Raw genomic sequence first — 57,671 nt, 5'->3', positions numbered from 1 at the left:
TGAAGTAGGCGACGAGGCCTCCTTCAGGTCCTTGGACGACCTGCACGAGCTCCCAGCCCTGCTTTCCCCAGTTGTTGAGGATCGCGGCGGTGTTGTGGATCAGCAGCGGGGTGGTGAGGTACTCCCACGTGGTCATGGCACTCCTGCGGTCAGAGACGGTCGACACGTCGAGCGTCAAAGGCGGTATTCAGGGAACTCCCCTACGATCTAGCGTATGCCTCAGAAGAATCGCACGGCGAAAGGCGTGCTCGGCGGCCTTCTCGGTCTGATCGGGCTCAGCGCTGTCGCCGGGATCCTGGTGACCGCGACGGTCACGCCCGCGCTCGCCGTCGCCGGAGCCGCCGGATCCCAAGCCCTCGATCTGTTCGAGAACCTGCCGTCGTACCTGAAACCGGACGCACCGATGGAACCGAGCAAGTTCTACGCGATCGGCTATGACGGCCAGCCTGTGCAGATGGCGACGTTCTTCGATCAGAACCGCACGCAGGTGGAGTTCGACCAGATCTCCCCGATCATGTACGCCGCCATCCTCTCCAGTGAGGACAAGGGCTACTACGAGCACGGCGGCGTGAACCTCGGGGCGACGGCGAAGGCCCTGATCGACAACGTGCGCGGCACGTCGTCACGCGGCGCATCCACGATCAGCCAGCAATACGTGAAGAACGTGCTCGTGCAGCAGTGCGAGCAGAAGGTGCTGCCCGGCGACAAGAACTACGCGGACAAGACCGCCCAGTGCTGGCTGGACGCGACCAACGCCCGTGGAACCGACGGCATCGAACGCAAGCTGCAGGAGATGCGCTACGCCATCCAGATCGAGAAGGACTACTCGAAGAACGAGATCCTGCTCGGCTACCTCAACATCGCCAGCTTCGGCGGCACTGTCTACGGCATCGAGGCAGCCGCGAACTACTACTTCAGCGCCAGCGCATCGAATCTGACGATCGCGCAGGCGGCAACGCTCGCCGGCATCGTGCAGAATCCGAACCGGTACCGCATCGACAAGACGGGCGGCTCCGCCACCGATGACGCCGGCAACGCTGTGAACAGCGAGGCGGATGGCTACGCGCTGACGAAGGTCCGCCGCGACTACGTCATCAATCGCATGTACGCAGACGGCAAGATCACCGAAGCGCAGCATGCCGCGGCGCTCGAGGAGCCGATCGTCCCGGCACTGAATGCGCCGGCGCAGGGGTGCGCAGCCGCCCAGAACAACGCCTATTTCTGCAAGTACGTCGAGAGCGTGGTTCGCAACGACCCGGCTTTCGGGGAGAGTGCTGAAGAGCGCGTGAAGGCGCTTCAGCGCGACGGCCTGGATATCTACACCTCGCTGGATCTGCGCATTCAGGACCCTGCCGTGGCAGCCCTCAAGGACCGGGTGCCGGCGAACTACGACAACCAGTACTTCGGCGGTGCCGGTGTCACGATCGAACCCGCCACAGGGCGAATCCTCGCGATCACGCAGAACACGACCTTCAAGGAGACTCCGACCGACGATCAGGCGTTCTCGAGTCTTGTGTACGCCGCGGACTACGCCCACGGCGGATCCGCAGGGTTCCCGGTCGGATCGACGTACAAGCTGTTCACGCTGATCGACTGGCTCGAGACCGGGCGCTCCGTCAACGAATCGATCAACGGCCGCCACCAGACGTTGAAGATGAACGTATGCGATGGGCAGACGCAACCCGTCGACACCAGCAAGGTCAACAACTTCAACAACAATCCCGGCTACTACGGCACCCCGATGCGCTTCACGAAGGACTCGCTCAACTCGGGTTACTTCGCCATGGCATCCAAGCTGGAGATCTGCGACATCAACGCCGTCGCCGATCGCATGGGCGTCACGACCTGGGACCCCGATAACCAGAAGGTCGCGAAGACGACGGACACCAACCTGCCTTACAACGTCCTCGGGGACAAGTACATCGCACCGCTCGATATGGCCGGCGCGTATGCCACGGTCGCCAACAAGGGCGTCTACTGCGAGCCGAAGGCGATCGACCGGGTGGTCAACCAGAAGGGCGAGGAGCAGCCCATCCCCGAGACGTCATGCTCGCAGGTCATCTCTCCTGAGGTCGCGGCCACTGCTGCATATGCGCTTCAGGGAGTCATGGACTCCGGTGGTACCGGTCAGAACGCCAACCCGTTCGACGGCACGCCCCTCATCGGAAAGACCGGCTCGCACCAGACATACGCGACGATGATGATCGAGGCCAGCACCAAAGCAGCATCTGCCGTGTACATCGGCCGCACCGAGGGCGACGCGAACATCTGGAACGAGTGGTACAACGACAACCAGCTGCAGAACATCCGCTACGCCGTCGCCCGCGACATGCAGGCCGCAGCGAACGCCGTACTCGGCGGCGGCGACGAGTTCCCCCCGCCGGACAACAACCTCACCCGCCGGGTGCTGGTCGATCTGCCCAGCGTCGTCGGCCAGAGCGTGGCGGACGCGACTGCGACGCTCGAGGGCGCGGGCTTCTCGGTGAACGTCGGTGCCCCCGTCGACAGTGATGCTGCCGCGGGCATCGTCGCCGCGCAGGATCCTGGTGCAGGTCAGACATCCAGCGGCGCCACTGTCACGATCTCGCCGAGCAACGGACAGGGTGCGACGGTTCCCGACGTCGCCGGACAGGGGCTCGCTGATGCCGTCGAAGCGCTCAAGGCCGCCGGTTTCACCTCAGTGACCCCGCATGCGTCATGCTCCGCCGGCGACGACGACGACAAGAAGACGGTGACGAGCACCACCCCTGCAGCCGGAACCGCCACGAAGAAGTCGACTGCAGTGACAGTCAAGTGCTCGTAGCGGGTCAGCGCACCGCCCACCCGGCCCTCATCGCGCTCGGCGCGGTGGGGGCCGTCGGCGCCGCCTGCGCGGTATGGGGCATCGGCATCGAGCGCTACCTGTTCACCGTCAGGGAGGCCTCAGTCAAGGCTCTGCCCCCGGGGTCGCCGTCGATCCGGATCCTGCACGTCTCCGATGCCCATATGGCACCGTGGCAGCACCGCAAGCAGGACTGGCTCTCGTCGCTCGCCGAACTGGAGCCCGACCTCATCGTCAACACCGGCGACAATCTCGGTCACCGCGACGGCCTGCAGGGCATCCGTCGCTCTTTCGACGCGTTCGCGGGCATCCCGGGCGTGTTCGTGCACGGCTCGAACGATGTCTACGGGCCCTCGCCGCGCAATCCGCTGCGTTACTTCGCCGGGCCTTCGAAACGCCACCAGGAGCCTGAGCACCTCGACACGGATGCGCTCGACGCGTACTTCATCGATGAGCTCGGCTGGACCGATCTCAACAACACGGCCGCGCGGCTGAAGGTCGCCGGCACCGACGTCGACCTGTTCGGCGTCGACGACGCGCACCGCGACTGGGACGAGCTCGAGGCCGTGCCGGCTGCCATCGAGTCACTCGGTGCTCGTGATGAGAACGCTCCCCTGCTGGGTGTCACGCATGCGCCGTACCAGCGCGTGCTCAACACGTTCACCGACCTCGGCGCGCAGGCGATCTTCGGCGGGCACACGCACGGCGGCCAGGTCTGCCTGCCCGGTTTCGGCACGCTGGTCGCGAACTGCGACATCCCGCTGAAGCAGGCCAAGGGCCTCAGCACCTGGACGCACGACGGACGCAGCATCCCGCTGAACGTCAGCGCCGGCTGCGGCCACTCGATCTACGCTCCGGTACGCTTCGCCTGCCGTCCGGAGACGACTCTCCTGACGCTCACGGCGCGGGACACGCCCGCGTGAGATGAGAGAGCGTCGATTCGGCGCAGCGCCCGTTTCCCTGTAGACTCAAACGGTTGCAACGGGGTGTGGCGCAGCTTGGTAGCGCGCTTCGTTCGGGACGAAGAGGCCGCAGGTTCAAATCCTGTCACCCCGACCACTGTTGCAAGAAGGCCGTCCCACCGGGGCGGCCTTCTTCACTTCGTGGCCGGAACGAATGCCTCGCCTCGCTCGCCTACGCTGGAGACATCATGACCACTCCCCGCCTCGTCGCATTCGACCTCGATGACACCCTCGCTCCGTCCAAGAGCGCCATCGATCCTCGGATCGCCACTCAGTTGCTCGAGCTCCTGCGCCGCGTGGACGTCGCGATCATCTCCGGCGGTAACGAACAGCAGTTCCGCACTCAGGTGATCTCTCAGCTCGGCGATGCCGATGCGACGGATCTCGGCCGCCTGCATCTGCTGCCGACGTGCGGCACACGGTACCTCCGCCACGACGGCGTCGGGTTCGACACCGTGTACGCGCACGACCTCTCGGACGAGCAGAAGTCCGCCGCACTGAAGGCGCTTCGTGAAGAGGCGGAACGCCTCGGACTGTGGGAGCAGAACCCCTGGGGCGAGATCCTCGAGGACCGCGGCTCGCAGATCACCTTCTCGGCGCTCGGGCAGAAGGCCCCGCACGAGGCGAAGCAGGCATGGGATCCGACCGGCGCCAAGCGCGGGCTGCTGCGTGCTGCGGTGGCGGCTCGTCTTCCTGAACTCGAGGTGCGCTCTGGCGGTTCGACCTCGATCGACATCACCCTCGCGGGCATCGACAAGGCGCACGGTATGAAGGCTCTCGCCGAGCACACCGGCATCCCGCTGAGTGACATGCTGTTCTACGGCGATCGCCTCGACGAGGGCGGCAACGACTATCCGGTCAAGGCGCTCGGCGTCCGTTCGATCGCCGTCACCGGGTGGGAGCACACGACGACCGAACTGGACGCGCTGATCCCCACGCTGTAGCGCGCGTCGACGAAGCTCAACCCGACACCGGCACGAGTCGCGTGAGCTGCGTCACATGCCCGGGCTCGAGCTCGGCGAGGGACGCGACGCCGAGCAGACGCATGGTGCGCTCGATCTCGGTGCGCAGGATGGCGATCGTGCGATCCACGCCCTGGCGTCCGCCCGCCATCAGCCCGTACAGGTACGCGCGCCCGATGAGGGTGAAGTCTGCACCGAGAGCGACGGATGCCACGATGTCGGCGCCGTTCATGATGCCGGTGTCGACCATGACGGTGAAATCGTCGCCGACCTCCTTGCGGACGTTCGGCAGCAGATGGAAGGGGATGGGCGCCCGGTCGAGCTGACGACCGCCGTGATTCGACAGCACGATGCCGTCGACGCCGGCATCGCGCAGTCGCACCGAGTCCTCGACGTTCTGCACGCCCTTGATGACGATCTTGCCCGGCCACAGGTCGCGGATGACGGCCAGGTCGTCGTAGCTGATCGTCGGGTCCATCGCAGCATCCAGCAGTTCACCGACCGTGCCACCCGTGGTGCTGAGGGAGGCGAACTCGAGCTTCGGCGTGGTGAGGAAGTCCCACCACCACCAGGGGCGGGGAATCGCATTGACGATCGTACCGAGCGTGAGCTGCGGCGGGATCGAGAATCCGTTGCGCTTGTCGCGCAGACGCGCGCCGGCGACCGGGGTGTCGACCGTGAACTGCAGAGTGTCGAATCCCGCGCCAGCAGCGCGACGGGTGAGCTCGTAGGAGATCTCGCGGTCGCGCATGACGTACAACTGGAACCAGTTGCGTCCGGGGATCGGTCCCTGCCGCTCTCGAAGGGTCGCCGCTTTCACGCCCTCGATCGACGTGGTGCCGAGCGTGGAGAGCGTGAACGGGATGCCGGCGGCCGCTGCTGCGCCCGCGCCGGCTTCTTCGCCCTCGGTCTGCATGAGACGGGTGAAGCCGGTCGGAGCGATGCCGAAGGGCAAGGCGCTCGGCCCGCCGAGGATGTCGACCGAAGTGTCGACGTCGGGCGCCGGCTTGAAGATGCCAGGGTGGAACTCCACGTCCTGGAACGCCTGTCGCGCGCGCGTCAGCGACAGCTCGCCCTCCGCGGCGCCGTCGGTGTAGTCGAACGCAGCCTTGGGTGTGCGGCGCTTCGCAATCGTGCGCAGGTCGCCGATCGTGAGGGCCGCGTCGAGGCGGCGCTTGCGTCCGTCCAGCTCCGGCTTCTTGAACTTCATGAGCTCGAGGAGCTCCGAGGGCTTGGGTACCTGGCGGGTGACCATGGGCCTCTTCCTTTCAGTGGGTGGGACGATCGGCGGTGAGACCGGCCGCGGTGTAGTAGCCGGTGATGTGGTCATGGACGAGGGTGCGCGCTGACTCCGCGTCTCCCCCGTCGATCGCAGCGATCAGTGCACGGTGCTCGTGCCGCAGCCGGATCGCCATCGCATCCCAGTCGTCGATGGATGCGGAGCCGGTGAGCACGTACGACTCGATGGATGTGCGCAGTCCCGCCATCATCGCGGCGATCACGGTGTTGCCGCTGGACTCGGCCAGCGCAAGATGCATCTGTGCGTCGAGCGCGAGGAACTCGCCGGTCGTGAGTCCCTCGGCATCCATCGCGTCGAGCATCCGGTGCGCGGCGCCGGTGTCGCGCGCGGGGTTCGATGCGAGGTCGGACACGACGGCGTCCTCGAGCACGAGACGGGTGCGCACGACGTCTGCCAGAGCGAAGCCCTGTGCGGCCACCTGAAGACGCAGCAACGCTGACATGCCACCGGAGGGCGTCGCGATCACGATCGCGCCTGCCTGCGGCCCTGAACCGGTCGCCGTGCGGATCAGGCCCATGACCTCGAGCACGCGCAGCGCCTCGCGGACGCTGGAGCGGCCGACGCCGAGGTCGGCGGAGAGATCCCGCTCTGATCGAAGCCGGTCACCTGGACCGATTCGACCGTCGAGCAGGTCGTGCTCGATACGCTCGAGCACCGTCTCCCATGCCCGTTCCGTCACGACACCTCCTGTGGTCTGACCACAGCGTACATCGCGTGGCCTGACCACACAAACGCGATGCGGCTCAGCCCAGGCGCCCGCCGGATTCCTGCAGGTAGCAGTCGCCGCACAGTGACTCATAGGTGACGACATCGGCCGGCGCACCGGCAGCCGCGCCCTCGTCGATCGCGACCTGATCGCCGTCGAACACGAAGCGGCCGTTGATCACCCGCCCGTTGAAGACGGCCTTGCGGCCGCAGCGGCAGATCGTCTTGAGCTCCTCGAGCGAGTGCGCGATGGCGAGCAGCCGCGCAGACCCGGGAAAGGCATGCGTCAGGAAGTCGTTGCGGATTCCGTAGGCCATCACCGGGATGCCGTCGACCACCGCGATCCGGAACAGATCATCGATCTGCGCAGGTGTGAGGAACTGCGCCTCATCGACGAGCAGGCACGCCACATCGATGGGCTCGCCGGGGATCAACCCCTCGTCGTTGCGCTGCCGCATCCGCTCGCGTTCACGCTGGAACAGCGCGCGGGCGTCACCGTCGGGCGGGATCAGGAAATCGACCTCGCGGGTCATGCCGAGTCGGCTCTCCACCTGGCTCGCGCCCTTGGTGTCGATCGCCGGCTTCGCGAGAAGCACGTGTTGTCCGCGCTCCTCGTAGTTGTACGCGGCCTGCAGCAGTGCTGTCGACTTACCGGAGTTCATCGCCCCGTAGCGGAAGTACAGCTTCGCCACGGTGCGCTGCTACCTCGAGATGCCGAGCGCGGCCGCCGTCGCTGTCATCGACTCGTCCGCCGCGGCCTCGTTCTCGTTCAGCTTCTGCCCGTACGTCGGGATCAGCTCGCGCAGCGCGGGCTCCCATCCGGCGTACTGCTCGGGGAAGCAGGTCTTCAACAGGCTGAGCATGATCGGGACCGCGGTCGACGCTCCGGGCGATGCGCCGAGCAGCCCTGCGATCGAACCGTCGGCAGCAGAGACGACCTCGGTGCCGAACTGCAGCACCCCGCCCTTCTCGGCATCCTTCTTCATGACCTGCGCCCGCTGGCCGGCATCGATGAGCGACCAGTCCTCGTCCTTGGCCGTGGGCATGAAGACGCGGAGGCCGTCGACCTTCTTGCGGTGGTTCTTCAGCAGCTCGCCGACCAGGTACGTGATCAGGTCGGGGTTGGCGAAGGCCACCCGCAGCATCGGCCAGAGGTTGTGGGTGCGCACCTGGCTGACGATGTCGAACATCGAGCCGTTCTTGAGGAACTTCGGGCTGAACGTCGCGAACGGGCCGAAAAGCAGAGATGCCTCGCCGTCGACGACACGCGTGTCCAGGTGCGGCACTGACATCGGCGGAGCGCCGACGGATGCCTGGGAGTAGACCTTCGCCTTGTGCTGCGCGACGATGGCGGGGTTGGTGGTCTTGAGGAACTGCCCGCCGATCGGGAAGACGCCGTAGCCCTTGATCTCGGGGATGCCGGAACGCTGCAGCATCTTCAATGCCCAGCCGCCCGCGCCGACGAACACGAACTTCGCGTTGAGCTCGCCTGGCGTGCGTCCCAGCGCCCGCTGATACGAGACCTTCCAGCTGCCGTCCGTCTGCTTCTTGAGCTTTCGCACCTCTTGGTTCGTGCGCAACTCCACGCCGCTGGCCGCGAGATGATCGAAGAGCTGGTGTGTCAGCGCGCCGAAGTCGACATCGGTGCCTGCCGGAACCCTGGTCGCCGCGAACGGCTCGCCCTTGCGTCGCTTCTGCATCAGCAGGGGCGCCCACTGGTTGATGACGCGGGAGTCCTCGCTGTACTCGATGCCCTCGAACAGCGGCTGCTTCTTGAGCACCTCGTAGCGCGCCTTGAGGTAGGCGACATCCTTCTCGCCGCGCACGAATGTCATGTGCGGGGTGGCGTTGATGAACGTCGAGGGCTCATCGAGCACGCCCTTTTCCACCAGCGACGACCAGAACTGGCGGCTCTGCTGGAACTGCTCGTTGATCGAGACGGCCTTGGCCGGATCCAAGGGCCCGCCGTCGTTCTTCGGCATGTAGTTCAGTTCGCAGAGCGCGGCATGGCCGGTGCCTGCGTTGTTCCAGGGGTTGGAACTCTCCTGGGCGACATCAGAGAGTCGCTCGAAGGCGACGATCTTCCAGTCTGGCTGGAGTTCGTGCAGCAGAGTGCCCAGTGTGGCGCTCATGATGCCACCACCGATGAGGACGACGTCGACGGATTCAGTCACCGGACCAGTCTAGTTCGCACGCCGCGCACCGCGAACCACGCCGGGCTCCCTGAGCGGCTACGCCGCGACGGTGAGACGAGCGCCGACGATCTCGGCGATCTGGACCGCGTTGAGCGCCGCCCCCTTGCGGAGGTTGTCGTTGCTGATGAACAGCACGAGCCCCTTGTTCTCGGGCGCGGACTGATCGGCGCGGATGCGACCGACATAGCTCGGATCGCTGCCTGCGGCCTTCAGCGGCGTCGGGACCTCGTCCAGCTCGACGCCGGGAGCCGCTGCGAGCACCTCGGCCGCGCGCTGCGGCGTGATGTCGCGCGAGAACTCTGCGTGGATGGACAGCGAGTGCCCGGTGAAGACCGGAACGCGTACACAGGTTCCGGCCACACGGAGATCGGGCAGCTCGAGGATCTTGCGGCTCTCGTTGCGGAGTTTCTTCTCCTCGTCGGTCTCGTTGAAGCCGTCGTCGACGATGGAGCCCGCAAGCGGGATGACGTCGAACGCGATGGGTGCGACGTACTTCTCCGGCGCGGGGAACTCGATCGCCGAGCCGTCGTGCACGAGCTGCAGGACGTCGCCCTGCGCGAGCGCCGCCTCGACCTGACCGAGCAGTTCCTGCGCACCGGCGAGGCCGGAACCGGAGACCGCCTGGTAGGTGCTGACGATGAGTCGCTCGAGACCTGCTTCGAGCGCCAGCGGCTTGAGAACGGGCATCACTGCCATGGTCGTGCAGTTCGGGTTGGCGATGATGCCCTTGGGCCGCTCATCGATCGCATGCGGGTTCACCTCGCTGACCACGAGCGGGACCTCTGGATCGTTCCGCCAGGCGCTGGAGTTGTCGATCACGACGGCACCGGCGGCGGCGAAGCGCTCCGCATACGCACGGCTCGCCGTGGCACCAGCCGAGAAGAGCGCGATCTCGATGCCCGTGGCATCGGCCGTCTCGACGTCCTCGACGACGACGTCCACGCCGGCGAACTCGATGGTCTTGCCGGCGGAACGAGCGGACGAGAACAGCCGCAGCTCGCGGATCGGGAATGACCGCTCCGCGAGGATCTCTCGCATCACGGTGCCCACCTGGCCGGTGGCGCCGACGATGGCGACGGAATGTCCTGAATCGGAGATACGGGTCATGAAAGGCTCTTCCTACGGGGTTTGGGCGAGTCTATCGCGGGTCTCAGCGGCCGGTGCCGGCATGGACGACGGCGTCGTCCTCACCGTCGAGACCGTACGCGGTGTGCACGATGCGGGCCGCGTCGGCGAGGTCAGAGCCGCGCAGCACCACCGAGATGCGGATCTCGGAGGTCGAGATCATCTCGATGTTGATGCCCGCGGTCGACAGTGCCTCGAACAGCGTCGCGGAGACGCCGGAGTGCACCCGCATGCCGGCACCGACGACCGAGAGCTTGCCGATCTGGTCGTCGTGGATGAGGCTGTCGAAACCGACGTCCGACTGCTCGGCCGCGAGAGCCTTGAGCGCCGTGGCGGCATCGCCCTTCGGCAGCGTGAACGAGATGTCGGCACGACCGGTCGCAGCCACCGAGACGTTCTGCACGATCATGTCGACGTTCGCACCGGATTTGGCGACGATCTTGAAGATCTCGGCCGCTTTCCCCGGAACGTCCGGCACGCCGACGACGGTGATCTTGGCCTGCCCCAGTTCGGTGGCGACACCGGCGACGATCGGCTCTTCCATGACTTCTCCCTCGGCTTCGCGAGGGTTCTTCATGCCCTCGCCCAGAACGTATGTGCCTTCGCTCGATGAGAACGTCGAGCGTGCGTGGATGAGCACGCCGTGACGGCGTGCGAACTCGACGGCGCGGATGTAGAGCACCTTCGCTCCGTTCGCAGCGAGCTCGAGCATCTCCTCGCTGGAGACGTGATCGAGCTTCTGCGCACGCGGGATGACGCGCGGGTCAGCTGTGTAGATGCCGTCGACGTCGCTGTAGATCTCGCAGACGTCGGCGTCGAGAGCTGCGGCGAGCGCGACAGCGGTGGTGTCAGAGCCGCCGCGTCCGAGAGTGGTGATGTCGCGGGTGTCGCGGTTGAACCCCTGGAAGCCGGCGACGATCACGATCGCGCCCTCGTCCAGAGCCTCGCGCAGGCGGATCGGGGTGACATCGACGATGCGCGCCGACCCGTGGTGGTCATCGGTGATCATGCCGGCCTGGCTGCCGGTGAACGAGCGCGCATCGAACCCCATGGAGTGGATCGCCATCGCCAGCAGAGCCATCGAGATGCGCTCCCCGCTGCTCAGCAGCATGTCCATCTCGCGGGGCGCGGGAATCGGGGCGACTTCGTTCGCGAGTTCGAGCAGCTCGTCTGTGGTGTCGCCCATCGCACTCACGGCGACGACGACATCGTTGCCGGCGCGACGCGCGTCGACGATGCGCTTGGCGACGCGTTTGATGCTCTCGGCGTCGGCGACGGATGAGCCGCCGTACTTCTGCACAATGAGGGCCAACGTACACTCCCAGGGATCTCGGGCAGATCCGCCCACGGCCATTGTACTTTCGACGCGTATTCCACTCAGCGCATGTGACGCTCTCGCAGTCTTCAGAGCAGGCCGAGCCGGCGTGCCTCACTCGCCGCGGCCGTGCGGCTGGCGACCCCCAGCTTCTCGAGCAGGTGCACGATGTGGGTCTTGACCGTGGACTCGGAGATGAACAGCCGTGCGGCGATCTCCTTGTTCGCGGCTCCCTCGTCCACCTGCATCAGCACATCGCGTTCGCGTTCGGTGAGTGTCACGCGCGGGGCACGCAGCGCGGCGATCAGGCGTTCGTCACCTCCGGGGGTGAGCACCATGGCACCGGATGCCGCGTCGATGATCGCGCGCGCGATCGTGTCGTTGTCGACGTCCTTGAGCAGATAGCCCGCGGCCCCGGCTTCGAGCGCACGGATGATCTGCGCGTCATGGTCGAAGGTCGTGAGGATCAGCACGGCGGGGGCATCCGGCATCCGCCGCAGTGCCGCCGTGGTCTCGACACCGTCGATGCCCGCTCCCAGCCGTAGATCGCACAGCACGACATCGGGTCGCAGATCGGATGTCACTGCGAGTGCTTCCTCGCCGGTGGAGGCCTCCCCGACGACGGTGAAACCACGCGACTCGACGATGGAGCGCAGGCCGGCCCGCACGACCGGGTGATCGTCGATCAGCAGCACGCGGATGCTCATGCCTGCGCCTCCCCGGGGACGGAGGAGACCGGAACAGCGGAGACCGGAACCGAAGCGATGAGGACCGTCCCCTCCCCTGTCGCAGAGCGCACCTGGAGTTCGCCGGCGAACTCGTGCAACCGTGAGCGCATCGCGGAGAGACCGTACGACGATCCGCCCGGCGCGGCCGCGGGCTCTGAGAATCCCACGCCGTCATCCGCCACGGTCAGCCGCGCAGATCCTTCGGCCATCGCGAGTCCGACCCGCACGGCGTTGGCGTCGGAATGCTGGCGCACGTTCGCGAGCGCGGATTGTGCGACGCGCAGGAACACCACCTCGACCGGCGTGGGCAGTGCGGACAGGGCAGGGTCGATCTCGAGCGAGACGTCGATACCCGTGTCGGAGCGCAGGGCGTCCAGCATCCGCTCGATCGCCGCCGCGAGCGCCGATCCTTCCAGTTCCGCCGGCGCGAGGGCTGCGACGATGCGGCGCAGGTCGGTCAACGAGTGCTGAGCGAGGGATTCGATCTGCGGCATCCGCTCGACATCCTCGCTGCGCGCCAGTATCGCCATCGAGCTGAGCTCCTGGGCGATCGTGTCGTGCAGGTCGCGGGCGAGCCGGGTGCGCTCGTGCGTCGCGCCGGCCTCTCGCTGAGTCTGCGCGAGTTCCTCCTGCAAGGCGGCCATCTCGTCTCGGGCACGCACCAGCGACGCGATGAGCCGGTCGCGCTCGACCGCATCGCGCAGCAACGCGTCGTAGCCGAGCGAGATCGCGAGCGCGAACCCGCCGCCGAGCAGAGGACCGGCGATGTGCGCGAACGTGATCGATGACTGATGCAGGATCGGCGCGAGGATCGCCGCGGCCAGCACCGGCACGGCGAACGCGATCGACGCCCATGCGCGCAGCAGATGCCCGGCGAGCAGCAGCAGCGGGAACGACAACCACACGAACTCGGCGGAGACTGCGAGCATGACGAACCAAATGGCGCCGAGACCGAACAGCCACCAGCGGGCGAAGCGCCCGCTGGCGAACGCCGCCCCTGCGCCGTACCAGCCGAGGAAGATTCCCGGCAGCATCAGAGCGGGCAGCAGCGGCACGCCCACCGCCGCGGCGCGGAATGCCGTCACGACAGCCAGCAGCACCGTGATCAGGTGCAACGCGAAGCGCGCGGACCGCAGCATCCGACCCCTCAGGGGATCTGCGACGGTCAGCTCGGACATGATCCGATTCTCCCTCTATCTCGCGCGGGATGTCGGACGGCAAGATCGATCATTCGATGGATCCCGTTCCTGGAAGCGGCGATCGGGCTGAAGACGTGACTTCTGACGCTGTTTCCCGCACCGCTTCCCGCGCTGCTCAGCCTGCGGAAGGCGATCCGTCGGGCATGACCGGAGGGCCGGCGCGAAGGCGCCCGCCCGTCGCGGCGAACCAGCATCCGGCGAGGATCACGGGGAAGCCGATGAGCAGCCCAGGGGTCACCGGCTCGGAGAGGACGATCGCTCCGAGCACGATCGCGACGACGGGGTTGATGTAGGTGAACAGGGGCGCTCGCACCGGTCCGACTTCGCGGATCAGCGCGAAGAAGGCGATGAACGCGACCGCCGTGCAGATGACACCGAGCAGCACCAGCGACACCGTCGAACGGATCGTCGGCACCTCGTGCTGCGTGAGAAGCGCGGCAGGCAGGTAGCCGAGGCCGATCGCGAACAGTGCGAGCGTGATGGTGCCGATCGAGGGGACGTCTGCGAGCTTGTGGACGATGATGAACGGCGCGATGGCGTACAGCAGCGCAGTGAGCAGGATCTCGCCGATCGCGAAGACGCTGGCCTGACCGTGCGGGAACAGCCCGGGTCCGGCCACGACGATTGCGACACCGATGAAGCCGAGCAGAAGTCCGCCCAGGCGCACTGGCGCGAGCACGGTCCGGTCGCCCCGCAGCAGCGCGATGATGACCGCGAACAGCGGCACGGTCGCGACGAGCAGCCCGGTGACCCCTGAGGGCAGCTGCGTCTCGGCGTGGCTGAGCAGCAGGAACGGACCCGCCATCTCGACCAGTCCGAATGCGAGTACCCACGGCCAGTGCCGCCAGGCCGCCTTCAGCGCCCCGCTGCGGATCGCGAAGGGCAGCAGGATGAGTCCGCCCAGCAGCGTGCGTCCGGCGACGACGGCCGGCGGGGTGAACGACTGCACCGCCTCCTTGATGAAGAGGTAGGTGATGCCCCACACGAAGGCCATGATCGCGAAGAGGATCCAGCCTCTTCGCGTGAAGCCTCCGCCGGGGTTCATCCGGCCGCTGCCGCGGCGATGACGACAGCCGCGAGGACGCTCACAACGTCCGTCGACCTTCGAAGGCGCGGCCGAGCGTGACCTCGTCGGCGTATTCGAGGTCGCCGCCCACCGGGAGACCGGATGCGAGGCGCGACACCGTGATCTGCATCGTGGTCAGCAGACGGCTGAGGTAGCTGGCGGTCGCCTCGCCCTCGAGGTTGGGGTTCGTAGCGAGGATGACCTCCTGCACGGTGCCGTCGGCGAGACGCGACATCAACTGCGTGATGCGCAGGTCGTCGGGCCCGACGCCGGCGATCGGGCTGATGGCCCCGCCGAGCACGTGATAGAGGCCGCGGAACTCGCGGGTGCGCTCGATCGCGGAGACGTCCTTGGCGTCTTCGACGACGCAGATCAGCGCGGGGTTGCGACGAGGATCGCGGCAGATCGTGCAGCGATCCTGCTCGGAGACATTGCCGCAGATCTCGCAGAAGCGCACGCGCTCTCGGACGTCGGTGAGCAGCTCGGCGAGCCGGGCGACGTCGAACGTCGGTGTCTGCAGGATATGGAAGGTGATGCGCTGCGCCGACTTCGGGCCGATGCCGGGCAGCCGGCCGAATTCGTCGATGAGTTCCTGAACGATGCCGTCGTACATCAGGCGAACCTCGTCGGCGGCTCATACGGCTCTTCGCGCACGAACGTCGCGCCGAGCACCTGACGGATCACGGCCTCGCCGTAGCGCTGCACGCCGCCCGCGGCACGCTCGGTGCTGACAGGAGCGGAACGCTGCGGCGCCACGGCAGCCGGCGGGGCCGGCTGCGCGGCCGAGGCCTGGGCCGGTGGCGTGGGCTGCGAAGGCGCCGACGCTGAGGGGAATCGCGCCGGCGGTTCGTACGGCGGTTCCTCATCAGGGGCGTCGGCGTCGTCCGGCGCATCCGCATCGTCGGGCAACGGCGGAATGTCCTGGTCGATCGCGCCGTCCTGCGGCGGCAGTGGCGCGGATGCCGCGGACTCGACGTCCGCCGGCTCCTCGTCGACCGGGAGCGGGCGTGCGATCGACTGCGGCTCTGCGCTGGGGATCGACGCGACCGCCCATTCGGTCACCGGCGTCGATGCGGCAGGGGCAGGAGCCGGCGCGGCTGGAGCGGGGCGCTCGGGTTCTGGGGCGGCTGATTCGGACGACGCCACCGGCGGCAGCGGCTTCGGGAGGTACTTCACCCGCACGCCGAGTTCCTGCTCGATCGCCGTGCGCAGGTGGTCTGACGGACCGGGACCGGGCGTGGATCCCTTGAACGCCTTGACATCCTGCGGACTCGCGAAGCCGAGCGTCAGCACTTCGGACTCTGTGGCGTAATCGAGCGGCTGCACGGTCGTGACCGTCAGCCATGCGGTGCGGCTGACGCCTTCGAGTCGCTTGAGGATGGCGGGCCATGACGAGCGGATGCGGTCGAAGTCGACCGGGCCGGATGCGGCGGGGGTCGGCTCGGCAGGTGCTGCGGGCCCGGCGACGGATGACGTTTCGACTCGCTCTGCTCGCTCAACGCGTTTCGTCTCGCCTTCGGCTCGCTCAACGACCCGCGAAGGGGCCCCGGCAGCAGGAGCGGACGTGGAAGGAGCGGACGTGGCGGGGGCGGGCGCGGCAGGAGCGGGCGCGGCGGGGGCGGGCGCGGCAGGAGCAGCCGCAGGAGCAGCCGTGGGAGCGCTCGGCGGGTCGTTGAGCGCAGGCGCCGAAGGCGCCGGAGACGAAACGGGCTGAGCGAGCCCTGGCGAGTCGAAGCCGCCACCGCCCGCAGCGCCACCGCCCGCGGCGTTCAGAACTCGCGCGATCATGAGTTCCAGGTGCAGCCGTGGTGAGGTCGCCCCGGTCATGTCGTCGAGAGCTGCGCTCACGACATCGGCGGTGCGTGAGAGGCGTGCGGTACCGAAAGCCGTGGCCTGGGTGCGCATGCGTGCGAGCTCGTCTTCAGCGAGGCCGCGCAGCACCGCGCCGGCACCTGCGCCGACCGCGGCGATCACGATGAGGTCGCGCAGCCGTTCGAGCAGATCGTCGACGAAGCGCCGCGGATCCTGCCCGGTCTGCACCACTCGATCGATCGCAGGGAAGGCGGCAGCGGCATCGCCCGCGGCGAGCGCGTCGACGATCTCATCGAGCAGGGCGCCGTGCGTGTAGCCGAGAAGCGACACCGCGCGCTCGTACGCGACCGAGTCGCCGTCCGAGCCGGCGATGAGCTGGTCGAGCAACGACAGCGTGTCACGAGGAGATCCGCCACCGGCGCGCACGACCAGCGGCAGCACGCCCTTGTCGACCTTCACGCCCTCTTCGGCGGAGAGCTTCTCGACGTACTCGAGCATCGCCGCTGGCGGCACGAGCCGGAACGGATAGTGGTGCGTGCGAGAGCGGATGGTGCCGAGCACCTTGTCGGGCTCGGTGGTCGCGAAGATGAACTTGACGTGCGCAGGCGGCTCTTCGACGAGCTTCAGCAGGGCGTTGAAGCCCTGCGGGGTCACCATGTGCGCCTCGTCGAGGATGAAGATCTTGAAGCGGTCGCGACTGGGGGCGAAAGTCGCCCTCTCACGCAGGTCGCGCGCATCGTCGACGCCGTTGTGACTGGCCGCGTCGATCTCGACGACGTCGAGCGATCCGCCGCCGGCGCGCGAGAGCTCCACGCAGCTGGGGCACGTGCCACACGGGGTGTCCGTCGGACCCTCGGCGCAGTTCAGGCAGCGGGCGAGGATGCGCGCGGAGGTCGTCTTTCCGCAGCCGCGAGGACCGGAGAACAGATACGCGTGACCGACGCGGTCGCTGCGCAGAGCCGTCATGAGCGGATCGGTCACCTGCGACTGCCCGATCATCTCGCCGAAGTTCTCGGGCCGGTAGCGGCGGTACAGGGCTGTGGTCACTGCTCCAGCCTACGGCGTACCGCAGACACCGGACCTCCGGCTCAGTCCTCGTACACGCTGATCACCGGGATCGTCGTCGTCACCACCGGCACGGAAGCGGAGATCAGCGTGCCGTCATCGCGACGCGCGTCCACGAACTGCCCGAGCGCCGGACGCCCCGACAGCACCGGCCCCTGATCGGCGAGTGCCACGATGACCTCGTCGTCCGTGCTCACCGTGTGCTCACCACCGCGAACGGTGAACGTCACCGGCTCTCCCGATCGCGCGACCACACGAAGCTGATCGCGGGTCACGGTCACCTGCAGCGCGGTGCCCTGCCACTGCAGCGGATACGACAGCGAGGGCCAGTCAGCAGGCAGCCGCGGGTCGAAGCTGAGCTCGCCGGCATGATCGCGCATCCCGCCGAATCCGCAGACCAGCGCGGTCCACACGCCGCCGGCCGACGCCACGTGCACGCCGTCGGACGCATTGTGGTGCAGATCACCGAGGTCGACGAACAGCGAATGCTCGAAGTACTCCCGCGCGAGGTCCTGATATCCGACCTCGGCCGCGAGGATCGACTGCACGACGGCCGACAGCGTCGAATCGCCAGTGGTCAGCGGATCGTAGTACTGGAAGTCGGCGAGCTTCTCCTCCGGCGTGAAGTGGTTGCCCTGCAGGAACAGCGCGAGCACGACATCGGCCTGCTTGAGGACCTGGAACCGGTAGATCACGAGCGGGTGGTAGTGCAGCAGCAACGGCCGCTGGTCGTCCGGGGTGTGCTCGAGATCCCACACCTCGCGCTCCAGGAACATCGCGTCCTGCGGATGGATGCCGAGACTCTCGCTGAACGGGATGAACATCGCCTCCGCGGCGCGATCCCAGGCGTCCGGTTCACCGGCATCCAGTCCGACGCGCTCCACGAGTGCGTCGTACGCACGCGGATTCGCGGCGGCGATCTCGCGCACCACCCGGGCGGCATAGCGCAGGTTGTACCGCGCCATGACGTTCGTGAAGAGATTGTCGTTCACGACCGTCGTGTACTCGTCGGGTCCGGTGACGCCGTGGATGTGGAACGTGGCGTCGCCATTCGTGCCGCGCCAGAAGCCGAGGGTCGCCCAGAGCCTCGCCGTCTCCACGGCGATGTCGACGCCCTCCCGGCGGAGGAATTCCACATCCCCCGTGGCGCGCACGTACTTGCCGAGCGCGAAGCTGATGTCGGCGTTGATGTGGTACTGCGCCGTCCCCGCCGCGTAATAGGCCGATGCCTCTTCGCCGTTGATCGTGCGCCAGGGGAACAGCGCCCCGGCCTCGTTCAGCTGTGCGGCCCTGCGCCGTGCAGCCGGCAGCATGAGCGCCCGCGCGCGCAGCGCGTTGCGCGCCCACTGCGGGCTCGTGTACGTCAGGAACGGAAGCACGTAGATCTCGGTGTCCCAGAAGTAGTGCCCGCTGTAGCCCGACCCCGAAAGGCCTTTCGCCGGCACGCCCGAACCGTCGGCACGCGCCGACGCCTGCGCGAGCTGGAACAGGCACCAGCGGCTGGCCTGCTGCAGATCGTCGTGCCCCTCGATCACGACGTCGGACCGCTCCCAGAACGCGTCGAGCCATTCCCGCTGACGATGGAACTGCGCCTCTACGCCCTCGACGCGCGCCCGGTCGAGCGAGCGGCGGCAGCGATCGACGAGTTCCCTCGCCGGCACGCCGCGTGAGGTGTGGTAGCTGACGAGTTTGGTGATGCGGATCGGCACTCCGGCCTTCGCCTGCACCCGGAAGACGTTCTTCGCGACGTCCTGCTCGACGAGCCTGCGCGCGCTGTACTCGTTCTCGGTCTCGATCACGTGGTCGGCGACGACCGCCACGGTCATCCCCGATTCCGTGGTCTCGTAGGACAGCGCCGATCGCAGTCCGTCCTGCCAGAACTCGACCGGCTGCAGCACCCGCTCGGTGATCTTCTCGGTCTTGCGGGGGTCGAATCCCGCCTTCTTGGCTGCCCTCGGCGTACCGCCGTACACGCTGCCACCGTCCTGCCTGTTCAGCAGCTGGCAGCTGATGGTGACTGGCGCATCCGAGTTCTCGACCGTCACCTCGAGGCTCAGGATCGCGAGATGACGCTCCTCGAAGCTGACCAGTCGCTCGTCACGCATGCGGATGCGCTTTCCCGACGGCGTCTCCCAGATGAAGCTCCGCTCGAGCACACCGGTGCGCATGTCGAGCGAACGCGAATAGTCCCTGACGTCCGACTCGTCGAACGAGATCGGCTCGTCGTCGACGTACACACGCATGATCTTCGCGTCGGGAGCGTTGACGATCGTCTGCCCGACCTCGGCGAAGCCGAACGCCTGCTCGGCGTGACGGATGCGCCACGTCTCGTGCAGGCCGTTCAGGAATGTGCCGTGCTCGTGCGCGCCGCGACCCTCGATGTGGTTGCCGCGCAGGCCGAGATAGCCGTTTCCTACGGCGAAGAGCGTCTCGGAGAGACCGTCCTCGTCGTAGCGGGTCTCGGTGAGACGCCAGGGTTCGACAGGGAAGCGTTCGCGATCGATCACTTCGACTCCCTCCGGTCGCTCAGTACATCGCATGCGGTCTCCGGGTTGTCGTTCGAGTTCAGAAGCAGACGGGCAAGATCATCGACGATACATGTTGCGCCGGCTGCGCGCAGGGCCTCGGCGCCGGCTCCGCGATCGACTCCGACGACGGTGGCGAAACCGGCGGCTGCGGCGGACGCGGCGCCGGAGACGGCATCCTCCACGGCGATGCTGCGGGCGGGATCCACTCCCAGTGCGGCGGCACCGGCGAGGAACATGTCGGGGGCGGGCTTCGAGGCCAGCCCGTCGCGCTCGGCGACCGTTCCGTCGACCACCACGGTGAAGAATTCACGGATCCCTGCCGTCGCCAGCACCTCTTCGGCATTCTTCGAACTCGACACGACACCCTGGCGGATGCCGGCATCCCGCAGCTGCTCGATCAACGCGAGCGATCCGGGGTAGGCAGAGATGCCTTCGCGGCGCAGCGACACCGAGAACGCGGCGTTCTTGCGGTTGCCGATGCCGCAGATCGTCTCAGCATCCGGTGGATCATCGACCTGTCCCCAGGCGATCTCGACGTTGCGGCTGCGCAGCAGACTCGCGACGCCGTCGTAGCGCTTCTTGCCGTCGACGTACGCGAAGTAGTCGTCGTCGGTGTACGCCGGTTCGATCCCCCAATTGGCGAACACGTCGTCGAACACCGCCTGCCACGCGCGCATGTGCACTTCGGCGGTCGGCGTCAGCACACCGTCCAGATCGAACAGGACTCCTTCGGTGAGGCCGAGGTCTGGCAGAGATTCGGGCATGCGGGCCTCCAGGGTTTCGCGCGAAGGGACCGGCACCTCACTGTGCCACCCAGCCAGCGTAATGGCGCAGGGTTCGCGAGCATAACCCCTTGAAGCGCGTTCCGACGCTCAGACCTGACTCAGGGTCTGCCGCGCGATCTCGAGCTCTTCGTCCGTCGGCACCACGAGCACCGAGGCCGATGATGAGTCGGTCGAGATGCGCCGGATGCTGTGGCTGCGCGCCTCGTTGCGGGCCCGGTCGATCTCGATCCCGAGGAAACCGAGTGTCGAGAGCGCCTCGGCTCGCACACGGGCCGCGTTCTCGCCCACGCCCGCGGTGAACGAGATGACATCGACTCCGCCGAGCTGCGCGATGTACGCGCCCGCGTAGGCGCGCAGGCGATGGATGTAGACGTCGAATGCCAGCGTGGCCGCCTCCTCACCCGCATCCACACCGGCGAGGATGTCGCGCATGTCACTGTGCCCGGCCAGACCCTTCAACCCGCTGCGCGTGTTGAGCAGCGTGTCGATCTCGTCGATCGAGTAGTCGGCCACACGGGCGATGTGCACCAGAACCGCGGGGTCGAGGTCGCCGGAGCGCGTGCCCATCACCAGCCCCTCGAGCGGGGTGAACCCCATCGAGGTCTCCACCGAGCGGCCTCCGCCGATCGCCGTGACAGAAGCGCCGTTGCCCAGGTGGAAGACGAGCTGGCGCAGCGAGGCGAGATCGCGTCCGAGGAAGTCCGCGGCCTGCTCGCTGACGTACTTGTGGCTCGTGCCGTGGAATCCGTAGCGGCGGATGCGGTGCTTCTCGGCGAACGCCGCATCGATCGCGTAGGTGTACGCCGAGGGTTTCAGCGTCTGGTGGAACGCGGTGTCGAACACCGCGACATGAGGCACGTCCTGGAACACCGCGCGTGCGGCGCGGATGCCGGCGAGGTTGGCCGGGTTGTGCAATGGCGCGAGCACTTCCAGTTCGCCTATCGACTGCTCCACGGCATCCGTCACGAGCGTCGGCGAGAAGAACCGCGCGCCGCCGTGCACGACGCGATGCCCGACGGCGACCGGCGCGTGCTCGTCCAGTGCGGGGCCGTGCGCCTCGAACTGCTCGAGCATGACGGCGAACGCCTCATCATGAGCGGCGATCGTCCGTTCACTCTTCTCGGTGACGTCGAGCACCGTCGGTGCGGCTTCACCGTCGCTGCGGCGCCGGACGGTGTGCGAGATCGCGCTGACGTCCTGACCGATGCGCTCGATGAGCCCCTCGCCGAGCGGCGACTCGCGGTCCATGTCGATCAGGCTGTATTTCAGCGACGAGGAGCCGCTGTTGATGATCAGGACGACGCTCACGCTTTCACTCAACCACACGAGCCACCCCCATCACGCGCTTTGTCGATACGTCGCCCGGAAGACCGCGTCTTCGAACCACCGTTTGAAGTCGCTGTTGTCCGAGTACTCCTTGAACAATTGGGTCTCGTCTTGCACGAGGCTCAGCATCACCTTGCCCAGCGCGTCGACCATAGCGACCTTGGCATTGGCCTGGTCGTTGTTGGCCATCGCCGTCTGATAGACCGGGTCTTCGGCGACCAAGGCCGGTACCTCCTCGGTGACGCGCTGGCGGATGCGCTCTTCGTCCTGCCATGAGATGTTGCCGAACAGCGCATTGAACGATGCCAAGATCTCGCTCAGCCGCTCCATCTCGGGGTCGGGGCGACCGCCCGCGCCTGCGCCTGGCACCGGGTCGATCTCGACTTCGCCGTCGGCGAGCGCGATTGTGAGAGCCGTGCGCTTCTCGACACGGAACGAGTCGAGGTCGATGCTCTCCAGCACACCCGCCGAGAGGTCTTGTCCCGCGGGAGTGGGGAGCTTGGGCACCAGGAACCCGAGAAAGATCGACAGTTTCTCCCACCAGACGTTCGAGTAGGGGAGGATCGCGGAGAGGAATCCGTAGGTGCGCACGAACGCCTTCGCCGCACCTTTGAACTCGACCTGCTGATCTTCGTCCATGGTTTCGCGGTACTCGTCTACCGAGGCATCCAGCAGCGCGTGCAGTTCGTCGATCGGAGCTTCGGCGAGGTAGCGCTCGACGAAGTGGTCGATGCCCTCCTGCGTGAACACGGCCTCGCGTACGAGTTCTGCCGCCAGGTCGTTGAGCTTGTTCGGGTCGGTCTCATCTGCCAGGACGGTGGTCTGGTAGTAGTCCTGGAAGGAGGCCTGGATGACGTCGGTCTCGTTGGCGAAGTCGAGCACCGAGCAGTCGTGCTTCTGTGGATGCGCGCGGTTCAGGCGTGACAGCGTCTGCACCGCCTTGACTCCGGAGAGGGTCTTGTCGACGTACATCGTGTGCAGCAGCGGTTCGTCGTATCCCGTCTGGAACTTGTCGGCGACGATGAGGATGCGGTACGGGTCCTGCTGGATACGCGCAGGTATCTCGGCGCTGGGGAATCCGTTGTACTGGGACTCTGTGACCTTGTTGCCCTCTTCGTCCTTGAATTCGGAGAAGGCCACGATCGCTTCGTATGGCCGCTTGGTCTCGGCCAGATACGCGCTGGCTGCTTCGTAATAGTCGATGGCGCGGGCAATCGAGGTGGTGACGATCATGGCGCGTGCCTGGCCGCCGATCTTGCGCGGCTGCATCACCTGGGCGTGGAAGTGATCCATCATGATCTCGGCTTTCTGCCGGATCGCGTGCTTCTGCCCTTCGACGTAGGTGCGCAGCTTCTTCGATGCCCGTTTCGCGTCGAATTCCGGGTCGTCTTCCACGGTCTTGATGAGCTTGTAGTAGGTGTCGACGGGGATGTAATTGGCGAGCACGTCGAGAATGAACTTCTCTTCGATCGCCTGCCGCATCGTGTAGGTGTGGAAGGGGCGATGCTTGATCACTCCGTCCACCGGGTGCGGATGCCCGAAGGTCTCGAGCGTCTTGTTCTTTGGCGTGGCGGTGAAGGCGAAATACGATGCGTTGGGCAGCATCTTCTTCGACTCCATGAGCCGGTTGAGTGCGTCTTCCACGTCTTCGACGTCGGTGTCCAGACCGTCTTTGGACAGGGCTTTCGCGAGTGCCGCGGATACCTTGCCGCCTTGGCTGGAATGCGCCTCGTCGATGATGATCGCGAAACTCTTCTCGCGCTGCACGCCCTTCAAACCCTGCACGATGTAGGGGAACTTTTGCACGGTCGTGATGATGATCTTCTTGCCGGCTTCGATCGCCTCGCGCAGCCCTTTCGAGCTTTCGGCGTGCTGCACCGTGGATCCGACCTGTGTGAAGCCCTTGATCGTGTCGCGGATCTGGCTGTCGAGGATCACCCGGTCGGTGACGACGATGATCGAATCGAACGCGCGTGCACCGTCGTGTTCGACACCGATCAGCTGGTGGGCGAGCCAGGCGATGGAGTTCGATTTGCCGGAGCCGGCGGAGTGCTGGATGAGATAGCGGATGCCGCTGCCGTGTGTTTGCACGTCGGCGAGCAGCTTTCGCACCACGTCGAGCTGGTGGAAGCGCGGGAAGATCGCCGAGGAGGTTTTCTTGCCGGTCTTGGGATCCTTCGTGGTGACGACGGCGGCGAAGTTCTCGATGATGTTCGCCAGGCTGTGCGGTGCGAGCACGCGCTTCCAGAGGTAGTCGGTCATCACCCCATCGGGGTTCGGTGGGTTGCCCGCTCCTCCGTTGTGCCCCTGATCGAACGGCAGGAACCACGACGAGGTGCCGCTCAGCTTCGGGCTGAACCGCACGTGGCGATCGTCGACGGCGAAATGTGCCATGCAGCGGCCGAAGGCGAAGATCGGCTCGCGCGGATCACGGTCGGTCTTGTACTGCTTGACGGCGTCTTCGACGGTCTGGTTGGTGATGTTGTTCTTCAGTTCGAAGGTTGCGACGGGCAGGCCGTTGACGGATGCCACGAGGTCAAGCGACTTGCTGGCTTCGCGGATGCTGTAGTGCACCTGCCGGGTGATCGTAAGCCTGTTCTGCGCGAAGAGTTCGACAGCCTTCGCGTTGTGCGCCGAGGGTGTCGGATAGTACAGGTCGATGTGGTGCGGCCCGTGGGTGACGCCGTCACGCAGGGAGGCGACGATGCCGTTCTTGGTGATCTCGCCCTGCAGGCGGGCAAGGAACTTGTGCGTGGTCGGGGAGTCGCTGTCAAGGTGGAGCACGTCGATCAGCGCGGGTTGGGTGTCGCGGACGAACTCGCGGAACACGGCGAGGTCGAGGCAGTATGCGGCGTTGAAGTTCTTCGGATCGCCTTGCACCCAGCCAGGTGTGCCGTCGGTGGCGACCATCTGCGCCACGATGAGCTCTTCGAGGCTTGCTTCATTCAGATTTGTCGGCACCATCTGCATCTCCCCGATCACTCATGTTCGCCGCCTGCTCCAGTGCAGCCAACGATTGCGCATCTTCCCGGTCTGCGTCGAGTGCGTGTGTTCGGCTGCGCGACTCGTCGAACTCCGCATAACGCCCTTCTGCCAATGTCCGTGCCACTTCGGCACTGACGCGTCCCGGGTGGGTCAGCAGGTCTCGTTCGTTGAATTGCAGGAAGGCATCCAGCCGTGCGGCCCAGTCGGCCATCGTCATCTGCCGCCGGTTCTTCGCCTGCAGTTCTGCGTAGTCGAGGTACATCGTCACGATGAGGTCGAGCTCTTTGACCTCATCGCCCTGCAGGTAGTTCTTGGCGACAGACACGTCGGCTTTGCGGACGACGGTCCCGCTCCACGACGTGAGTCCCATGTTGGTGGTGTGCGGGTCGCTGCGCAGGCTGATGATCTCGGCTGCGGTGTGCCCGGTGACCGCCCAGAGCATCTTGTTCTGCACCTTCGCGAAGAAGGCTTTGGCGAGGTCGCTGGATTTCTCGTAGTCCACGGCGGTGGCGTAGAGATCGCGCACCTTTTGATAGAAGCGCTTCTCTGAGGCACGGATGTTGCGGATGCGCTGCAGCCACTCGTCGAAGTAGTCCCAGTTGTCGACGCCCTTGAGCTTGTCATCGTCCATCGCGAAACCCTTGACCAGGTATTCGCGCAGCACGCTCGTCGCCCACTGCCGAAACTGCACGGCGCGCGGTGTGGTGACGCGGTAGCCGACGGCGAGGATCATGTCGAGGTTGTGGAGGTTCACTTCGCGGCGGACATCGCGGGTGCCTTCCCGTCGAACTACAAACTCAGACTTTGTAGTTGACCCGTCGACCTCGCCGTCGTCGAGAATGCGGCGAATGATCTGCCCGATGTTCTGCGATGTCGTTGCGTACAGCGATGCGAGTTCTGAGAGGGTGAGCCAGACCGTGCCGTCGGAGGCACGGAGTTGCATCTGCACGCCGCCCGGTGCGGTGTAGAGGATTACCTCGCCGGATGCTCTGGAACCGTCGTCAGCCATTGGTGCCCTCGGGATCGAGCTCGGAGTCGAGCATGTCGTCGAGCTCTGCATCTATGTCGGTGTCCGCGATGACGTCGTCGGTCAGGTCGGGCAGGGATGCCGCAATCGTGCGCACATCGACCTGCCCGGTCACCACGTCGGATGTGAGGCGGGTGCGGAACTCCTGGAGGAGTTCAATCTCGCGCCGTGCGTTCGCGATCGCTCTGTCATCCTTCAACACCGACGCGCCAACCGCCGCCGCGATAGCGTCACGTTCACCGGGTGGAGGCACGGGGATTTTTAGTCGTCCGTACCGTCGCGGGTTCAGGTTCGCCTGGTGCAGACTCACCAACGCCTGCCCTCGGGCAAAGCGTAGAAAATCCGGCGAGTTCAGCACTGCGGCCAGCCAGGAGCTCGCGAACTGCGGCTCTGGTCTCAACCTCACGAGATACGACGCGAACGTAACGCATTGATTCGAGCCATCCCGATAGAGACCGACTTTGCCAACAAGGTTTGGGCTGTTGGTCCGATTGAAGAGCAGGTCGCCGGCCTGGAGCTCTAGCCCGGCTGGGACCCGATCGAGCCCTCCGTTGCCCGACACGGACACCTCGCCACCTTGAATGTCACCCATCCCAATTACGGTGATCGGGCCTTCTCCCTTGGCGTTCTCTGATGTTCCGTACACCATCCCCGTGAAGCATCGACTAAGTGGAAGCTCATCCCAGTGGACAGGGATGTCGCCGAGCCAGGGGATGCCGGAGTCTTTCAGCGGGACGGACGGGTCGAGGCCGCGGGTGACAGCCTGGTGGATGATCGCCTGCTTCTGCTCTTCGAGCAGCGCGATCATCTTGCGCTTCGCGGCGATGGCCCGGTCGATCCGCGCATGCGCATGCCCGAGGTACTTCACGATCGCCGCCTGCTCCTCCGCTGGCGGCACCAGCACTGTCAGCTGCTTGAGCGAGCCCGTACTGATGTGAACGATGATGTCCCCCCGGCCGAGCTGTCGCTTCTGCTTCAGCAGGTATGGAGCGGTAAGTGCATGTCCCAAGAACTCTGCGCTGATGGCAATGGCGGAGAACACCGCCGTATCACCCCCGCAGTACGTCGGCTCTTCAATCAACGAGACGGACGACTTGCCGATGTCAGCTTGCGATTCACCTGAGAGCGCGAAGAGCACATCACCACGACTGATCTGCGTGTATCCCTCGACGGACGAGGTCGAGATGCGAGTTACGGGATTCTTCATAGACGGTCGATCGACCTTGTACAAGTCCCCATAGCGGATACACGCCGCGCCGGTCGCGTCATCGTCCTGGCGCGAACCGCCCCGGCCCTTCCTCAGCGAGCCAAGGTTCCCCAATCGAGTGGAAGTCCATCCAGAAGGCATTGCACCGTGTGGTCTGTGCGGGAGATCCGTGAACATCAGCCGACGATCTCGCTCAGCAGATCGTCTGTCTCAGCTTCAAGCGCACGGATATCGGCGCGGATCTCATCGAGCGTGCGCATCGGGGCAGGCTCGTAGAAGTGGCGGGTGAAGCTCACCTCGTAGCCGATCTTCGTCTTCGACTCGTCGATCCAGGCATCCGACGCATAGGGCAGCACCTCTCGCCGCAGGAACGCCTCGATGCCGCTGGCGTACTCCCCCGCCGGCTCCGTCAGCGGAATCTGCTCAGTGTCACTCAACTCGGTGTCGCGCTCATACTCCACGACCCGGGTCTTGCCGTCGACCTCTGCCTCGAACAGCCCGCGCAGCGGGTCAGCGACCACTCCGAATTTGTGCAGTTTCTTGATGACGGCAGGCGCAGCATCCGCCCGCTCGCTGGCCGCCCGCAGAACCTTGATCTCGGCGGGCTTGTAGACACGGCCCGGCTCGGCATCGACGAGGCGCAGCGGTCGGTCGACGGCGACCTTGTAGTACCCGAAGTCGGCGTTGTCGAAGATCTTCGAGACCTCAGCATCCGCTTCATCGAACGCATGAAAAGTCGCCATGATCGCGTCGATGTTCGCGGCCGACAGTTCGCAGTTCTTGCTGCCGAGGTTCTTGCGCAACGGCGTGAACCACTTCGTCGCGTCGATCAGCTGCACCTTGCCCTTGCGGCGATCCTGCTTGCGGTTGCTCAGCACCCAGATGTAGGTGGCGATGCCAGTGTTGTAGAAGAGGTTCAGCGGCAGCGCCACGATCGCCTCGACGAGGTCGTTCTCCATCACATACCGGCGGATGTTCGACTCGCCCTGACCCGCATCTCCGGTGAACAAAGACGAGCCGTTGTGAATCTCGGCGATGCGACTGCCGGTGACCGTGTCATTCTTCATCTTCGCGATGAGGTTGGCGAGGAACAGCATCTGGCCGTCACTCGACCGGGTGACCAGGCTGAACTCGGGGTCGCCGTCGTGCTCGACGATGAAGCGCGGGTCGGTGATGCTCTTCGCCCCGCCCATGCGCTCCTGGTCGGTCTTCCACGACTTGCCGTACGGCGGGTTCGAGAGCATGAAGTCGAACTCTTTGCCCGCGAAAGCGTCGTTCGACAGGGTGGAGAACTCGGGTCCGCCCTTGATGTTGTCGGCAGCGCGCCCGTCGCCCTTCAGGATGAGGTCGGCCTTGGCGATCGCGAACGTCTCGGCGTTGATCTCCTGCCCGTACAGGTGCGTGTCGATCTTCTTGCCCGCGGTCAGCTCGTTCAGTGTGTCGTCAGCAACGGTGAGCATGCCACCCGTGCCCATCGCACCGTCGTAGAGCAGATAGGTGCCGTCGGGAATCGAATCGGCGATCGGCTCGAACATCAGCCGTGTCATGAGCTTGACGACATCGCGGGGTGTCCAGTGCTCACCCGCCTCTTCGTTGTTCTCTTCGTTGAAGCGGCGCACCAGCTCTTCGAAGACGCTGCCCATACCGTGGTTGTCGAGGCTTTTCGGCGACAGATCGAGCGTCGGGTCAAGGAACTTCTCGATCAGCGTGCCGAGCGCATCAGCCTTGGTGAGCCTCGGAATCTGGTTGCGGAACTCGAAGTTCTCCAAGATCTCCTGCACATTCGGCGAAAAGCCGTCGAGGTATGCCTCGAAGTTCTGGCGCAACTGCATCTGCGTGCTCGCCGCACGCAGATCTTTCAGCAGGAAAGGGCTGGTGTTGTAGAAGTCCTGGGCAGCGGCCTGTCGCAGCGCAGCATCCTGATTCACGATGCTCGCAGCATCCAACGTCTTCTTGGTACTCAGCACATTCTGCTTCGTCTCGGCCAACACGCTGTCGAGTCGGCGCAGCACCGTCATCGGCAAAATCACATCGCGGTACTTGCCGCGCACGTACAGGTCACGCAGCACGTCGTCGGCGATGTTCCAGATGAGCTGAGCGAGGCGCTGGTTGGTGGTGCTGTTCACACCTTTGACTATATGAGAGGCCTCAGACCTCCGACACCGAGGCACTTCCCTGGGCTTGGATCGCGGTGATCGCGACCGTGTTGACGATGTCGTCGACCAGCGCGCCGCGCGAGAGATCGTTGATCGGCTTGTTCAGCCCCTGCAGCACGGGCCCGATCGCGACGGCTCCTGCCGAGCGCTGCACGGCCTTATACGTGTTGTTGCCCGTGTTCAGATCGGGGAAGACGAACACCGTCGCGCGTCCGGCGACCGCCGAATCCGGCATCTTGGCCTTGGCGACGGCGGCATCGGCCGCGGCGTCGTACTGGATCGGTCCGTCGACCGGCAGCTCGGGGGCGCGCTCGCGCACCAACGCCGTCGCCTCGCGCACCTTCTCGACGTCGGCGCCGGTTCCCGACTCCCCGGTCGAATACGAGAGCATGGCGACGCGCGGCTCGATGCCGAACTGCCGCGCGGTCTGCGCAGACGAGATCGCGATGTCGGCGAGTTGAGTGCTCGTCGGATCGGGGATCACCGCGCAGTCGCCGTAGACGAGCACGCGGTCGGCGAGAGCCATCAGGAACACGCTGGAGACCACCTCTACGCCAGGACGGGTCTTGATGATCTCGAAGGACGGACGAATCGTGTGCGCGGTGGTGTGGGTCGCACCCGAGACCATGCCGTCCGCGAGGCCGAGATGCACCATGAGCGTTCCGAAGTACGACACGTCTGTGACGGTGTCGGCGGCCTGCGACAGCGTCACTCCCTTGTGTGCCCGCAGGCGCGCGTATTCCTCGGCGAACCGCTCGATGTACGACGGATCGGTCGGACTGATGATCTGCGCCGCGGAGATGTCGATTCCGAGCTCAGTGGCCCGTGCGCGGATCTCGCTCTCATCGCCGAGGATCGTCAGGTCGGCGACGTCACGCGCGATCAGGCTCGACGCCGCACGCAGGATGCGGTCGTCCTCGCCCTCGGGCAGCACGATGCGCTTGCGATCGGCCCGCGCACGTTCGATGAGTCCGTACTCGAACATCAGCGGCGTCACGACGCGCGATTCCGCGAGCCCGAGCTGTGTCGCGAGCTCGGTGATGTCGACGTGGGTCTGGAACAGTCCGAGCGCGCGATCGTACCGATGACGCGAATCGGCGGCCAGCCGTCCGCGCGCACCCATCACGCGCACCGCGGTGTCGTAGGTGCCGTGATCGGTCGCGATGATCGGGACGGTGGACGAGAGCCCGTCGAGAAGCCGCTCGATCGACTCGGGCAGGGGGAACGGACCGTTCAGGATGATCCCCGTGATCGACGGGAATGTTCCTGCCGCATCCGCCATCAGCGTGGCGAGCAGCACCTCGGTGCGATCCGCGGGGATCACCACGACGGCATCCTGCGTGAGGCGCGGCAGCACGTTCACCATCGACATGCCTGCTACCACGACGCTCAACGCTTCACGGGTGAGCAGATCGGGGTCGCCCTTGATGAGCCGCCCGTCGACGGCTGCGAGGATGCCGCGGATCGACGGCGCCACGAGCGTGCGATCCTCCGGGATCGCCCAGACCGGAGTGCGCTCCGCCTGCGCTGAACGCACGGCGTCGACGCTCTGCTGCAGTGCATCGGGATCGGCACGGTTCACGATGACCGCGAACAGCTCTGCACGCTCGTCGTGCAGCTCGGCCAACGCGAGGGCCGCGATCTGGCCGACGGCGTCAGCGGTGCGCGCGGTCGACGTGCCGAGCTGCTCTCCGCCGCCCTGCTGGTCGCGGCCACTGAGCACGAGCAGCACCGGAGCGCCGAGGTTCGCGGCGATGCGGGCGTTGTAGCCGAGTTCGGCGGGGCTGGCGACGTCGGTGTAGTCGCTGCCGATGATCACGACGGCGTCGCACTGCGCCTCGACCGCCTTGAACCTGGACACGATGGTGGCCAGTGCGCGGTCGGGATCGTCACGCACATCGTCGTAGGTGACGCCGAGGCTGGCCTCGTAATCGAGGTGCACGCCGTCGTGCGCGAGCAGCAGCTCGAGCACGTAGTCGGGCTCGGCGGAGGAGCGCGCGATCGGGCGGAACACGCCGACCCTCGGCGTCACTCGCATCAGCGCATCGAGCACGCCCAGCGCGATGGTTGACTTGCCGGTGTGCCCCTCGGCGGAGGTGATGTAGATGCTTCGCGCCACGCTGCCACCCTACGCCGGACATGGACCGGAAAGCGCGTCGACCACCGCGCCCGCGTCATCTTCGAACCGGGCGTAGTGGTTCGGGTCGGAGTTGACCTGCACGCGATGGATCGCATGCGTGGGCTCCATGCCCTGCCACCCCTCGAGTCCGGCGAGACGTCCGTAGAAGAGGGCGGCGGATGCTGCCGGATCCATCCTCGTCTCGACGCTCCCCCACCACTCCTGCTGCTGGAACAGGCCGATGCTGCTGGTGCGCGTGCCGTCCGGATTGGTGAAGCCGGACGTCTCCCAGTCGCCGTAGTCGATGTTCTGCAGTGAGCTCTCGCCCATCGCCGCCATGACGCCGAGGACCTGGCCGTCGCGCTCGAACCCCTGCTCCGAGGCCGTGCGCACGATGATCGCGGCGTTGTGGAGCTGCTCACCCTGCCAGCCTTCGACCCCTGCGTCCGGCAGATCGCCCGGCGCGTCCACGCACACCGCGACCGGATCGCTCGACGTCGCCATCGGCACGAGAACGATGAGGAGCGCGGCGAGGGTGAGCCCGCCGAGCGCCGCGATCATGAGACGTGCGTCCTTCGGCCGACGCGTCGCGCGGGAGGCCGCCCGCCCGCCCGGTCTCCGTCGTCTCGTCGTGCGCCTTCTCGTCCGCTGCCCCGCCCGCCCGCGCGAACCGGCACGACCCCGCGTGCCGGAGGCGGCGCGCTTCGAGCCTGCGCTCACGTGCCGCGCGCTCCGCGGCTGCGAGGACCACGCGCTCCCGCGAGCGCCGCCACACCGCCGCCGACCGCGCCGAACAGATGCGCCTGCCAGGAGACGCCGGGGCCCACGCCGACGATGCCGGCGAGCATCGACCCGCCGTACAGGACGAGCACGATCACAGCGATGAGGGCGTGCGCGATGCGGTGCGCGATCGGCCGAGGCGAGAACACGCGCACGACGATGTACGCGAAGTACCCGAAGACGAGCACGGACGCACCGACCGTGAGCGTGCCCGGTGCGTTGAGCAGCCAGGTGCCGACGCCCCCCACGAGCGCGGTGACCGCGGTGACCATCCAGAAGCGGCCGGCGCCTTCGATGGCGATGAGACAGCCGAGCACCAGCAACGGCAGGGTGTTGCCGATCAGGTGCGCCCATCCCGCGTGCAGCAGCGGTCCGAGCACGAGCCCCTGCAGGCTGCCGAAGTCCCATGACCGCAAGCCGAAACCGGTGAAGGAGCCGGGGAGCACGGCGTCAGCGATCTGGATCACCCACATCAGCGCGACGAGAGCGATCGGAGAGGCGAAGCGCCCGATCGCCGCGGAACGCGCAGGAGTGGTGGATGTGCTCACACCACGATCCTCGCAGGCGAAGCTGAACGGTGGGCCGTCGGGCGGCAAAGTGCCCGGAGAGAAGAAAGGACCCTCCGCGCACCCAGCAGAGCCCGGTTACCCTTGCTACGTTTCCGTCCTGGGGGAATTGGCCTGGATGCTGCCACGCGGAGAGCCTCGGACAGTCTACCCGGCCTCCGGCAGGGACACGAACCCGCATCGGAGCCTGAACCACGAATCCGCCGGAGCGCAGGCCCCTCCAGCGGGTTACGATCGATTCACGCGCACAGAAGCGCTGGGGCGAGAGGGAGCGCATGGACGACACCGGACCCGAGATCACGGCCGAGCAGTTCCGGACGCAGACCTCCGCCATCCTGACCTCGGTCGGCGAGGTGATCGACGGGAAGCCGGATGCCGTGCGCAGCGCACTGGCCTGCCTGCTGGCCGAGGGCCACCTGCTCATCGAAGACGTCCCCGGCGTCGGCAAGACGATGCTCGCCCGCGCGATCGCCGCGAGCGTCGACGCGACGGTGCGTCGCATCCAGTTCACCCCTGATCTGCTGCCGGGCGATGTCACCGGCGTCTCGGTGTACAACCCCGTCGACCGCGAGTTCGAGTTCAAGCCCGGTGCGGTTTTCGCGCAGATCGTGATCGCCGACGAGATCAACCGCTCGTCCCCCAAGACCCAGTCCGCCCTTCTCGAAGCCATGGAGGAGGGGCAGGTCACCGTCGACGGCCGCACGCACCCCCTGCCGGATCCGTTCCTCGTCGTCGCGACGCAGAACCCGCTCGAGATGGAGGGCACCTACGCACTTCCGGAGGCGCAGCGCGACCGGTTCATGATGCGCATCTCGATGGGCTATCCGGATGCCGCGGCAGAGGCCCTCATGCTCCGTCAGCGCGACAGCGTCAATCCACTCGCCTCGATCACCCCGGTCGCCGATGCCCGAGCGATCAGGCGGATGATCGGCTTCGCCCGCGCAGTGCATGTCTCCCCCACCGTCGAGGAGTACGCCGTCGCACTTTCACAGGCCACCCGCACCGATCCGAGCCTGCATCTGGGCGCGAGCCCGCGCGCCACTCTTCAGCTCGTGCGCGCGGCCAAGGTGTGGGCGGCGCTGGACGGACGGGAGTTCGTGATCCCGGACGACCTCACCGCATTGCTCGCACCCGTGTTCGCGCATCGGCTTCTCCCTGCCCGCGGCGTACACCGTGCGGGTGCGCAGCCCGTCGAGGCCGCGCTCGCTCAGATAGTGGACCGTGTACGCGTTCCACTGGCCGCCAGGTTCTGATCCGAGTCCGGCCATGCCTCGACGTCATCTGCTCACGGGCCGGGGGGCAGCCGCGCTCCTGACCGGTGTGCTGTTGACGATCGCGGCCAATCTGCTGGCAGCGCCGATTCTGCTCTACGTCGCGATGCTGTTGTTCCTGCTCGTGGTCGTCGCCGTCCTCGTCGTGCACGTCCCCCGGCGCACCGGTGCGGTGAGCAGACGCATCTCCACCGATCTGCTCACCGTCGGTGAGGAGTCGCAGGTCGCCGTGCGATTCGACATGCGCGCCCTGCGCATCCCGCTCGGCATCTGGCGCGACAAACTGCCCGCCGCGGTCTCCGGCGATGCCACGGGAGAGTTCCCCACCGACAACGGCACCAGCATCGGCTATGCGATCACGGGCGTGCGCCGTGGCGTGTGGGCGGTGGGGCCGCTGTCGCTGCAGACGATCGACCCGTTCGGATTCGCTCAGCGCACGCAGGAGTTCGGAGACACTCGCACGGTCACCGTGGTCCCAGAGGTCGTGCCGCTCGCTCCGCTCAGCTCGAATCTCGGAGCGGCCGGCGGAACCGCGCACACGTCATCCACACGGCTCGGACAGGGCAGCGACAACCTGTCTCCCCGGCGTTACGTGTCCGGCGATTCGATGCGCCGCATCCACTGGCGCGCGACCGCCCACCGCGGCGACCTGATGGTGCGACAGGAAGAGGAGGAATCCAGCCCTGACGCGCTGGTCGTCCTCGATCGCACAGCCCGGCACTGGGACATCCAGCGTGAGCAGGCCGACCCCGCGTTCGAGGCTGCCGTCTCCGCGTGCGCATCCGTCGCCCTTCACCTGGTGCAGGAGGGGTACAGCGTGGATGTGCTCGATTCGGCGGGAGCCGTGCTCGGCAGGCTCCGCGGGCACGAGGATGACCGCGACGGCCTGCTCGTGGCGCTGGCGCTCACTCGGCCGCAGGGTGAAGGTCGCGACATCATCACCCTCTTCGATGGAACGCCGCCCGGTCCGCTGGTGCTGATCACGGGGCACCTCGACGAGGAGGATGCTGCGCTGCTGCGCCATGGCGGGGCCGCGGCTCCGATCCTCCTCGCAACCGACCTCGGTCCCGGCGCCGGAGACGCCGCTGCGCGACTGGGGTGGTCGTCCGCTCCGCTGGCAGAGGACATCGCCGCCGCCTGGGAGGACGCCCTCCCCGCCCGGATGGCGACAGGAGGCGGCCATGTCGCCCGCTGAGCAGCGTCGCGCGCCGTGGGCCGAAGAGGCCGCTGCCGCCGACCGGCAGACCCGCACGCTGGCGATCGCGATGCTCGCAGCCTGCGCAGGTTTCGTCGCGCTGTGGCCGTATTCGTCGGCCATCGCGGCGGGACCGTGGTCGCTCGTGAGCATCACCGTCATCGTCCTCATCACAGCCACCGGCGCTCTCATGCGTCACCTGGGCGCACGCCGCCGCGGGCGGGATGCGTGGGCGCTGCTCGCTCAGTTGGTCGTCGCAGTGTGCGCGCTCACCCTGATGCTGGTCCCGCAGGGAGCTCTGCTCGGATTCATCCCGACCGGTTCGACCCTGCAGGCCCTCGCTCCGCTGGCGGCCCAGGCATTCGAGCAGGTGCAGTTCGGCACCGCCCCGCTGAACGACACCCTGGCCGTTCGCGCCATGCTCGCCGTGGGGTTCGCCGTCATCACGATCATCATCGACCACCTGATCGCTCAGCGGCTCACCCTGCTCGCGGCGGTGCTCGTCACCGCGGTCGGCGTGGTGCCGATGATCATCACATTCGGCGATGCCGATGTCCCGTGGTTCGTGGTGCTCGCGATCCTGATCCTCTTCCTGCTGCGGCACAGCACTCGTCACGATGCCCGCAGGCCGAGGCGGGCATCGGTCGCTGTGGCTCTCGGCGTCGGCGCCGCGGCTCTCGCCGGCGCGCTCATCATCACCCCGATCCTGCCGGTCTCCGCAAGCTGGGTGGGCACGGGGACGTCCGTCGCGCTGAATCCGTCGCTGCGGCTGGGCGACGACCTGCGCCGGCCGGCACCCACCGACGTCATCACGCTGGCGACCACGGCTGTGACCGCACCGTACCTGCGGATCGCGACCGTGTCGGGGTTCGACGGACAAGTCTGGCAAGCGGACGAGGAAGACACTCGGCCGCTCTCCGACGGCTTCGGAGACGGCAACTGGGCCGAGGAGATCGCCACCACGCAACGGCGCACCTCGATCCGCGTCGTCGGCATCTCGAGTTCCTGGTTGCCGGTGCCGTATGCGGCGACGAAGGTCACCGGCACCTCCTCCGGCTGGGAGATCATGCCCGGCAACCGCACAGTGGTCTCCGAGACGCGCAATGCCGGGGGCGAGGACTACACGGTGACGACAGCCACTGCGCAGCCGACGCTCGAGCAGATCCGCGCCTCCGGAGCCATCCGCAGCGCCGAGGATCCACGGGTCCCGGAGGACCTTCCGCCGGTGATCGCCGAGACCGCCCGCGAGGTGACAGCCGGTGCCGAGACCGACTACGACCGCATGATCGCCCTCCAGACGTGGTTCCGGTCCGAGTTCACCTACTCGCTCGACGCCCCGGTCGACGGCGGCTTCGACGGCACCGGTGCGGACGCGGTCGCAGAGTTCCTCGATGTGCGCTCGGGATACTGCATCCACTTCGCCGGCGCGTTCGCGTTGATGGCGCAGACGCTCGATCTTCCGGTGCGGATAGTGGTCGGTTACCTTCCAGGGCGTCTGACCGACGAGAAGCGCGGCGACGAGTTCGTCTACGTCGTCAGCAGCGATCAGCTGCACGCCTGGCCGGAAGTGCGTTTCGGGGGCATCGGATGGGTGCCGTTCGAGCCGACCGCATCGCTCGGCGTGCCGACCGCATTCGCGCCGGCATCCGTGGAGGCCGGGCCGGTCACCGGCCCGGCGACACCAGCGCCGAGCGCGGCACCATCGGCGACCCCGACGAGCGGTCCTGAGCTCGACGAAGCGACGGATGACCCCTCTGCTGCGGGCGGCGGCGTGCTGCAGCGACTCGATCCCACGCCGGTGATGCTCGTGGTCGGCGGCGCACTGCTCTTGCTGCTACTACCGGCACTGATCCGCCTGTTCGTGCGGATATGGCGCCGCTCACGCGCCAGAGGCGGAGACGCCGTGATCGCGTGGCGCGAGCTGCGGGCGACGCTGACCGATCTGGGCGTGCCGGTCTCGGATGCCGACTCTCCCCGGGAACGGGGCGCAGATCTGATCGAGCGCGGCGCCGACGCCCGGGCGGTGCAGACGCTGGTGGATGCTGTGGAGCGTGCCAGTTACGCCAGGGAGAAGCTCGATGCGCGCGATCTCGCTCCCGCCCTCGTCCGAGTGAGCGCAGATATGCACCGTCATGTCGATGCGCGCGGGCGCGTCACGGCTCTGCTGCTGCCGCGCTCGCTGTTCGCTGTCGACAGCTCGCGACGGCCTGCGCCGGCCTGACCAGCGGCTGAGCGGCGGCGTGCGCCCGCTCAGGCGAGTTGCACCGTGTGCTCATCGCACGGCACCGCGTCGCAGCTCTCGCACACGACGAACTGGCGACGGCACGCGGCATCCGGGCAGTTCGCGGTGCGCTTGGTCTGCGTACCGCACCCGGCGCACGTGCCGATCACGGCGGTGTGGTCGCTGAAATCCACTGATCCGCGCTTGTCGAACACGTAGAGCGAGCCGTCCCACAGGCCATCGTCTCCGAAGCGCTCCCCGTAGCGGACGATGCCACCCTCGAGCTGGTACACCTCGCCGAACCCGCGCGCCGTCATGAGACTCGACAGCACCTCGCAGCGGATGCCGCCGGTGCAGTAGGTGACGACCGGCTTGCCCTTGAGATCGTCGTACGCTCCCGAGTCGAGCAGCTCGACGAAATCGCGAGTCGTCTCGGTGTCGGGCACGATCGCACCGCGGAAACGGCCGATCTCGGCTTCGAGCGCGTTGCGCCCGTCGAAGAAGACGACGTCGTCACGCGACTGCACGAGCTCGTGCAGTGCGTCGGGACTCAGCCGTGCACCACCGCCGACGACTCCGTGCTCGTCGACCCGCAGCTCCCCCGGCGCCCCGAAAGAGACGATCTCGTCGCGCACCTTGACGCTGAGCTTGGGGAAGTCGACGCTGAGTCCGGCGTCGTCGAGCCCCGTCCCCTCGCTCCATTTGATGTCGGCATCCTTGAACGCCGGGTAGGAGCGGAACGAGCGCACCCACTTCTTGAGCGCGGGAAGATCGCCGCCGAGAGTGCCGTTGACGCCGTCCTTCGAGATGATCAGCCGACCGCGCAGCCCGAGCGCCTCGCCGAGGTCGCGCTGCCACAGGCGGATCGCCTCCGGGTCGGCGAGCGGCGCGAACGCGTAGAAGAGGACGATCTTGGGTGTGGCCACCCTGCGATTTTACGCGGGCTTCGATCCACGGCGCCTGCGCGCCCATGCCCCGGCGCTCTCACTCGACAGGCACAGCAGCGTGATTGCCTGGACCGATGCCGTGAGCAGTGTCCAGTCCAGGCCCAGCACAGCGCTGCCGTCCAGGTAGTCGATGGCCATGAAGATGATCTGGAGGATCACGAGCACCATCAGCACCGCGCGAGATCGGCGGCCGCCGCGCAGCACGAGCCACGCCATCACGAGCTGCCAGATCATGAAGGCCCCGAACAGACCGACCACGACGAGGATCAGCACACGTTCGTCGGGTTCGGCGGCGGAGAGCAGCTGCCAGAACGTCGCGTCGGAGAGCACATCGACCAGCTGGAGCACGGTGACGAGCCCGATGAGCGTCACCGCGGTGATCACCGGCAGCGGTGCTCGAGCGATCTGACGTGCGGTGCTCGGATCGGGTTGCAGCACGGCGACGGGCTCGGGCGGCACAGTGCGGGAGACATCGACGATCGGCAGGTCGCCGTCTGTCACGAATCGATCGCCACCGCCGTTGCGCGAGTGATATCCGGTGGTGAAATCGCGGAGCAGTCGCACGCGGACGTCGTTGTCGGCCGACTGCGCCGTCGTGACCACGTGGTCGCGCTCCACATCGGTGTTCTCGTCGATGCGATGGGTGACCTGGAGCGTGAACAGGGACAGGCCCACATCGGTGTCGTAGGTCGCCGCGCCGAGCCAATCGGCGTGGGCGCCGCCCGGAAGCAGCCACCCGGGTGGGCTGTGCCAGAAGCGCACGTGATGGCGCTGCTTCGGATTGCCCTTCACCTCCTGCTGGTACGCGACGTCGTGGCGCCTGCCGAACAGCATGAGTGGCGACACCGGTGCGGTGGCATAGCTGCGCCTGGTGAGCGTCGACGCGATGATCCGCCACGTCGATGCCGCTGTGATCTCATCCGCGCGATGCCAGCCGGCCGAAGTCATGACGTGGTCGAGTTGGGCGCCGGAGCCGTCCACTCCGAGGTTCACCGGATCGCCGAGCAGACCGTCGGCCGTTCGGGTGCGCCCGAAGAAGTAGTCGGGCACGTAGAGGTCGGAGAGCATGCGATGCAGCCGTGGCAGCACCAGGTACGCGGTGATCGCCCAGATCGGGATGAACCAGACCAGCGCCCAGGGCGTGCGCACTCCCTGGATAGCGATGATCGCCGCAAGCCAGACCGCCGCCGCCGTTCCCACGAGGAACGTCGTCCGATCGAACACGGTTGCCGGCGGCAGTGACTGCTGCATCTGCAGCATCCAGCGCCGGCGGTGCGGAAGCTCGTTCACGCGTTCCCCCTGTGCGAGTCGCCATCGGTGTCTCCCTCACCTTATGGCGCCGAGGGCGACTGGCGCAGGCGGCATCAGCGATCGGATAGACTGTTCAGGTTGTTCCTTGGTGACGTGTCCGAGCGGCCGAAGGAGCACGCTTGGAAAGCGTGTGTTGTGCAAGCAACCGCGGGTTCGAATCCCGCCGTCACCGCCAAATGGCTGAAGGGCTCCGCGCCAGCGGGGCCCTTCAGTCATCTAACCTGTGCTGAGGATTCAGTCGGTGAACCGCTCCCCGTAGCTGCGCCCGCCGTCTTCGGACGGCAGCCGCTGCATTCCGAGTCGCTCGTAGAAAGCCGCCGCACCCGTGTTCTCTGGGTTCATGCCGAGGTGCAGCCCCTTCACGCCACGACGGCGCAGCTCGGCGAAGAGGGTCTCGATCAGCCGACGCCCGAGTCCCTGTCCCTGGGTCTCCGGCAGCAGGTCGATGTGCAGATGCGCCGGGTACTGCGCCGTGTTCGGATTCTGACCCGGACGCCGCCGATACCCGTACTCGATCATCTTCTCCTCAGGACTCTCCGCATGGACCGGCCGCGGGAAGCGTTCGGTGAACTGCGGCCACCACTCATCGCGGAACCACCGTTCGAACGCGTCGGTGTCGTCTGTGGCGACGATGTAGCCGATCGCACGACCGTCGTCGGCCTCGACGATCGAGCACAGATCGGGATGCCGTTCGGCATACGGCACCGCGAACAGCAGCCCCCAGAGGTCGTCGTCGCTGAACATTCCGGTCGCGTCGGCGCCGGCATCCGCGGTCTTCAGGCAGATCTCGAACATCGCCTGGCGATCCTCGGGACGGTACGGGCGGATGCTGCTCACTCAGGGCTCCTCTTCATCGTGCGCGACATATCCCGCCGCGCTCTGCGGCCGGCGCACCCACGTCAGCATGAGGGCGCCCACGATCAGCACCGTGCCGACACCGACCAGCACCCCGCCGATCGTGTCGCTCAGCCAGTGCACCGAGAGCAGCGTGCGCGAGAAAGCCATCGCGATCGTCCAGATGATGCCGACGATCAGCACCCACAGCCGGGGAAACAGCAGCACCGCGATCACCGCCAAGGTTGCGGCGTTGGCCGTATGCCCTGACGGGAATGAACCGAAATCGGAGATCACCAGCATCTCCTCCGGTCGCGCACGACCGAACAGCTGCTTGAGCAGCTGCACCGCCAGCACGCTCGCGAGCAGCGACACGCCCACGAACACCGCTGCCCGCCATCGCCTGGCGATCAGCAGGGCGGCCAGGATCGCGAGCGGGATCACATACGTCGCGGCCCAACTGCCTCCGACCTCGTTCATCACCTCGGAGAAGCTCAGCAGCAGCGGCGTCTGGATACCGATCATCAGCCGGTTCCATCCGCTGTCCATCGCCGAGGGGATGTCGGGGCCGGGCGCGGTCATCGCCGCTCCCAGCGCCATCGCCGCGAGCACGCAGCCGATGCCCCACCAGAGCAGCGCCGGTCGTCGAGTCATCCGCTCATTCTCACCCACGTGAAGTCCGGGATGCTACGGCGCGAGCATTCCGACCGTGCGCGGACGCACGATCAGCCACAGGGCGAGCGTGCCGACCACGGCGCAGCCGACCATGACCGAGGCCATCGTGGTCGCCGTGATGGCGCCTGCCGAGACGAAGCCGACGACCGGCGAGATGATCGCGGCGATGCCGTTGTTGCTCGCGCCGAGGATCGACGCTGCCGTCCCTGCCGCCTTGCCATGACGATCGAGCGCGAGAACCTGCACGCAGGGGAATGAGAAGCCGCACGCGGTCATGAACACGAACAGCGGGATGACGGTGCCCCAGAAACCCAGGCCGAGCTGGTCGCAGACGATGATCGCGGTGCCGCTGATCAGCAGCACAGCCGTCGAGAACGCAAGAACCCACTGCGGGCCGAATCGCGCCGCGAGCCGTGACGCGGCCTGCACGCCGAGCACCACACCGACCGAGTTGACGGCGAACAGCCAGCCGTACTCCTGAGCGTTCAGGCCGTGCGTCTCCTGGAACAGGAACGGCGAGGCCGAGAGGTACGAGAACAGCCCGGAGAACGTCATGCCGCCGATCACGAGCACGCCGAGGAACACCCGATCGCTGAGGACGCTGCGATAGCGCTGCCAGATCGTGGTGCTTCCGCGTTCCTGCCGTCGCTCCTTCGGGAGGGTCTCGGGGATGAACAGCAGAGCGGCCAGGAACATGACTGTGCCGTATGCGGCGAGGACGATGAAGATTCCGCGCCACGGCATCACTCCGAGCAGCCACGATCCGATCAACGGTGCCACCACGGGTGCGACGCCCGAGACCAGGGCGAGCCTGGAAAGCATCACCACGAGTCGGCGACCGCCGAACAGGTCGCGCACGACCGCCATCGCGACCACGCCTCCGGCTGCCGCTCCGATGCCCATGAGCACGCGCGCGCCTCCGAGCAGCAGCAGATCCGGAGCGACTGCCGCGGCGACGCTGGCGAGCACGTGCAGCGCCGTGACGCTGACCAGCGGGATGCGGCGTCCGACCTTGTCCGAGAGCGGGCCGACGACGAGCTGACCGACCGCGAAGCCGATCATCGTGCCGGTGAGCGTGAGCTGGATCGCCGCGGAGGTCGTCTGGAAATCGGACTCCAGCACCGGGAACGCCGGCAGATACAGGTCGATCGTGAACGGTCCGAGCGCGGTGAGCGCTCCGAGCAGGATGATGTACAGCACCCGGCGGCGATGCGAGATCGCATCGCCAGGGTGCAGCATGATCGGCGCGGTCGCCGGGTTCGGCCCGAGCACCCTGATCGCGCCGGTGGGCGTGCTGGTGCGGATCGTGCCGGTGATGGCGCGGATGCTGCCGGTCGGCGTGCGGTCGAGATCTGTGCGTTCGAAATCGGGAGTGGGGACGTCAGGCGGTGATGAATCGTTCAAGATCCCTCAATGCTACTCGCGTCGCTCTCCGCGCCGCAGAGTCGCTCAGCCGTTGATGCGCGCCAGCCCCTGCTCGAGGTCGGCGATCAGGTCCGCCACGTCTTCGATTCCGACGGACAGTCGCACGACGTTCTCCGGCACGGCGAGAGGTGTGCCGCGCACCGAGGCGTGCGTCATGTCCGGCGGGTAGCCGATCAGCGACTCGACGCCGCCCAAAGACTCCGCGAGTTGGAACAGCTCGGTCGACTCGGCGAAGGCGCGTGCGGCGGCCTGGCCCGCGGCGAGCGCGAGCGACAGCATCCCGCCGAATCCGCTCATCTGGCGCGCGGCGATCTCGTGGCCGGGGTGCGAGGAGAGTCCGGGGTAGAACACCGTCTCGAACTCGGGGCGTGCCGCCGCCCACTCCGCGATCGCCTGCGCGTTCTCGCTGTGCTGGCGCACTCGAACGGCGAGCGTCTTGATGCCGCGGGTCGTGAGCCACGCGTCCAGCGGCGCGGAGACAGCACCGACCGCGAACTGCTGGAACTTCACCTGGTCGTAGAAGCGATCATCGGCGAACACGACGGCACCGCCGAGCACGTCGGAATGACCGCCGAGGTACTTCGTCGTCGAGTGCACGACGAGGTCGGCGCCGAGTGCGAGCGGAAGCTGCAGCGCCGGTGAGGCGAACGTGTTGTCGACGACCACGATCGCACCGGCCGCGTGTGCGATCTCGGCGGTCGCGGCGATGTCGACGATCTTGAGCAGCGGGTTGCTGGGCGTCTCGAGCCAGACGATCCTGGTCTCGGGGCGCAGCGCCTGGCGGATCGCATCGACGTCGCCGAGCTCGACGGTGGTGGTCTCGATGCCCCACGGCGCGAGCACCTTGGTGAGCAGTCGGTAGGTGCCGCCGTACACGTCGTTTCCGAGCAGCACGTGGTCGCCGGGCTTCAGGATGCCGCGCAGCAGTGCATCCTCCGCCGCGAGACCGGACGCGAAAGAAAGTGCACTCGCACCGCCCTCGAGCGCGGCGAGCTGCGTCTGCAGCGCACTGCGGGTGGGATTGCCCGCCCTGTTGTACTCGTATCCCCCGCGGAAGCCGCCGATGCCGTCCTGCACGTGCGTGGAGGCCTGATAGATCGGCGGGATGATCGCACCGGTCAGAGGATCGGGCGCTTGGCCTGCATGGATGGCACGGGTGGCGAAGGAGTGGTCGGACATGCCCTCAGCCTACGTCCGCAGGCCGCGGCATCCTCTCCTGTTACGCCGGGTGACCCTCTCTCGCTCAGCGCGCGAGATAGGCGAGCAGATCCTGGCGGGTGAGCAGCGTGTGCGGCTTGCCGTCGATCGTGACGAGCAGCGCGTCGGCATCGGCGAGCGCCGTGCGTGCCTGATCGACGGACGCATGGATGCCGACGAGCGGCATCCGTGCGTCGACATGCGCGCCGACGGCGTCCGTCGGCTTCGCCTCGTCGCGGAAGAGCCGATCCAGCAGTCCGCGTTCGTCGACCATGCCGACGACCTCACCCATCATCACCGGCGGCTCCGCGCTGAGCACGATGAGCTGTGAGACGTCGAACTCCGTCATCATCCTGATGGCGTCGAGCACCGTGTCGCTGGGGTGCGCGTGCACCAGCTCAGGTATCGATCCCTGAGCCTGTCGTATCGATCCCTGAGCCTGTCGTATCGATCCCTGAGCCTGTCGAAGGGTCGTGCGCGCATCGAGTACGTCCGCGACCGTCTCGCCCTCTTCGACCTCGCTGAACCCGTACGAGCGCATCCACGAGTCGTTGAAGATCTTCGACAGATACCCGCGACCGCCGTCCGGCAGCAGCACCACCATCACGGCATCCGCCGGCAGGCTCCTGGCCACACGCAGAGCGCCGACGACGGCCATGCCGCTCGATCCGCCGACGAGGATGCCCTCTTCACGTGCCAGGCGACGGGTCATCGCGAACGACTCGGCGTCGTCGACGGCCACGATCTCGTGAGGCACTGCGGGGTCGTAGGATCCCGGCCAGATGTCCTCCCCCACGCCTTCGACGAGGTAGGGGCGCCCGGTGCCGCCCGAGTACACGCTTCCCTCCGGGTCGACGCCGATGATGCGCACGCGCTCCTCTGACACCTCACGCAGGAATCGCCCGGTGCCGCTGATCGTCCCGCCCGTTCCGACGCCGGCGACGAAGTGCGTGACCCGGCCGTCGGTGTCGCGCCAGATCTCGGGTCCGGTGGTCTCGTAATGGCTGCGCGGACCGTTCGGGTTCTCGTACTGGTTCGGCTTGAAGGCTCCGTCGATCTCACGCACGAGCCGGTCGCTGACGCTGTAGTACGACTCGGGGCTGTCCGCCGGCACGGACGTCGGCGTCATCACGATCTCCGCGCCGTATGCGCGCAGCACATCGATCTTGTCCTCGCCGACCTTGTCGGGTAGCACGAACACGCACTTGTAACCGCGCTGCTGAGCGACCAGCGCGAGTCCGACGCCGGTGTTGCCGCTGGTCGGCTCGACGATGGTGCCACCCGGTCGAAGCTCACCCGAGGCTTCGGCCGCGTCGATGATCCGCTTCGCGATGCGATCCTTCGAGGAGCCGCCCGGGTTGAGGTACTCGAGCTTGACGAGTACGGTGCACTCGACGCCCTCGGTGACGTGCTGCAGCTTCACGAGGGGCGTGTCACCGACGAGGTCGGCGATGTGCTCGGCGTAGTCCATGCTCCCAGGGTACGGCCACGGCCCCGTCGTGAGTGCTGTGTTACCCCTTCGTTGAGCCCGCCAGCAGACCTCGCACGAAGTACCGCTGCAAGGCGAAGAACACGATCAACGGGACGATGATCGACACGAACGCCCCGGCCGTGAGCAGATACCAGTCGTTGCCTCGTGTACCGGTGATCTCGGCCAGGAGCTTCGTGATCGGAGCGGCGCCGCCGTCTGCGAACACCAGTGCCACGAGCAGGTCGTTCCACACCCAGAGGAACTGGAAGATCGCCACCGACGCAATCGCCGGCATGGTCAGCGGCAGCACGATCCGGAAGAAGATCTGTCCGCGTGACGCACCGTCGACGCGTGCGGCCTCGATGATCTCGCCGGGGATCTCGGACATGAAGTTGTGCAGCAGATAGATCGCCAGCGGCAGAGCGAACATCGAGTGCGCGAGCCAGACCTGCGCATACCCACCGGATGCTCCCAGCGGCAGCGTGATCTGGAGCCCGAACAGATTCAGCCCGCGCGAGAACGTGCTCAGCAGCGGGACGAGCGCCATCTGAATCGGAACGATCTGCAGCGCGAAGATGAAGATGAAGAGGAAGTTGCGGCCCTTGAAGTCGATCCACGCGAACGCGTATGCCGCCATCGACGCGACCATGAGCGGAACGATCGTCGCCGGGATCGTGATGGCGATCGAGTTCACGAACGATTCGATCATCGTCAGCTGCGTCGTCCCCGACTGCAGGACGTCGACGTAGTTCTCTCCGGTCACCTGCGGATTGAGGAAGAACTCCCACCAGCCGCTGGACTGGATGTCATCGCGGGGCCGGAACGACGAGATGAAGAGTCCGAGGGTGGGGATCGTCCACAGGAACGCGATGATGATCGATGCGACGGATGCCCAGGGCCGCGACAGCTTCTTGCGCGTGCGTCCTGCAGAAGCATTCAGCCTGCCGCCGGTGGTGATCGCACGAGTACTGGCGGGGGTGGACGTGGGCACTGCGTTGGACTTCACGGTGTCGCTCATCGGATCTCCCGCTGCTTCTGGATCTGGCGTGCGTTGTAGATGACGATCGGCAGCACGAGGATGAACAGGATGACCGCCAGGGCGGCGCTGCGCCCCGCTTCGAACTTCGAGAACTGCGTGTACATCTCGTTGGCGAGCACCGAGGTCTCGTAGTTTCCGGCGGTCATGGTGCGGACGATGTCGAAGACCTTCAGCGAGGCGATCGAGATCGTGGTCAGCACGACGATGAGAGCCGGTCGGATGGCGGGGACGGTCACCGAGATGAACCGCTGCCAGGCGTTCGCGCCATCGAGTTCCGCGGCCTCCAGCAGTTCCATCGGCACACCCTTGATCGATGCGGAGAGGATCACCATCGCGAATCCGGTCTGCACCCAGATCAGCACGACGATCAGGAACAGGGTGTTCCACGGCGGGTTGAGCAGGAACTGCTGCGGCTCAGCGCCGAACCAGACCAGGATCTGGTTGAGAAGGCCGATCTGTTCGAACTGCGGGCCGCGGTACTCGTACATGAACCGCCAGATGATGCCGGCGCCGACGAACGAGATCGCCATCGGCATGAAGACGAGGACCTTGTAGATCTTCTCGCCGCGTGTGCGGTCGATGAAGACGGCGTAAGCGAGTCCGACGATCGTCGACACCGTCGGCACGATCAGCACCCAGACGATCGTGTTGACCACGACGCGGACGCCGTCCGGCTGCCCGAATATCCAGGTGTAGTTCGCGAGTCCGACGAACGACTTCCCCGACGAGTTCATGAACGACGCCGCCATCGTCTGCAGCGACGGCAGGACGAGGCCCACCAGCAGCAGCAGGAACGCCGGCGCCATGAACGCGACGAGCTGGATGAGGTATCCCTTGCCGGACTTGGAGCGGTAGTCGAGCAGGAAGAACACGGCTCCCACCACGACCGCGGCGCCGATCGCCCAGTAGTAGGACCGGAAGAACCACATCACCGCGAGCGGCACGAGCAGGCACATGGCCAGCCGGATGACGGTGTACATCTTCCCCGTTCGAGGGGCGATGTCGACGAGCAGGAGGATGATGGCCACCACCAGCCCGAAGGCGATGACGACGGCCACCGCCTGCAGGACCGGCGGCAGCGAGCCGACCCATCCGAAGAATTCGATCGCGGTCACGGAGTCCCCTTTACAACAGCGTGCAGATCATCAGCGGTCCATGCGCCGTCGCGTGGACCGGTACCGGACGGGCCGCCCGAAGGCGACCCGTCCGCATCGGGTCAGCCGGCGGGCCAGCCCGTCTCGATCTGCTGGAGGACCTCGTCGGTCGACGTACCGTTGACCCACGCGACCATGCCCTTCCAGAACGTACCGGCACCGACAGCACCCGGCATCAGGTCACTGGCGTCGAAGCGGAACGTGGTGTCGGGGTCCTGCAGGATCTTGATCGTCTCCTGGAGGATCGGGTCCTGCGCTGCGTCGGGCTCGAGCCCGTTGTTCGCCGACGTCACACCGCCGAGGCTGACGCGACTGTTCGCCCACTCAGGGCTGGAGAGATACGCCAGCACCTTCTGCGTGGCCTCACTGTCGCTGAATGCGCCGACGATCTCGCCTGCGCCGGTCACGGCCTTCTCACCCGCACTCTCGCCCGGGAGCATGAACGCCCAGACGTCGCCGTCCTCGGCGATGTTCGTCCCCTCGGGGAAGAATCCGGAAAGGAACGACGCCTGGTGGGTCAGAGCGCACGAGCCGTCTGCGACCTTCGGCGCGACATCGCCGAAGGCGGTCGAGTTGATCGAGCGCACCTCGCCGAATCCGGCGTTGACGTTCGCCGGGTTCAGAAGGATCCCGCCGACCGAGTCGAATGCGGTCTTGATCTGCGGATCGGTGAACGGAATCTCGTTGTTGACCCACTGGTCATACACGTCGGGGCCGGCCTGCCGGAGCACGTAGTCCTCGATCCAGTCCGTTCCGGGCCAGCCCGTGGCGGTACCGGATTCGAAACCGGCGCACCACGCGGGGGTGCCGGTAGCGGCCTGGATCGTCTCGGTGAGTGCGGTCAGGTCGCCGAGGGTCTCAGGAACCTCGACTCCCCACTCGGCGAACTTCGCCGGGGAGTACCAGATCCAGCCCTTCACATTCGCCATGAGCGGCGCACCGTAGAACGTCCCGTCATAGGTGCCGTAGTTGACCCAGTCCTCGGTCCAGAACTCGTTCGCGTTCTTCTCGACCTCTTCCGGGGCCGGCTTGAGGAAGTCGCGCGAAGCGAAGTCGGCGAACAGACCCGGCTGCGGGAAGATCGCGATGTCGGGCGGGTTGCCACCCTGTGCGCGCGTGCCGAGCTGCGTCTCGAAGTCCTGGCTGCCTTCGTACTTGATCTCGATGTCGTTCTCTTCGGCCCAGTCGGCCCACGACTCCTGCAGCAGTTCGGCCTCGCTGTCGACGATCGTGCCGTAGATCGTGACCGTGCTGCTGCCCCCGTCGCCGCCGCCGTCGCCACCTTCCGGCGCGCCAGGAGCCCCACATCCTGCAAGCGCGATGCCCGCCGCCCCGATCAGGGCGAGCGGCGCGAGACGCCGATTACGCTGTGACAGTCCCATGTGACTTCTCCTCCTCGAGTTCACGTCCCCATACGTGCCGCCTGCCCGAGAGCGAGCGGATTCGGGAACCGATTCCAGGCCAAACCTACCGACCCTGCCCGCCCGGCACAATGGCGGCACATCACAAGCTGACAACCTTTGTCCGCGCGAGCAGAGCGCCAATGGGAGCGCTCCCTCACTGATCACCTGGAACCGGTTCCTTTCGCGCGGCAGTCGGACTACGCTGTGCACGAGTGCGCCCATGGGCTGCCGACGTCGAGGAGGATGCATGAGCACGATCGCGGATGTCGCGGCGCGTGCCGGCGTCTCCAAGGCGACGGCCAGTCGCGCGTTGAGCGGCCGAGGATACGTCTCCGCCGAGACCAGAGCGCTGGTGTCGCAGGCCGCGAGCGAGCTCTCGTACGTCGCGCACTCGTCAGCGACGAGTCTCGCGACCGGACGAACACTGACGATCGGCGTGGTCGTACCGACGATCAGCCGCTGGTACTTCTCCGAGCTGCTGACCGGCGTGCAGTACGCCCTTCTCGCCCACGACTACGACCTCGCCCTCTACGGCGTTCCGGATGGCTCCGCCGCCAGAGACCGGATCTTCGACGTGGTACTCCCCCGCCGACGATTCGACGGCATCATCGCCGCGGGTATCCAGCCGCTCAGTCACGAACTCGACCGGCTGACCGGGCTCGAGCGCCCGCTTGTGACCATCGGTCCCTATCACCCTGGTACGAGTTCGGTGTCGATCGACGACGCCGCTGCCGCTCGCATCGCGACGGAGCACCTGATCGACCTCGGCCACACGGCGATCGCTTTCATCGGCGCGGGTGAGGACGACTCTCGTGGGGGATTCGGAGATGCTCTCCGGCTGAAGGGCTATCGCGAGGCGATGGATGCCGCCGGTCTCAGCGACCGCGTCAGCGTGAGCCCAGCGGCGAGCGACATGCCCAGTGGATACCAGAGCGCAGTCGACCTGCTGGGAAACCGACGGACCCGTCCGTCCGCTGTGGTGGGTGTGTGCGATGAGACGGCGATCAGCGCGATCATCGCCGCGCGCCGCCTGGGCATCGCCGTGCCGACCGAACTGAGCGTCGTCGGAATCGATGACCATCAGCATGCCGAGATGTTCGCCCTCACGACCATTCGGCAGCAACCTCGAGAGCAGGGAGCGCGGGCGGTCGACCTCCTGCTTCGGCAGTTGGAGCACCCTGGTGCCGACGTCGAGCATGTCGTCGCGGCATCCGCTCTCGTCGTGCGCAATTCCTCGGCCGCGCCGCGCTGAGCAACCCCGTGACGCACGAATGCCCCGGGCATCAGCCCGGGGCATCCATAAAGCGTTGAGACGCTGTTACTTCAGGGTCACAGAAGCGCCGGCAGCCTCGAGAACTTCCTTGGCCTTCTCAGCGGCTTCCTTGTTGGCGCCCTCAAGGACGGCCTTCGGTGCACCGTCGACGACGGCCTTGGCCTCGCCGAGGCCGAGCGAGGTGAGCTCGCGGACGGCCTTGATGACCTGGATCTTCTTGTCGCCGGCAGCCTCGAGGATGACGTCGAAGGAATCCTTCTCCTCGACCTCTTCAGCAGCGCCTGCGCCAGCGCCACCAGCAGCGGCCGCGGGGGCAGCAGCGGTGACGTCGAACTTCTCCTCGAACGCCTTCACGAACTCGCTGAGCTCGACGAGGGTCAGGTCTGCAAACTGCTCGAGCAGCTGCTCAGTGGTGAGCTTCGCCATGATGTATCTCCTAGATTGATGGGGTTTGTGGAAAGAGATCGCCGGTCGCTCACGCGGCCTGTGCGGTCTCCAGCTTTTCGCGAAGCGCGTCGATGGTGGCCGCAGCCTTCGCCATCGTCGCCTTCATCATGCCCGCAGCCTTCGCCAGCAGAACCTCACGGCTCTCGAGCGAGGCGTACATGTTGACCTCGTCGGCGGTGAGGGTGTTGCCCTCGAACACGCCGCCCTTGATCACGAGAAGCGGGTTGGCCTTGGCGAAATCACGAAGAGCCTTCGCAGTGGCGACGAAGTCGCCATGAACGAATGCGACAGCCGACGGACCCTTGAGGTCGTCATCCAGCGCAGAGATGCCGGCCTTGTTGGCGGCGATCTTGGTCAGCGTGTTCTTCACCACGGCGTACTCAGCGTCCTGACGGATGCTGTTACGCAGCTCCTTGAGCTGGGCAACCGTCAGACCGCGGTACTCGGTCAGCAGGACGGCGTTCGAGTTCTCGAATGACTTCGTGAGCTCGGCAACCGATGCATCCTTCTGCGCCATGGTCACTCCTTGGTGGGTACGAGATGCCGCACGGTGGTGCGGCATCGACCTCGACCGCCCCACAAGCCAAACAAAAAAGCTCCGGCGCAAGCGCACGGAGCTTCAGAAACTGTTCGTGACACCTGCGCGGGCCCCTGCTGAGCAGTGCTTCGATCATGCTGCGCTTACGCACATCACGACGACCGGCGGTCTTCGGTTGATCCAAGAATACGGCATCCGGCGCAGTCGCCCAAATCGCCGGCGGCTCGGCGCGGCTCAGTGACGGTCGGCGGCGCGGCCGGAGTGTCCGCCGAGCGCATCCGCCGCACGGACCAGCGCGAGATGTGACAGCGCCTGCGGTGTGTTCCCGGCATGTCTGGCGCCGTCGACGTCATACTCCTCGGAGAGCAGGCCGAGATCGTTCGAGAGAGCGACCAGTCGCGTCATCAGCGCCTCGGCATCCTGTACGCGCCCGCTCGCAGCGTACTGCTCGACGAGCCAGAAACTGCATGCCAGGAACGGATGCTCGCCACCGGCGAGACCGTCGACTCCGGTCGTCGTGCGATAGCGCATCAGCAGCCCGTCGCGGAGCAGTGTCTGCTCCATCTGCGCGACGGTGCGGATCATCCGGGGATCATCCGGGGCGCAGTAGCCGACCTGCGGCAGCACGAGCAGCGACGCATCCACCTCGTCCGAGTCGTAGTGCTGCACGAAGTATCCGTCCGCGTGCACTCCTCGCTCGTCGATCTCGGCACGCAGCCGGTCGCGCATCCCCTCCCAGCGGTCGGCGTCGCCCGCCAAGGAGTGCTCGCGCACCGCGCGGACTCCGCGATCGAGGGCCGCCCACATCATGACGCGGGAGTGGGTGAACCACTGCGGCTCACCGCGGATCTCCCAGATGCCGTTGTCCGGACGCTCCATCCCGGCGATGACGCGTTCGAGCAGGGCCCGTTGCAGGGGCCAGGAGAACGACGACTCCTCGAGCCCCGCGATCCGGGCCGCCTCGAGCGCGACGAGCACCTCTCCGATCACGTCGCCCTGGTACTGATCGACGGCGCCGTTGCCGATCCGAACGGGCGAGGCCCCCTGATATCCGGGCAGCCCTACGAGCTCGCGCTCGGCGAGGTCGCGCTCTCCCGCGATGCCGTACATGATCTGCACCTCGGCCGGGTCGCCGGCGACCGCACGTAGAAGCCACAGTCGCCAGTGCTGGGCCTCGGGAAGGAAGCCGTGGGTGATGAGCACTTCGAGCGTCAGTGCGGCGTCGCGCAACCAGACGTAGCGGTAGTCCCAGTTGCGCGATCCCCCGAAGTCCTCCGGAAGTGACGTCGTCGCTGCCGCGACGATGCCGCCGGTGTCTCTGTTCGTGAGGGCTCGCAGCACCAGCAGCGAGCGCGCCACGATCTCGCGATGCGGTCCTTCGTGCTCGATCCCGCTGGCCCATCCCTGCCACCAGGAGCGGGTTCGCGCGACCGCGTCTTCGATGTCCAGCGGATGGGGTGCGCTCTCGTGCGAGAGGAACCAGGTGAGGGTGAGGTCGCGCGTCTCGCCTTCGGACACCGTGACACGGCCGGTGTGGACGTGGTCGGATGCCCTGAGCGCGACGCCGCGGACGATCACGGCATCCGGCCCGGCCGTCGCACGCAGCGCCGGCACGGTCTTGGTCCCCACCTGCCGAACCCACGGTAGCGCTCTGGCGTAGTCGAAATGCATCCGCAACTCGGTGGTGAACTCGACACTGCCTGTGATGCCGATCACGCGGCGGACCACGTCGGTGCGCTCCGCGCTCATCGGCATGAATTCGTGCACCTCGGCGACACCGGACGCGCTCTCCCATCGGGTCACGAGGATGAAGGTGTCCGGAATGTAGCGTCGGCGCATCGTCGCCTGATCGTCGCGCGGCCGCAGCGTCCAGCATCCGTGCGTCGGATCCCCCAGCAGCGCGCCGAAGATCGACGGCGCGTCGAAGCGCGGCAGGCAGAGCCAGTCGATGCTGCCATCACGGGAGACGAGAGCCGCCGTGCGGCAGTCGCTGAGCAGCGCGTAGTCTTCGATCGGAGATGGCATCCGTCTGAGTCTGGCAGTGACCGCATCCGGGATCCAGCCCTGTCGTGATCTCTCGGTGCCGACTACGGTGGGGCGCATGGCCCAGCACACCACACTCATGATCTTCGGAGCATCCGGCGACCTCACCTCACGGCTGCTGCTGCCGGCGTTGGGCCAGCTGCTGATGACGGAGCCGAAGCGCACCATTGCGCTGATCGGCGCCGGTATGGACGATTGGACGGACGACAAGTGGCGCGATGTCGTGCAGATCGCGTTCACGTCATCGGATGCCGCGGACGCGATGACGCGGGTGGAGACCGAGTATCACCGCGCCGACATCACGTCCGTCGACGACCTGAAGAAGCTTCTGTCCGAGAAGAAGGCACCGCTGGCGCTGTACTTCGCGGTGCCACCATCCGTCGCGGCGGCGGCGTGCGATGCCATGGCGACGATCGATCTGCCGAAGGGCATCGTTCTGGCGCTCGAGAAGCCGTTCGGCGTCGATGAGGACAGCGCTCGCGCGCTCAATGAGCGTCTCGCCCTGCTCGTTCCGGAGAGCCAGGTGTTCCGCGTCGATCACTTCCTCGGACGCTCGACCACCCTGAACCTGCTCGGCGTGCGCTTCGCGAACCGCGTGCTGGAGCCGCTGTGGTCGGCCACGGACATCGAATCGGTCTCGATCACGTACGACGAGTCCCTGGGCCTGGAGGGCCGTGCCGGTTACTACGACCGCGCAGGAGCCTTCGTCGACATGATCCAGAGTCATCTCCTGCAGGTGCTGGCGGTGTTCGCGATGGAGGAGCCGGCAACCCTCGACGAGGTCGACTTCCGCGCCGCGACGACAGCCGTGCTGCGGGCGACATCGGTGTGGGAGGACGATCCGGTGCACAACTCCTACCGGGCGAGGTACACCGCGGGCAGCGTCGGCGACCGCAAGTTCCCTTCGTATGTGGACGAGCCCGATGTCGATCCGGCGCGCAACACCGAGACACTGGGAGCGGCGACCTTCGAAGTGCGCAACGCCCGCTGGGCCGGCGTGCCGATCACGTTGCGCTCCGGAAAGGCCATCGGAGATCCCTCCCGTGAGATCGTCGTGCGATTCCGCCCGGTGCGCCATGTGCCCGTCGGCCTCCGCGGAGACGCGGAGGGAGCCGTGCTGCGATTCTCGCTCGGCACGGCGGAGATCTCTCTGGAACTCAACGTCAACGGCGAGGCTGATCCCTTCGAGTTGGAGCGGACGACGATGTCTGCTGAACTAGGCCCTGGCGCTCTCAAGGCCTATGCCGAGGTGCTCTCGTGCATTCTCGATGCAGACCCCGTGCTGGCGGTGCGAGGCGATGCTGCCGAGGAGTGCTGGCGCATCGTTCAGCCGGTTCTCGATGCGTGGAAGAGCGACAAGGTGCCGCTCGAAGAGTATGTCGTGGGCTCGCATGGCCCCGAGGGCCGGCCGGCGGCAGGCTGAGCTTCCGACGCAGCGAGGCCGAGCCGACGCAACCCGGCGCGGCTGGTCTCGCGCGTCCGTGCCCGCGGGTAATCTCGAATGGTGACTCCCGAACTGCAGGCTCGAATCGTCGCGGACTCCCGTGACCGCGTCGCCTGGCTCAGGGCACGTACCCGAGGTATCACGGCCACTGACGTCGCCGGGCTCTCCGGAGACAAGTCGATCGCCCGCGCCGCCGATACGAAGCTCGGCGGCGGGGCGCACTTCGGCGGCAACGCGTACACCGATCATGGCCGCCGCCGCGAGCCGGAGATCGCCTCCTGGGTCGCCGGCACGCACGGCATCCATCCGTCGTCGGCGCTGTTCCGGGCCGAGACCGAGCATCGCCATCTCGCCACCCCTGACGGCATCGTCCAGGACAGCGGAGGTCGCATCCTGCTCGCCGAGATCAAGACCACGAACAAGAACTGGCGCACGATCCCCCGCACCTATCTGCGCCAGGTCTGGTGGCAGCAGCACGTGCTGGGCGCGGAGCGCACCCTGTTCGTGTGGGAGGAGCACGACAGTTTCCGCCCGATCCATGATGAGCCGCGCTGCGTGTGGATCGACCGCGACGAGAAGGAGATCGGCCAGCTCGTCTCACTCGCGACGCGACTGATCGACGAGCTGTATCACCGCACCACAGGACAGCGCCCGCCCGGCGCCGCCGTCGAGGCATCGGCCAGCCGTCGCGATTCGCTGCGTGAACGCGACGCGTTCCGCGCACTCGCCCTCGCCGACTGACCGACCGCTGAGCGACGCGTTCCGTCAGTTCAGGACGCGTTCGGCCTCTGCGATGACCTCTGCCGCGATCGCGTCGAGCAGCGCAGATCGCAGGTTCCACTGCTGCCAGTAAAGCGGCACGTGGATGGGGTCGCCACCCAGTGGGCGCGCGGCACCGGATGCCGCGGCATCGGTCGCCTGCGACCCGGGCAGCATGCCCCACCCGAGGCCGAGCAGCACGGCCTGGGCGTAGTCGTATGACGCGGGGACGTAGTGCCGGGGTATGCCCTGCTCATCTATTCCGCGAGAGCGCAACCAGCTGTGCTGCAGTGTGTCACGCCGGTCGAAGTCGACGAACGGTGCACGTCGCAGCGCCGGTTCGGTGACGCCGTCGGGGAACCACCGCTCGACGAATGCGGGGGTCGCCATCGCCTCGTAGCGCAGCACGCCCAGCGGCGCGACCGTGCATCCTGCGACCGGAGACTGCTCGGACGTGACTGCTGCCATGACCTCGCCGGATTCCAGCAGCCGAGCGGTGAACGTCTGATCGTCACGGTGAAGGTCGAAGTCGATGTCGTGGACCTCTGCCAGACGCGCGAGTGGCGCGAGGAACCAGGTCGCCATCGAGTCCGCGTTGACGGCGAGCGGGACGCTGACTCTTTCGCCGGCCGCGTCGAGCCCGAGCGCCGACAGCGCGTCGTGTTCGAGCAACGCGATCTGGCGCGCCATCCGCACCACCGACTCCCCCGCCGCCGTCGCCTTCGCGGGCCGGCCGCGCACGATCAGGACCTGCCCGAGCTGCTGCTCGAGGGTCTTGAGCCGCTGGCTCACCGCCGACGGGGTGATGTGCAGCGCACGCGCTGCCGCGTCGAGACTGCCCTCGTCGACGATCGCCGCAATGGTCGACGCCAGCTCCGGTGAGATACCAACCATGTAAGCCATACTAATGGTTCATAAGATATGTTCGTTGGCGCTAATGTCACCCACACCATAACGTCGAAGAGTGATCTCGTTCTTCGCCGGCCTCGGTCTCGGCCTCTCCCTCATCATCGCGATCGGCGCCCAGAACGTCTTCGTCCTCCGGCAGGGCATTCGACGCGAGCATGTGCTCGTCGTCGTCGTCATCTGCGCGCTGTCCGACGCTGTGCTCATCGCGACCGGAGTCGCCGGGCTCGGGTTCCTGCTCGAGAGGGTGCCGTGGCTGGTGGATGCCGCGCGCATACTGGGTGCCGTAGTGCTGCTCGTCTATGGTCTGCTCGCGGCCCGTAGAGCGTGGCGCGGCGCCGACCAGACACTGCAGGATGCTGCCCCTGCGAAGCGGACGGGACGGCTGACCGCCGTGATCGCGCTCGCGCTCGCCCTGACCTGGTTGAACCCCCATGTGTACCTGGACACTGTGCTGATGCTCGGCTCGATCGCCGCGACGCACGGCGATGGGCGGTGGCTGTTCGCGGCGGGCGCGATGCTGGCGAGCGTGCTGTGGTTCACCGCACTCGGTTACGGTGCGCGCGGGCTCGCGCGCTGGCTGAACACCGCGCGGGCGTGGCGGATCCTCGATGCGCTCATCGCCCTGGTCATGATCGTGATCGCCGTCAGCCTCGTGCTGCCGCTGTTCGAGTGAGGGTTCCGCACGGTCGCCGAAAGGCATAAACTCCTGCCCGAAGCGAAGGAGACGACATGCAGACTCTGACGATCGACTTCATCTGCTCGCTCGACGGCTCCGCGGTGGGCTGGCCTGGATGGTGGGGGATGGAGAGCCCCGAGTACCTCGACTGGCTCGATGACGCCCCGGCGGGGGACGATCCGCTGCTTATGGGAGCGAACACCTATCGTGTGATGTCCAAGCTCACCGCGGGCGGCGAACCGGGCACGGATGCGCTCAACGGCATTCCCAAGTACGTGTTCTCGTCGTCGCTCCGCGCGCCGTTGACGTGGGCGAACTCGACGCTCGTCGACACGGATGCCGTCGACTACGTCGGCCGCCTGAAAGAGGAGTCGGATCGACCGCTGCGCACGATCGGCAGCGTCGCGCTGTGCCGCTCGTTCCTGAACGCGGGGCTCGTCGACCGCTACCGGGTTGTGATCTTCCCCGTGATCACGGGGGCAAGCGGACGCGAGCGCATCTTCGACGGCTATCCGGACGTGACCCTCGAACTCGTCGAGGCTCGAACGTTCGACCGCCGCACTCAGCTGCTCGAGTACATCCCGACCGTGGTGGACGGGCCTCCAGGTCGCTGAGCACAGTCAGGCGAAAACTGTCGTCAAACGCAAAATGGCCACCCTGTGTGGGGTGGCCATTTTGTTTCTTCTAAGAGAAGTTCGGCGGTGT

General features: G+C 66.7%; 47 protein-coding genes, 2 tRNA genes and 1 other RNA gene (1 of these 50 running past the window's edge). 13 read left to right on the top strand and 37 right to left on the bottom strand.

Going from position 1 to position 57,671, the window contains the following annotated elements; genetic code table 11:
* Positions 1–136: the 5' portion of a hypothetical protein gene (locus JF52_RS0110765; protein ID WP_033106617.1), read on the bottom strand. Its footprint begins 89 nt before the window's first position; only the first 136 of its 225 coding nucleotides appear in the window; it begins with the start codon at positions 134–136; the stop codon falls past the left edge of the window.
* Between the two features lie 78 nt (positions 137–214).
* Here JF52_RS0110765 and JF52_RS0110760 point away from each other — a divergent pair, with 78 nt between their 5' ends.
* From JF52_RS0110760 to JF52_RS0110745, 4 genes are all read left to right on the top strand, one after another.
* The gene (locus JF52_RS0110760; RefSeq protein ID WP_033106616.1) at positions 215–2,803 is read left to right on the top strand and encodes a transglycosylase domain-containing protein; all 2,589 of its coding nucleotides are present in this window, start codon (positions 215–217) and stop codon (positions 2,801–2,803) included.
* A complete protein-coding gene (locus JF52_RS0110755; RefSeq protein WP_033106615.1) occupies positions 2,794–3,744 on the top strand; it encodes a metallophosphoesterase in 951 nt (316 codons plus the stop codon). The genes JF52_RS0110760 and JF52_RS0110755 overlap by 10 nt, the downstream gene beginning before the upstream one ends.
* Before the next feature lie 59 nt (positions 3,745–3,803).
* A tRNA-Pro gene (locus JF52_RS0110750) sits at positions 3,804–3,880 on the top strand.
* 91 nt (positions 3,881–3,971) lie between these two features.
* Positions 3,972–4,727, top strand: coding sequence for an HAD-IIB family hydrolase (locus JF52_RS0110745; protein ID WP_033106614.1), 756 nt, complete (start codon positions 3,972–3,974; stop codon positions 4,725–4,727).
* 16 nt (positions 4,728–4,743) lie between these two features.
* Here the strand turns inward: JF52_RS0110745 and JF52_RS0110740 are convergent, their stop codons facing one another.
* The 22 genes from JF52_RS0110740 to ffs form a co-directional block, all read right to left on the bottom strand.
* Positions 4,744–6,000 (bottom strand): alpha-hydroxy acid oxidase, encoded by a 1,257-nt coding sequence (locus tag JF52_RS0110740; protein ID WP_033106613.1) that lies wholly within the window; start codon positions 5,998–6,000, stop codon positions 4,744–4,746.
* Positions 6,001–6,013: 13 nt separating this feature from the next.
* The gene (locus tag JF52_RS0110735) at positions 6,014–6,724 is read right to left on the bottom strand and encodes a FadR/GntR family transcriptional regulator (protein WP_033106612.1); all 711 of its coding nucleotides are present in this window, start codon (positions 6,722–6,724) and stop codon (positions 6,014–6,016) included.
* Between the two features lie 64 nt (positions 6,725–6,788).
* A complete protein-coding gene (locus tag JF52_RS0110730; RefSeq protein ID WP_033106611.1) occupies positions 6,789–7,442 on the bottom strand; it encodes a thymidine kinase in 654 nt (217 codons plus the stop codon).
* Positions 7,443–7,451: 9 nt separating this feature from the next.
* Complete coding sequence (gene mqo / locus JF52_RS0110725) at positions 7,452–8,882, bottom strand: malate dehydrogenase (quinone) (protein ID WP_234000803.1); 1,431 nt, start codon at positions 8,880–8,882, stop codon at positions 7,452–7,454.
* A 99-nt stretch (positions 8,883–8,981) separates the two neighbouring features.
* The gene (locus JF52_RS0110720) at positions 8,982–10,052 is read right to left on the bottom strand and encodes an aspartate-semialdehyde dehydrogenase (RefSeq protein WP_033106609.1); all 1,071 of its coding nucleotides are present in this window, start codon (positions 10,050–10,052) and stop codon (positions 8,982–8,984) included.
* Between the two features lie 43 nt (positions 10,053–10,095).
* Positions 10,096–11,382 carry an aspartate kinase gene (locus JF52_RS0110715; protein WP_033106917.1) on the bottom strand — a complete coding sequence of 429 codons (1,287 nt, stop codon included), beginning with the start codon at positions 11,380–11,382 and terminating at the stop codon, positions 10,096–10,098.
* Positions 11,383–11,474: 92 nt separating this feature from the next.
* The gene (locus tag JF52_RS0110710; protein ID WP_033106608.1) at positions 11,475–12,092 is read right to left on the bottom strand and encodes a response regulator; all 618 of its coding nucleotides are present in this window, start codon (positions 12,090–12,092) and stop codon (positions 11,475–11,477) included.
* Positions 12,089–13,291 (bottom strand): sensor histidine kinase, encoded by a 1,203-nt coding sequence (locus tag JF52_RS0110705; protein ID WP_052166975.1) that lies wholly within the window; start codon positions 13,289–13,291, stop codon positions 12,089–12,091. The genes JF52_RS0110710 and JF52_RS0110705 overlap by 4 nt, the downstream gene beginning before the upstream one ends.
* A 136-nt stretch (positions 13,292–13,427) precedes the next feature.
* Positions 13,428–14,357, bottom strand: coding sequence for a DMT family transporter (locus JF52_RS0110700; RefSeq protein ID WP_033106607.1), 930 nt, complete (start codon positions 14,355–14,357; stop codon positions 13,428–13,430).
* Between the two features lie 40 nt (positions 14,358–14,397).
* On the bottom strand, positions 14,398–14,991 hold the full coding sequence (gene recR / locus JF52_RS0110695; protein WP_033106606.1) for a recombination mediator RecR: 594 nt from the start codon (positions 14,989–14,991) through the stop codon (positions 14,398–14,400).
* Positions 14,991–17,237 carry a DNA polymerase III subunit gamma and tau gene (locus JF52_RS0110690; RefSeq protein WP_033106605.1) on the bottom strand — a complete coding sequence of 749 codons (2,247 nt, stop codon included), beginning with the start codon at positions 17,235–17,237 and terminating at the stop codon, positions 14,991–14,993. Before JF52_RS0110690 ends, recR begins: the two co-directional genes overlap by 1 nt.
* 41 nt (positions 17,238–17,278) lie before the next feature.
* Positions 17,279–19,762, bottom strand: coding sequence for a glycoside hydrolase family 65 protein (locus tag JF52_RS0110685; protein WP_033106604.1), 2,484 nt, complete (start codon positions 19,760–19,762; stop codon positions 17,279–17,281).
* Positions 19,759–20,547 (bottom strand): beta-phosphoglucomutase family hydrolase, encoded by a 789-nt coding sequence (locus JF52_RS0110680; protein WP_052166974.1) that lies wholly within the window; start codon positions 20,545–20,547, stop codon positions 19,759–19,761. The genes JF52_RS0110685 and JF52_RS0110680 overlap by 4 nt, the downstream gene beginning before the upstream one ends.
* A 108-nt stretch (positions 20,548–20,655) precedes the next feature.
* Positions 20,656–21,876 (bottom strand): acetate/propionate family kinase, encoded by a 1,221-nt coding sequence (locus tag JF52_RS0110675; RefSeq protein WP_033106603.1) that lies wholly within the window; start codon positions 21,874–21,876, stop codon positions 20,656–20,658.
* A gap of 30 nt (positions 21,877–21,906) precedes the next feature.
* Positions 21,907–24,858: a type I restriction endonuclease subunit R gene (locus JF52_RS0110670; RefSeq protein ID WP_033106914.1), complete on the bottom strand. Its 2,952-nt coding sequence runs from the start codon at positions 24,856–24,858 to the stop codon at positions 21,907–21,909.
* Positions 24,836–25,888, bottom strand: coding sequence for a virulence RhuM family protein (locus JF52_RS0110665; protein WP_033106602.1), 1,053 nt, complete (start codon positions 25,886–25,888; stop codon positions 24,836–24,838). Before JF52_RS0110665 ends, JF52_RS0110670 begins: the two co-directional genes overlap by 23 nt.
* Positions 25,881–27,254, bottom strand: a complete 1,374-nt coding sequence (locus JF52_RS0110660) for a restriction endonuclease subunit S (protein ID WP_235272425.1) — start codon at positions 27,252–27,254, stop codon at positions 25,881–25,883. The genes JF52_RS0110665 and JF52_RS0110660 overlap by 8 nt, the downstream gene beginning before the upstream one ends.
* A gap of 35 nt (positions 27,255–27,289) precedes the next feature.
* Positions 27,290–29,239 carry a type I restriction-modification system subunit M gene (locus tag JF52_RS0110655; protein ID WP_033106601.1) on the bottom strand — a complete coding sequence of 650 codons (1,950 nt, stop codon included), beginning with the start codon at positions 29,237–29,239 and terminating at the stop codon, positions 27,290–27,292.
* Between the two features lie 22 nt (positions 29,240–29,261).
* Positions 29,262–31,388, bottom strand: coding sequence for a phosphate acetyltransferase (gene pta / locus JF52_RS0110650; protein WP_033106600.1), 2,127 nt, complete (start codon positions 31,386–31,388; stop codon positions 29,262–29,264).
* Between the two features lie 9 nt (positions 31,389–31,397).
* A complete protein-coding gene (locus tag JF52_RS0110645; protein ID WP_235272410.1) occupies positions 31,398–31,949 on the bottom strand; it encodes a type 1 periplasmic-binding domain-containing protein in 552 nt (183 codons plus the stop codon).
* A gap of 155 nt (positions 31,950–32,104) precedes the next feature.
* Positions 32,105–32,716, bottom strand: coding sequence for a rhomboid family intramembrane serine protease (locus tag JF52_RS0110640; RefSeq protein ID WP_033106598.1), 612 nt, complete (start codon positions 32,714–32,716; stop codon positions 32,105–32,107).
* A gap of 62 nt (positions 32,717–32,778) precedes the next feature.
* An RNA gene (gene ffs, locus JF52_RS16970) (signal recognition particle sRNA small type) lies at positions 32,779–32,875 on the bottom strand.
* 134 nt (positions 32,876–33,009) lie between these two features.
* Here ffs and JF52_RS0110635 point away from each other — a divergent pair.
* Genes JF52_RS0110635 through JF52_RS0110625 form a run of 3 tightly spaced genes read left to right on the top strand, consistent with a single transcriptional unit; the run spans position 33,010 to position 37,421 of the window.
* Positions 33,010–33,987, top strand: a complete 978-nt coding sequence (locus tag JF52_RS0110635; RefSeq protein WP_033106597.1) for an AAA family ATPase — start codon at positions 33,010–33,012, stop codon at positions 33,985–33,987.
* 13 nt (positions 33,988–34,000) lie between these two features.
* Positions 34,001–35,200 (top strand): DUF58 domain-containing protein, encoded by a 1,200-nt coding sequence (locus JF52_RS0110630; protein ID WP_033106596.1) that lies wholly within the window; start codon positions 34,001–34,003, stop codon positions 35,198–35,200.
* A complete protein-coding gene (locus tag JF52_RS0110625; protein WP_052166972.1) occupies positions 35,187–37,421 on the top strand; it encodes a transglutaminase TgpA family protein in 2,235 nt (744 codons plus the stop codon). Before JF52_RS0110630 ends, JF52_RS0110625 begins: the two co-directional genes overlap by 14 nt.
* A 29-nt stretch (positions 37,422–37,450) precedes the next feature.
* Here the strand turns inward: JF52_RS0110625 and trhO are convergent, their stop codons facing one another.
* Together trhO and JF52_RS0110615 are read right to left on the bottom strand one after the other, a co-directional pair.
* On the bottom strand, positions 37,451–38,347 hold the full coding sequence (gene trhO / locus JF52_RS0110620; protein WP_033106595.1) for an oxygen-dependent tRNA uridine(34) hydroxylase TrhO: 897 nt from the start codon (positions 38,345–38,347) through the stop codon (positions 37,451–37,453).
* 9 nt (positions 38,348–38,356) lie between these two features.
* Positions 38,357–39,658 carry an LssY C-terminal domain-containing protein gene (locus JF52_RS0110615; protein WP_152594874.1) on the bottom strand — a complete coding sequence of 434 codons (1,302 nt, stop codon included), beginning with the start codon at positions 39,656–39,658 and terminating at the stop codon, positions 38,357–38,359.
* A 108-nt stretch (positions 39,659–39,766) separates the two neighbouring features.
* On the opposite strand from JF52_RS0110615, the gene JF52_RS0110610 reads away from it, so the two are divergent.
* Positions 39,767–39,854, top strand: a tRNA-Ser gene (locus JF52_RS0110610).
* Between the two features lie 59 nt (positions 39,855–39,913).
* Here JF52_RS0110610 and JF52_RS0110605 read toward each other — a convergent pair.
* The 8 genes from JF52_RS0110605 to JF52_RS0110570 form a co-directional block, all read right to left on the bottom strand.
* Entirely contained in the window at positions 39,914–40,516 is a 603-nt protein-coding gene (locus JF52_RS0110605) for a GNAT family N-acetyltransferase (protein ID WP_033106594.1), read from the bottom strand.
* The gene (locus JF52_RS0110600) at positions 40,517–41,167 is read right to left on the bottom strand and encodes a phosphatase PAP2 family protein (protein ID WP_052166970.1); all 651 of its coding nucleotides are present in this window, start codon (positions 41,165–41,167) and stop codon (positions 40,517–40,519) included.
* Between the two features lie 33 nt (positions 41,168–41,200).
* Positions 41,201–42,427 (bottom strand): multidrug effflux MFS transporter, encoded by a 1,227-nt coding sequence (locus JF52_RS0110595; protein ID WP_033106909.1) that lies wholly within the window; start codon positions 42,425–42,427, stop codon positions 41,201–41,203.
* 210 nt (positions 42,428–42,637) lie between these two features.
* Positions 42,638–43,792: a cystathionine gamma-synthase gene (locus JF52_RS0110590; protein WP_033106593.1), complete on the bottom strand. Its 1,155-nt coding sequence runs from the start codon at positions 43,790–43,792 to the stop codon at positions 42,638–42,640.
* A gap of 64 nt (positions 43,793–43,856) precedes the next feature.
* Positions 43,857–45,281: a cystathionine beta-synthase gene (locus tag JF52_RS0110585; protein ID WP_033106592.1), complete on the bottom strand. Its 1,425-nt coding sequence runs from the start codon at positions 45,279–45,281 to the stop codon at positions 43,857–43,859.
* 40 nt (positions 45,282–45,321) lie between these two features.
* The gene (locus tag JF52_RS0110580; protein WP_033106591.1) at positions 45,322–46,299 is read right to left on the bottom strand and encodes a carbohydrate ABC transporter permease; all 978 of its coding nucleotides are present in this window, start codon (positions 46,297–46,299) and stop codon (positions 45,322–45,324) included.
* Complete coding sequence (locus tag JF52_RS0110575) at positions 46,296–47,435, bottom strand: carbohydrate ABC transporter permease (RefSeq protein WP_084595801.1); 1,140 nt, start codon at positions 47,433–47,435, stop codon at positions 46,296–46,298. The genes JF52_RS0110580 and JF52_RS0110575 overlap by 4 nt, the downstream gene beginning before the upstream one ends.
* A gap of 101 nt (positions 47,436–47,536) precedes the next feature.
* Positions 47,537–48,856, bottom strand: a complete 1,320-nt coding sequence (locus JF52_RS0110570) for an ABC transporter substrate-binding protein (protein WP_033106907.1) — start codon at positions 48,854–48,856, stop codon at positions 47,537–47,539.
* Between the two features lie 268 nt (positions 48,857–49,124).
* On the opposite strand from JF52_RS0110570, the gene JF52_RS0110565 reads away from it, so the two are divergent.
* Positions 49,125–50,129: a LacI family DNA-binding transcriptional regulator gene (locus JF52_RS0110565; protein WP_033106590.1), complete on the top strand. Its 1,005-nt coding sequence runs from the start codon at positions 49,125–49,127 to the stop codon at positions 50,127–50,129.
* A gap of 66 nt (positions 50,130–50,195) precedes the next feature.
* Here JF52_RS0110565 and rplL read toward each other — a convergent pair whose 3' ends face one another.
* From rplL to JF52_RS0110550, 3 genes are all read right to left on the bottom strand, one after another.
* The gene (gene rplL, locus JF52_RS0110560; RefSeq protein ID WP_033106589.1) at positions 50,196–50,576 is read right to left on the bottom strand and encodes a 50S ribosomal protein L7/L12; all 381 of its coding nucleotides are present in this window, start codon (positions 50,574–50,576) and stop codon (positions 50,196–50,198) included.
* A gap of 49 nt (positions 50,577–50,625) precedes the next feature.
* Entirely contained in the window at positions 50,626–51,114 is a 489-nt protein-coding gene (gene rplJ, locus JF52_RS0110555; protein ID WP_033106588.1) for a 50S ribosomal protein L10, read from the bottom strand.
* Between the two features lie 255 nt (positions 51,115–51,369).
* Positions 51,370–53,160 (bottom strand): glycoside hydrolase family 15 protein, encoded by a 1,791-nt coding sequence (locus tag JF52_RS0110550; protein ID WP_033106587.1) that lies wholly within the window; start codon positions 53,158–53,160, stop codon positions 51,370–51,372.
* A 76-nt stretch (positions 53,161–53,236) separates the two neighbouring features.
* On the opposite strand from JF52_RS0110550, the gene JF52_RS0110545 reads away from it, so the two are divergent.
* Together JF52_RS0110545 and JF52_RS0110540 are read left to right on the top strand one after the other, a co-directional pair.
* Positions 53,237–54,601, top strand: a complete 1,365-nt coding sequence (locus JF52_RS0110545; protein ID WP_033106586.1) for a glucose-6-phosphate dehydrogenase — start codon at positions 53,237–53,239, stop codon at positions 54,599–54,601.
* 81 nt (positions 54,602–54,682) lie between these two features.
* A complete protein-coding gene (locus tag JF52_RS0110540) occupies positions 54,683–55,363 on the top strand; it encodes a YqaJ viral recombinase family protein (protein WP_033106585.1) in 681 nt (226 codons plus the stop codon).
* 24 nt (positions 55,364–55,387) lie between these two features.
* Here JF52_RS0110540 and JF52_RS0110535 read toward each other — a convergent pair whose 3' ends face one another.
* Positions 55,388–56,275, bottom strand: coding sequence for a LysR family transcriptional regulator ArgP (locus JF52_RS0110535; protein WP_033106584.1), 888 nt, complete (start codon positions 56,273–56,275; stop codon positions 55,388–55,390).
* Positions 56,276–56,345: 70 nt separating this feature from the next.
* Here JF52_RS0110535 and JF52_RS0110530 point away from each other — a divergent pair, with 70 nt between their 5' ends.
* Both JF52_RS0110530 and JF52_RS0110525 read left to right on the top strand, forming a co-directional pair.
* Positions 56,346–56,963, top strand: a complete 618-nt coding sequence (locus JF52_RS0110530) for a LysE/ArgO family amino acid transporter (RefSeq protein ID WP_033106583.1) — start codon at positions 56,346–56,348, stop codon at positions 56,961–56,963.
* 56 nt (positions 56,964–57,019) lie between these two features.
* The gene (locus JF52_RS0110525) at positions 57,020–57,580 is read left to right on the top strand and encodes a dihydrofolate reductase family protein (RefSeq protein WP_033106582.1); all 561 of its coding nucleotides are present in this window, start codon (positions 57,020–57,022) and stop codon (positions 57,578–57,580) included.
* Positions 57,581–57,671 lie beyond the last annotated feature (91 nt).

It is taken from the genome of Microbacterium profundi (assembly GCF_000763375.1).
Lineage (GTDB): Bacteria > Actinomycetota > Actinomycetes > Actinomycetales > Microbacteriaceae > Microbacterium > Microbacterium profundi.
This window is presented reverse-complemented; position numbering and strand designations above follow the sequence as displayed.

Bases quoted from the DNA above. Each gene is read 5' to 3' on its own strand.
- JF52_RS0110550 (WP_033106587.1), bottom strand. From the start codon at position 53,160: ATGCCATCTCCGATCGAAGACTACGCGCTGCTCAGCGACTGCCGCACG.
- JF52_RS0110585 (WP_033106592.1), bottom strand. From the start codon at position 45,281: ATGGACTACGCCGAGCACATCGCCGACCTCGTCGGTGACACGCCCCTC.
- JF52_RS0110570 (WP_033106907.1), bottom strand. From the start codon at position 48,856: ATGGGACTGTCACAGCGTAATCGGCGTCTCGCGCCGCTCGCCCTGATC.
- JF52_RS0110525 (WP_033106582.1), top strand. From the start codon at position 57,020: ATGCAGACTCTGACGATCGACTTCATCTGCTCGCTCGACGGCTCCGCG.
- rplL (WP_033106589.1), bottom strand. From the start codon at position 50,576: ATGGCGAAGCTCACCACTGAGCAGCTGCTCGAGCAGTTTGCAGACCTG.
- JF52_RS0110680 (WP_052166974.1), bottom strand. From the start codon at position 20,547: ATGCCCGAATCTCTGCCAGACCTCGGCCTCACCGAAGGAGTCCTGTTC.
- JF52_RS0110665 (WP_033106602.1), bottom strand. From the start codon at position 25,888: ATGGCTGACGACGGTTCCAGAGCATCCGGCGAGGTAATCCTCTACACC.
- JF52_RS0110580 (WP_033106591.1), bottom strand. From the start codon at position 46,299: ATGAGCGACACCGTGAAGTCCAACGCAGTGCCCACGTCCACCCCCGCC.
- JF52_RS0110705 (WP_052166975.1), bottom strand. From the start codon at position 13,291: ATGTCCGAGCTGACCGTCGCAGATCCCCTGAGGGGTCGGATGCTGCGG.
- JF52_RS0110720 (WP_033106609.1), bottom strand. From the start codon at position 10,052: ATGACCCGTATCTCCGATTCAGGACATTCCGTCGCCATCGTCGGCGCC.
- JF52_RS0110630 (WP_033106596.1), top strand. From the start codon at position 34,001: ATGCCTCGACGTCATCTGCTCACGGGCCGGGGGGCAGCCGCGCTCCTG.
- JF52_RS0110710 (WP_033106608.1), bottom strand. From the start codon at position 12,092: ATGAGCATCCGCGTGCTGCTGATCGACGATCACCCGGTCGTGCGGGCC.
- JF52_RS0110565 (WP_033106590.1), top strand. From the start codon at position 49,125: ATGAGCACGATCGCGGATGTCGCGGCGCGTGCCGGCGTCTCCAAGGCG.
- JF52_RS0110625 (WP_052166972.1), top strand. From the start codon at position 35,187: ATGTCGCCCGCTGAGCAGCGTCGCGCGCCGTGGGCCGAAGAGGCCGCT.
- mqo (WP_234000803.1), bottom strand. From the start codon at position 8,882: ATGAGCGCCACACTGGGCACTCTGCTGCACGAACTCCAGCCAGACTGG.
- JF52_RS0110740 (WP_033106613.1), bottom strand. From the start codon at position 6,000: ATGGTCACCCGCCAGGTACCCAAGCCCTCGGAGCTCCTCGAGCTCATG.
- recR (WP_033106606.1), bottom strand. From the start codon at position 14,991: ATGTACGACGGCATCGTTCAGGAACTCATCGACGAATTCGGCCGGCTG.
- JF52_RS0110745 (WP_033106614.1), top strand. From the start codon at position 3,972: ATGACCACTCCCCGCCTCGTCGCATTCGACCTCGATGACACCCTCGCT.
- JF52_RS0110595 (WP_033106909.1), bottom strand. From the start codon at position 42,427: ATGCTGCACCCTGGCGATGCGATCTCGCATCGCCGCCGGGTGCTGTAC.
- JF52_RS0110760 (WP_033106616.1), top strand. From the start codon at position 215: ATGCCTCAGAAGAATCGCACGGCGAAAGGCGTGCTCGGCGGCCTTCTC.
- JF52_RS0110700 (WP_033106607.1), bottom strand. From the start codon at position 14,357: ATGAACCCCGGCGGAGGCTTCACGCGAAGAGGCTGGATCCTCTTCGCG.
- JF52_RS0110535 (WP_033106584.1), bottom strand. From the start codon at position 56,275: ATGGTTGGTATCTCACCGGAGCTGGCGTCGACCATTGCGGCGATCGTC.
- JF52_RS0110590 (WP_033106593.1), bottom strand. From the start codon at position 43,792: ATGTCCGACCACTCCTTCGCCACCCGTGCCATCCATGCAGGCCAAGCG.
- JF52_RS0110645 (WP_235272410.1), bottom strand. From the start codon at position 31,949: ATGATCGCGGCGCTCGGCGGGCTCACCCTCGCCGCGCTCCTCATCGTT.
- JF52_RS0110660 (WP_235272425.1), bottom strand. From the start codon at position 27,254: ATGCCTTCTGGATGGACTTCCACTCGATTGGGGAACCTTGGCTCGCTG.
- rplJ (WP_033106588.1), bottom strand. From the start codon at position 51,114: ATGGCGCAGAAGGATGCATCGGTTGCCGAGCTCACGAAGTCATTCGAG.
- JF52_RS0110600 (WP_052166970.1), bottom strand. From the start codon at position 41,167: ATGACTCGACGACCGGCGCTGCTCTGGTGGGGCATCGGCTGCGTGCTC.
- JF52_RS0110545 (WP_033106586.1), top strand. From the start codon at position 53,237: ATGGCCCAGCACACCACACTCATGATCTTCGGAGCATCCGGCGACCTC.
- JF52_RS0110670 (WP_033106914.1), bottom strand. From the start codon at position 24,858: ATGGTGCCGACAAATCTGAATGAAGCAAGCCTCGAAGAGCTCATCGTG.
- JF52_RS0110635 (WP_033106597.1), top strand. From the start codon at position 33,010: ATGGACGACACCGGACCCGAGATCACGGCCGAGCAGTTCCGGACGCAG.